The 57671-nt window shown below is 66.9% G+C and carries 50 protein-coding genes and 1 other RNA gene; 39 read left to right on the top strand and 12 right to left on the bottom strand.

Annotated features, from left to right (window positions below; translation table 11 throughout):
* Window positions 1-136 precede the first annotated feature (136 nt).
* The 5 genes from DIE23_RS24425 to lipA all read left to right on the top strand — a co-directional run bounded on the left by DIE23_RS24425 (window position 137) and on the right by lipA (window position 5432).
* Window positions 137-1195, top strand: a complete 1059-nt coding sequence (locus DIE23_RS24425) for an ATP-NAD kinase family protein (protein ID WP_124614481.1) — start codon at window positions 137-139, stop codon at window positions 1193-1195.
* A gap of 99 nt (window positions 1196-1294) precedes the next feature.
* A complete protein-coding gene (locus tag DIE23_RS24420; RefSeq protein ID WP_124614480.1) occupies window positions 1295-2278 on the top strand; it encodes a thiamine pyrophosphate-dependent dehydrogenase E1 component subunit alpha in 984 nt (327 codons plus the stop codon).
* A 61-nt stretch (window positions 2279-2339) separates the two neighbouring features.
* Window positions 2340-3344, top strand: a complete 1005-nt coding sequence (locus DIE23_RS24415) for an alpha-ketoacid dehydrogenase subunit beta (RefSeq protein ID WP_124614479.1) — start codon at window positions 2340-2342, stop codon at window positions 3342-3344.
* A gap of 4 nt (window positions 3345-3348) precedes the next feature.
* Window positions 3349-4464 carry an acetoin dehydrogenase dihydrolipoyllysine-residue acetyltransferase subunit gene (locus tag DIE23_RS24410; protein ID WP_124614478.1) on the top strand — a complete coding sequence of 372 codons (1116 nt, stop codon included), beginning with the start codon at window positions 3349-3351 and terminating at the stop codon, window positions 4462-4464.
* Window positions 4465-4466: 2 nt separating this feature from the next.
* Window positions 4467-5432 carry a lipoyl synthase gene (gene lipA, locus DIE23_RS24405; protein ID WP_124614477.1) on the top strand — a complete coding sequence of 322 codons (966 nt, stop codon included), beginning with the start codon at window positions 4467-4469 and terminating at the stop codon, window positions 5430-5432.
* Here the strand turns inward: lipA and DIE23_RS24400 are convergent.
* The 8 genes from DIE23_RS24400 to trxA form a co-directional block, all read right to left on the bottom strand.
* Window positions 5429-6802 carry an MATE family efflux transporter gene (locus tag DIE23_RS24400; RefSeq protein WP_124614476.1) on the bottom strand — a complete coding sequence of 458 codons (1374 nt, stop codon included), beginning with the start codon at window positions 6800-6802 and terminating at the stop codon, window positions 5429-5431. The genes lipA and DIE23_RS24400 overlap by 4 nt on opposite strands.
* 2 nt (window positions 6803-6804) lie before the next feature.
* Window positions 6805-8562 (bottom strand): glycosyltransferase family 39 protein, encoded by a 1758-nt coding sequence (locus DIE23_RS24395; RefSeq protein WP_124614475.1) that lies wholly within the window; start codon window positions 8560-8562, stop codon window positions 6805-6807.
* A gap of 226 nt (window positions 8563-8788) precedes the next feature.
* Window positions 8789-9049, bottom strand: a complete 261-nt coding sequence (locus tag DIE23_RS24385; protein ID WP_124614474.1) for a type B 50S ribosomal protein L31 — start codon at window positions 9047-9049, stop codon at window positions 8789-8791.
* A gap of 160 nt (window positions 9050-9209) precedes the next feature.
* On the bottom strand, window positions 9210-10040 hold the full coding sequence (locus tag DIE23_RS24380) for a zinc-dependent peptidase (protein ID WP_124614473.1): 831 nt from the start codon (window positions 10038-10040) through the stop codon (window positions 9210-9212).
* 38 nt (window positions 10041-10078) lie between these two features.
* A complete protein-coding gene (locus DIE23_RS24375) occupies window positions 10079-11635 on the bottom strand; it encodes an MFS transporter (RefSeq protein ID WP_124614472.1) in 1557 nt (518 codons plus the stop codon).
* Window positions 11632-12132 (bottom strand): MerR family transcriptional regulator, encoded by a 501-nt coding sequence (locus tag DIE23_RS24370; protein ID WP_124614471.1) that lies wholly within the window; start codon window positions 12130-12132, stop codon window positions 11632-11634. Before DIE23_RS24370 ends, DIE23_RS24375 begins: the two co-directional genes overlap by 4 nt.
* A 132-nt stretch (window positions 12133-12264) precedes the next feature.
* Window positions 12265-13527, bottom strand: a complete 1263-nt coding sequence (gene rho, locus DIE23_RS24365) for a transcription termination factor Rho (RefSeq protein WP_006478662.1) — start codon at window positions 13525-13527, stop codon at window positions 12265-12267.
* A 194-nt stretch (window positions 13528-13721) separates the two neighbouring features.
* Complete coding sequence (gene trxA / locus DIE23_RS24360; protein ID WP_006402348.1) at window positions 13722-14048, bottom strand: thioredoxin TrxA; 327 nt, start codon at window positions 14046-14048, stop codon at window positions 13722-13724.
* A gap of 403 nt (window positions 14049-14451) precedes the next feature.
* Here trxA and ffs point away from each other — a divergent pair.
* The 10 genes from ffs (at window position 14452) to DIE23_RS24310 (ending at window position 24025) form a co-directional block, all read left to right on the top strand.
* An RNA gene (gene ffs, locus DIE23_RS24355) (signal recognition particle sRNA small type) lies at window positions 14452-14550 on the top strand.
* Between the two features lie 127 nt (window positions 14551-14677).
* Window positions 14678-17038, top strand: a complete 2361-nt coding sequence (locus DIE23_RS24350) for a DNA polymerase III subunit gamma/tau (RefSeq protein WP_124614470.1) — start codon at window positions 14678-14680, stop codon at window positions 17036-17038.
* A gap of 94 nt (window positions 17039-17132) precedes the next feature.
* The gene (locus DIE23_RS24345; protein WP_006755698.1) at window positions 17133-17459 is read left to right on the top strand and encodes a YbaB/EbfC family nucleoid-associated protein; all 327 of its coding nucleotides are present in this window, start codon (window positions 17133-17135) and stop codon (window positions 17457-17459) included.
* 40 nt (window positions 17460-17499) lie between these two features.
* Window positions 17500-18096, top strand: coding sequence for a recombination mediator RecR (recR, locus tag DIE23_RS24340; protein ID WP_014896897.1), 597 nt, complete (start codon window positions 17500-17502; stop codon window positions 18094-18096).
* A 48-nt stretch (window positions 18097-18144) separates the two neighbouring features.
* Window positions 18145-19350, top strand: a complete 1206-nt coding sequence (locus DIE23_RS24335; protein WP_124614469.1) for a CaiB/BaiF CoA-transferase family protein — start codon at window positions 18145-18147, stop codon at window positions 19348-19350.
* Between the two features lie 223 nt (window positions 19351-19573).
* Window positions 19574-20335, top strand: coding sequence for a 5'/3'-nucleotidase SurE (gene surE, locus DIE23_RS24330; RefSeq protein ID WP_124614468.1), 762 nt, complete (start codon window positions 19574-19576; stop codon window positions 20333-20335).
* Window positions 20332-21261, top strand: coding sequence for a protein-L-isoaspartate(D-aspartate) O-methyltransferase (locus tag DIE23_RS24325; protein ID WP_124614467.1), 930 nt, complete (start codon window positions 20332-20334; stop codon window positions 21259-21261). The genes surE and DIE23_RS24325 overlap by 4 nt, the downstream gene beginning before the upstream one ends.
* Window positions 21262-21266: 5 nt before the next feature.
* A complete protein-coding gene (locus DIE23_RS24320) occupies window positions 21267-22148 on the top strand; it encodes a peptidoglycan DD-metalloendopeptidase family protein (RefSeq protein WP_124614466.1) in 882 nt (293 codons plus the stop codon).
* 11 nt (window positions 22149-22159) lie between these two features.
* Window positions 22160-23245 carry an RNA polymerase sigma factor RpoS gene (gene rpoS / locus DIE23_RS24315; protein WP_124614465.1) on the top strand — a complete coding sequence of 362 codons (1086 nt, stop codon included), beginning with the start codon at window positions 22160-22162 and terminating at the stop codon, window positions 23243-23245.
* Between the two features lie 3 nt (window positions 23246-23248).
* The gene (locus DIE23_RS24310; RefSeq protein ID WP_059449876.1) at window positions 23249-24025 is read left to right on the top strand and encodes a 3'-5' exonuclease; all 777 of its coding nucleotides are present in this window, start codon (window positions 23249-23251) and stop codon (window positions 24023-24025) included.
* A gap of 27 nt (window positions 24026-24052) precedes the next feature.
* On the opposite strand, the gene DIE23_RS24305 is transcribed toward DIE23_RS24310, so the two are convergent.
* A complete protein-coding gene (locus DIE23_RS24305; protein ID WP_124614464.1) occupies window positions 24053-24913 on the bottom strand; it encodes an endonuclease/exonuclease/phosphatase family protein in 861 nt (286 codons plus the stop codon).
* 221 nt (window positions 24914-25134) lie between these two features.
* On the opposite strand from DIE23_RS24305, the gene rlmD reads away from it, so the two are divergent.
* Complete coding sequence (gene rlmD / locus DIE23_RS24300; RefSeq protein WP_124614463.1) at window positions 25135-26532, top strand: 23S rRNA (uracil(1939)-C(5))-methyltransferase RlmD; 1398 nt, start codon at window positions 25135-25137, stop codon at window positions 26530-26532.
* A gap of 63 nt (window positions 26533-26595) precedes the next feature.
* Here rlmD and DIE23_RS24295 read toward each other — a convergent pair whose 3' ends face one another.
* Window positions 26596-27294: a Bax inhibitor-1/YccA family protein gene (locus DIE23_RS24295; RefSeq protein ID WP_006761414.1), complete on the bottom strand. Its 699-nt coding sequence runs from the start codon at window positions 27292-27294 to the stop codon at window positions 26596-26598.
* Between the two features lie 250 nt (window positions 27295-27544).
* On the opposite strand from DIE23_RS24295, the gene ndk reads away from it, so the two are divergent.
* The 17 genes from ndk to DIE23_RS24200 all read left to right on the top strand — a co-directional run bounded on the left by ndk (window position 27545) and on the right by DIE23_RS24200 (window position 46316).
* Window positions 27545-27970 carry a nucleoside-diphosphate kinase gene (gene ndk, locus DIE23_RS24290; protein WP_011352265.1) on the top strand — a complete coding sequence of 142 codons (426 nt, stop codon included), beginning with the start codon at window positions 27545-27547 and terminating at the stop codon, window positions 27968-27970.
* Window positions 27971-28025: 55 nt separating this feature from the next.
* The gene (gene rlmN / locus DIE23_RS24285; RefSeq protein ID WP_014896906.1) at window positions 28026-29165 is read left to right on the top strand and encodes a 23S rRNA (adenine(2503)-C(2))-methyltransferase RlmN; all 1140 of its coding nucleotides are present in this window, start codon (window positions 28026-28028) and stop codon (window positions 29163-29165) included.
* A gap of 204 nt (window positions 29166-29369) precedes the next feature.
* Window positions 29370-30383 carry a helix-turn-helix domain-containing protein gene (locus DIE23_RS24280; RefSeq protein WP_124614462.1) on the top strand — a complete coding sequence of 338 codons (1014 nt, stop codon included), beginning with the start codon at window positions 29370-29372 and terminating at the stop codon, window positions 30381-30383.
* Window positions 30384-30489: 106 nt separating this feature from the next.
* Window positions 30490-31794, top strand: coding sequence for a flavodoxin-dependent (E)-4-hydroxy-3-methylbut-2-enyl-diphosphate synthase (gene ispG, locus DIE23_RS24275; protein ID WP_124614461.1), 1305 nt, complete (start codon window positions 30490-30492; stop codon window positions 31792-31794).
* A 21-nt stretch (window positions 31795-31815) separates the two neighbouring features.
* Complete coding sequence (gene hisS / locus DIE23_RS24270; protein WP_124614460.1) at window positions 31816-33156, top strand: histidine--tRNA ligase; 1341 nt, start codon at window positions 31816-31818, stop codon at window positions 33154-33156.
* A gap of 55 nt (window positions 33157-33211) precedes the next feature.
* Window positions 33212-33841, top strand: a complete 630-nt coding sequence (locus DIE23_RS24265) for a tetratricopeptide repeat protein (protein ID WP_124614459.1) — start codon at window positions 33212-33214, stop codon at window positions 33839-33841.
* A gap of 40 nt (window positions 33842-33881) precedes the next feature.
* Window positions 33882-35027 carry an outer membrane protein assembly factor BamB gene (bamB, locus tag DIE23_RS24260; RefSeq protein WP_124614458.1) on the top strand — a complete coding sequence of 382 codons (1146 nt, stop codon included), beginning with the start codon at window positions 33882-33884 and terminating at the stop codon, window positions 35025-35027.
* Window positions 35028-35273: 246 nt separating this feature from the next.
* Window positions 35274-36611 carry a ribosome biogenesis GTPase Der gene (gene der / locus DIE23_RS24250; RefSeq protein ID WP_044848985.1) on the top strand — a complete coding sequence of 446 codons (1338 nt, stop codon included), beginning with the start codon at window positions 35274-35276 and terminating at the stop codon, window positions 36609-36611.
* Window positions 36612-36764: 153 nt separating this feature from the next.
* Window positions 36765-37004, top strand: a complete 240-nt coding sequence (gene hfq, locus DIE23_RS24245; RefSeq protein ID WP_006399927.1) for an RNA chaperone Hfq — start codon at window positions 36765-36767, stop codon at window positions 37002-37004.
* Window positions 37005-37076: 72 nt separating this feature from the next.
* Entirely contained in the window at window positions 37077-38252 is a 1176-nt protein-coding gene (gene hflX / locus DIE23_RS24240) for a GTPase HflX (protein WP_185646526.1), read from the top strand.
* 47 nt (window positions 38253-38299) lie between these two features.
* The gene (gene hflK / locus DIE23_RS24235; protein ID WP_124614455.1) at window positions 38300-39658 is read left to right on the top strand and encodes an FtsH protease activity modulator HflK; all 1359 of its coding nucleotides are present in this window, start codon (window positions 38300-38302) and stop codon (window positions 39656-39658) included.
* Window positions 39659-39673: 15 nt separating this feature from the next.
* Complete coding sequence (hflC, locus tag DIE23_RS24230; protein WP_124614454.1) at window positions 39674-40573, top strand: protease modulator HflC; 900 nt, start codon at window positions 39674-39676, stop codon at window positions 40571-40573.
* Between the two features lie 36 nt (window positions 40574-40609).
* A complete protein-coding gene (locus DIE23_RS24225; RefSeq protein WP_009687995.1) occupies window positions 40610-40801 on the top strand; it encodes a DUF2065 domain-containing protein in 192 nt (63 codons plus the stop codon).
* Between the two features lie 112 nt (window positions 40802-40913).
* Complete coding sequence (locus DIE23_RS24220; protein WP_124614453.1) at window positions 40914-42062, top strand: ATP phosphoribosyltransferase regulatory subunit; 1149 nt, start codon at window positions 40914-40916, stop codon at window positions 42060-42062.
* Window positions 42063-42175: 113 nt separating this feature from the next.
* A complete protein-coding gene (locus tag DIE23_RS24215) occupies window positions 42176-43522 on the top strand; it encodes an adenylosuccinate synthase (RefSeq protein ID WP_124614452.1) in 1347 nt (448 codons plus the stop codon).
* Between the two features lie 9 nt (window positions 43523-43531).
* Window positions 43532-44128, top strand: a complete 597-nt coding sequence (locus DIE23_RS24210; protein WP_124614451.1) for a phosphoribosyltransferase — start codon at window positions 43532-43534, stop codon at window positions 44126-44128.
* A 274-nt stretch (window positions 44129-44402) separates the two neighbouring features.
* Window positions 44403-46316, top strand: a complete 1914-nt coding sequence (locus tag DIE23_RS24200; RefSeq protein ID WP_124614450.1) for a potassium transporter Kup — start codon at window positions 44403-44405, stop codon at window positions 46314-46316.
* A 114-nt stretch (window positions 46317-46430) separates the two neighbouring features.
* On the opposite strand, the gene DIE23_RS24195 is transcribed toward DIE23_RS24200, so the two are convergent.
* Window positions 46431-48755, bottom strand: coding sequence for a Tex family protein (locus tag DIE23_RS24195; RefSeq protein WP_124614449.1), 2325 nt, complete (start codon window positions 48753-48755; stop codon window positions 46431-46433).
* A 160-nt stretch (window positions 48756-48915) separates the two neighbouring features.
* On the opposite strand from DIE23_RS24195, the gene DIE23_RS24190 reads away from it, so the two are divergent.
* From DIE23_RS24190 to DIE23_RS24180, 3 genes are all read left to right on the top strand, one after another.
* Window positions 48916-49659 carry a hypothetical protein gene (locus tag DIE23_RS24190; protein ID WP_124614448.1) on the top strand — a complete coding sequence of 248 codons (744 nt, stop codon included), beginning with the start codon at window positions 48916-48918 and terminating at the stop codon, window positions 49657-49659.
* Between the two features lie 77 nt (window positions 49660-49736).
* On the top strand, window positions 49737-49952 hold the full coding sequence (locus DIE23_RS24185; RefSeq protein ID WP_006755091.1) for a YdcH family protein: 216 nt from the start codon (window positions 49737-49739) through the stop codon (window positions 49950-49952).
* Window positions 49953-50007: 55 nt separating this feature from the next.
* Window positions 50008-52251: an ATP-dependent DNA helicase gene (locus DIE23_RS24180; protein ID WP_124614447.1), complete on the top strand. Its 2244-nt coding sequence runs from the start codon at window positions 50008-50010 to the stop codon at window positions 52249-52251.
* Window positions 52252-52332: 81 nt separating this feature from the next.
* On the opposite strand, the gene DIE23_RS24175 is transcribed toward DIE23_RS24180, so the two are convergent.
* Window positions 52333-53157, bottom strand: coding sequence for an outer membrane protein assembly factor BamD (locus DIE23_RS24175; RefSeq protein WP_124614446.1), 825 nt, complete (start codon window positions 53155-53157; stop codon window positions 52333-52335).
* A 41-nt stretch (window positions 53158-53198) separates the two neighbouring features.
* Between DIE23_RS24175 and DIE23_RS24170 the strand changes: the two genes are divergently transcribed.
* The 3 genes from DIE23_RS24170 (at window position 53199) to phaC (ending at window position 57495) form a co-directional block, all read left to right on the top strand.
* The gene (locus DIE23_RS24170) at window positions 53199-54407 is read left to right on the top strand and encodes an RluA family pseudouridine synthase (RefSeq protein WP_124614445.1); all 1209 of its coding nucleotides are present in this window, start codon (window positions 53199-53201) and stop codon (window positions 54405-54407) included.
* A 6-nt stretch (window positions 54408-54413) separates the two neighbouring features.
* Entirely contained in the window at window positions 54414-55253 is an 840-nt protein-coding gene (gene pgeF, locus DIE23_RS24165) for a peptidoglycan editing factor PgeF (protein ID WP_124614444.1), read from the top strand.
* Window positions 55254-55620: 367 nt separating this feature from the next.
* On the top strand, window positions 55621-57495 hold the full coding sequence (phaC, locus tag DIE23_RS24160; RefSeq protein WP_124614443.1) for a class I poly(R)-hydroxyalkanoic acid synthase: 1875 nt from the start codon (window positions 55621-55623) through the stop codon (window positions 57493-57495).
* The last annotated feature ends 176 nt before the right edge of the window (window positions 57496-57671 follow it).

The following is a 57671-nucleotide window of genomic DNA, read 5'->3' as shown; positions in this document are numbered from 1 at the left end:
GGCACGCCGCTTGCAGATGTCACGGGCAAGTCCGGCGCGATCGCGTCGGCGACGACGATCCGCCGCCCTCGATGACGGCGGACGACACATGCAGGGCCGGTGCGCGAGCGCCGGTCCACTGGATGGAGACAAACCCGTGACGACGCCCGTGACCGTCGGCGTGATCGCGAACCCCGCATCGGGGCGCGACATTCGCCGCCTGACGACGCATGCATCCGTGTTCCCGACGGCGGAAAAGGCCAACATGGTCGTGCGCCTGCTCGCCGGTCTCGGCGCGATGGGCGTCGAGCGCGTGCTGACCTTGCGCGACAAGACGGGCATCGCGACGCTGCTGATGCGTGCGCTCGATACACATCACGCGGTCGCGCCGCACGAGTGCTGGCCCGACGTCGAATTCGTCGACCTGCCGATCTCGGACACCGTCGCCGATACGCAGGCCGGTGCCGCATACATGCGCCGGATGGAAGTCGCGCTGATCGTCGTGCTCGGCGGCGACGGCACCCACCGCGCGGTCGCCGCGCATTGCGGCGCGACCCCGCTCGTCGCGCTGTCCACCGGCACCAACAACGCGTTTCCCGAACATCGCGAGGCGACCGTCGCGGGCGTCGCGGCTGGACTCGCCGCGACCGGCGCCGTGCCGGCGGAGGTCGCGTTCACGCGCAACAAGCGGCTCGTCGTGCGCTGCGCGGCCGGCGCGAACGCGGGGCGCGAGGAGATCGCGCTCGTCGACGTATGCGCGGCCCGCCAGCGCTTCGTCGGCGCGCGCGCGATCTCGGGTCCCGACGATATCGACACGCTCTACCTGACCTTCGCGGAGCCGGACGGCATCGGCCTGTCCGCGCTCGGCGGCGCGTGGGCGCCGCTCGAGCGCAGCGCGTCGCACGGGCTCGCGATGCGCTTCGCCGCCGACGGCAAGACGGCCGGCACGCCGCTCGTCGCGCCGATCGCACCCGGGCGCGTCGATCGCGTCGTGATGCGCAGCTGCGAGCGGCTCGAACCGGGTGCATGGCAGACGATCCCGTTCGAGCACGGCACGCTCGCGTTCGACGGCGAGCGCGAGATCGAGGTCGCGCGCGGCGACCGCTACGAGATCGCGCTCGACTGGCGCGGGCCGCTGACGGTCGACGTCGGTCGCACGTTGCGTTACGCGTCGTCGCGGCAGTTGTTGCGCGACGCCGGCGCGCGGCGCGGCTGACGGCAGCTTCACGTTTTATCGACGGCCGCAAGCCGTGCAATCCGTCGCCGGGGCGTTGCCGCGGCGGCACTCGCAGTCAGACCTACCCAGGAGACACACATGACCGTTTCGACACAGCTCAGCAGGGACACGCTGCTGGACGCCTACCGGCTGATGCGCACGATCCGCGAATTCGAGGAGCGGCTGCACGTCGAGTTCGCGACCGGCGAAATCCCCGGCTTCGTGCACCTGTACGCGGGCGAGGAGGCCTCCGCGGTCGGCACGATGCTGCACCTAGGACTTGAAGACTACGTTGCCACCACGCACCGCGGGCACGGCCACTGCATCGCGAAAGGCGTCGACGTGCACGGGATGATGGCCGAGATCTACGGCAAGAAGACGGGCGTCTGCCACGGCAAGGGCGGCTCGATGCACATCGCCGACCTGTCGATGGGGATGCTCGGCGCGAACGGGATCGTCGGCGCGGGCGGCCCGCTCGTATGCGGCGCGGCGCTCGCGGCCAAGCACAAGAAGACGGGCGGCGTCGGCGTGTGCTTCTTCGGCGACGGCGCGTCGAACCAGGGCGTGATCTTCGAATCGATGAACCTCGCGTCGGTGTGGCGGCTGCCGGCGATCTTCGTGGCCGAGAACAACGGCTATGCGGAAGCGACGTCGTCGAGCTGGTCGGTCGCCACCGACAACATCGCCGATCGCGCGAACGGCTTCGGGATGCCGGGCGTGATCGTCGACGGCTTCGACTTCTTCGCGGTGCACGAGGCGCTCGGCGAAGCCGTCGCACGCGCGCGCAACGGCGGCGGCCCGACGCTCGTCGAGGTGAAGTTCACGCGCTACTTCGGCCACTTCGAAGGCGATGCGCAGACCTACCGCGCGCCGGGTGAAGTGCAGAAGCTGCGCGACGAGAAGGACTGCCTGAAGCATTTCGAAACGCGCGTCGTGCGTGCCGAGGTGCTGACGACCGACGACCTGCGCGCGGTCGATGCGCAGGTGAAGGCGCTGATCGACGATGCGGTCGCGCAGGCGAAAGCCGCGCCGCTGCCCGACGCGGCCGACCTGCTGACCGACGTGTACGTGTCGTACCCGTGAGCGCGCCCTGATTCACCCGCTGGCGGCCGGCACGGCGAACCGAATATTCCAGGAGACAGACATGGCAAGGAAAATCACTTATTCGCAGGCGATCAACGAGGCGCTCGCGCAGGAAATGGCGCGCGACGACAGCGTGATCGTGATGGGCGAGGACAACGCAGGTGGCGCGGGCGCGCCGGGCGAGGACGACGCATGGGGCGGCGTGCTCGGCGTGACGAAGGGGCTGTTCCACAAGTTTCCCGGCCGCGTGCTCGATACGCCGCTGTCGGAAGGCGGCTATATCGGCGCGGCGGTCGGCGCGGCCGCGTGCGGGATGCGGCCCGTCGCGGAGCTGATGTTCATCGATTTCATGGGCGTGTGCTTCGACCAGATCTTCAACCAGGCCGCGAAATTCCGCTACATGTTCGGCGGCAAGGCGGTGACGCCGGTCGTGATCCGCGCGATGTATGGCGCCGGGCTGCGCGCGGCCGCGCAGCATTCGCAGATGCTCACGTCGCTGTTTACGCACATTCCGGGGCTGAAGGTCGTGTGCCCGTCGACGCCTTACGACGCGAAGGGGCTGCTGATCCAGGCGATCCGCGACAACGACCCCGTGATCTTCCTCGAACACAAGCTGCTCTACACGCGCGAGGGCGACGTGCCCGAGGAGTCCTATGCGATTCCGTTCGGCGAGGCGAACGTCGTGCGCGAAGGCGACGACGCGACGATCGTCACGTATGGCCGGATGGTGCATCTCGCGACCGACGCGGCCGCGAAGCTCGCGAAGGACGGCATCCAGGTCGACGTGATCGACCTGCGCACGACGTCGCCGCTCGACGAGGAAACCATCCTCGAGAGCGCGCAGCGCACCGGGCGCGTGGTGGTGGTTGATGAAGCGAACCCGCGCTGCTCGATCGCGACCGATATCGCCGCACTGGTCGCCCGGCGAGCGTTCCATTCGCTGAAGGCGCCGATCGAGCTCGTGACCGCGCCGCACACGCCCGCGCCGTTCGCCGGCGTGCTGGAAGACCTGTACATCCCGTCCGCCGACGCGATCGCGCGGGCGGTACTGAAGACGAGGAGCTGACACGATGTCGATTCACATGATCACGATGCCCAAGTGGGGGCTGTCGATGGAGCAGGGGCAGGTCAACGGCTGGCTGAAGGCGATCGGCGAGCGCGTGACGAAGGGCGACGAAGTGCTCGACGTCGAGACCGACAAGATCTCGTCGGGCGTCGAGTGCGCGTTCGACGGCACGCTGCGCCGGCAGGTCGCGCAGGAGGGCGAGACGCTGCCGGTCGGTGCGCTGCTCGGCGTGGTGGCCGCGGCCGACGCGAGCGATGCCGACATCGACGCGGCGATCGCCGAATTCCAGCGCGATTTCGTGCCGAGCACGACCGCCGACGACACGGCGGGCCCGCAGCCCGAGAAGGCGCAGATCGGCGGACGCACGGTCCGGTTCCTGAAGCTCGGCGACGGGTCGGGCACGCCTGCGGTGCTGATCCACGGCTTCGGCGGCGACCTCAACAACTGGCTGTTCAACCATGCGGTACTCGCCGCGCACCGGCCCGTGTGGGCGCTCGATTTGCCCGGGCACGGCGAGTCGGGCAAGGCGGTCGACACCGGCAGCCTCGACGAACTGGCCGACGCGGTGCTCGCGTTGCTCGATGCGCAGCACATCGACCGCGCGCATCTGATCGGCCATTCGATGGGCGGCGCGGTCGCGATGGCGGCGGCCGAGCGCGCACCGGAACGCGTGGCGTCGCTGACGCTGATCGCGAGCGCCGGGCTCGGCGCCGACATCAACCGCGGCTACATCGACGGCTTCGTCGCCGGCAACAGCCGCAATACGCTGAAGCCGCACCTCGGCGCGCTGTTCGCGGACCACGCGCTCGTCACGCGGCAACTGGTCGAGGACCTCGTCAAGTACAAGCGGCTCGAAGGCGTGCAGGCCGCACTGGAGAGGATCGCGAACGCCGCGTTCGACGGCGCGACCCAGCGGCGCGTGTTCCGCGACCGCGTCGGGTCGCTCGCGCCGCGCACGCTCGTGATCTGGGGCGAGCGCGACCAGGTGATTCCGGCGCAGCATGCGCAGGGCTTGCCGGACGGCGTGCGGGCCGAGGTGATCGCCGGCAGCGGCCACATGGTGCAGATGGAGGCGGCTGCCGACGTGAACCGCCTGATCGTCGCGTTTCTCGGAGACTGACGATGGCCGCCGCGCTCGAACGACCCAGCCTCACCGCGCTCGGCCAGCCGGGCGCGAGGAGCCGCGACAAGCTCGCGCGCATTCCGGTGCGCGTCGAGCCCGCGGCCGGCGCGGCGCTGCCGAAGCCGCCGTGGCTGCGGGCGCGGCCGATGATGAGCGGGGCGGTCGCCGACATGGCGGCCGTGCTTCGCGATCACCGGCTGCATTCCGTCTGCGAGGAGGCCATGTGCCCGAACATCGGCGAATGCTTCGCGCAGCGCACCGCGACCTTCATGATCATGGGCGGGCTGTGCACGCGGCGCTGCCCGTTCTGCGATGTCGCGCACGGCCGCCCCGAGCCGCTCGATTCCGACGAGCCCGCGCGGCTCGCCGACGCGGTCGCGGCGCTCGGACTGCGCTACGTCGTGATCACGTCGGTCGATCGCGACGACCTGCGCGACGGCGGCGCCGCACATTTTGCCGCCTGCATCGCGGCGGTGCGCGCGAGCGTGCCGGGCATCGGCGTCGAGGTGCTGACGCCCGATTTCCGCGGCCGCGTCGCGCGTGCGCTCGATGCGTTGTCGTCGGCGTGGCCGGACGTGTTCAATCACAACATCGAGACGGTGCCGTCGCTGTATCGGGCGGCACGGCCGGGCGCCGACTATCGCGGCTCGCTCGAACTGCTCGCGCAGGCGAAGGCCGCGCGGCCGACGCTCGTGACGAAATCGGGCTTGATGCTGGGGCTCGGCGAGCGCGACGACGAGGTGCGGGACACGCTGCGCGACTTGCGCGCGCACGAGGTCGACGTGCTGACGCTCGGCCAGTACCTCGCGCCGTCCGCGCACCATCTGCCGGTGCGGCGCTACGTGAGCCCCGATGCGTTTGCCGCGTGGCGCGACGAGGGGCTGGCGCTCGGTTTCAGGGAAGTCGTTGCCGGCCCGCTCGTGCGGTCGTCGTATCACGCGGCCGACGTGCTGGAGGATGCTTAAACCGCGGGCCGCGTGTCCGTGCGGACGGACAGCTGCGCGCGGCTGACGTGTCGCAGGTATAGCGCGAGGCCCGCGCCCGCGAGCATCAGGCTGATCGTGTTCGCGAACCAGAAGCCGCGCGCGCCGGTCAGCCAGGCGGGTGCGATGCCGCCGACGTCGAAGCCGAGCACGTAGCCGCCGCCAAGCCCGACGCCCCACAGCGCGACCGCATAGATCACGGTCGGCACGACCGCGACCTTGTACGCGCGCAACACGAATGCGGACGTGATCTGCAGCGCGTCGAAGAAGTGGTAGCAGGTGACGATCGCGACCAGCGGCAGCGCGGCGGCGGCCACGGCCGGGTTCGGCGTGTAGCCGCTGACGATCAGCGGACGCAGCGCAAACACGAGCACGCCGTAAGCGGCCGCGATCCCGCACGCGAGCATCACGCTGTGCCGGCCGAGCAGGCGCGCCTCGTCCGGCCGGCCGGCACCGAGTGCGCGCGCGACGAGCGTCGATGCCGCGACACCGATCGATAGCGGCGTCATGTACAGCACCGCGCCGATGTTGCCGGCGATCTGGTGGCCGGCGAGCGTCGTCGTGCCGAACTGCGCGATGAAGAGCGCCATGCACGTGTACGACGTGACCTCGATCAGGTACGACAGGCCCATCGGTACGCCGAGCTTCAGGATCGCCTTCTGGCGCGCCCATCCGGGCCAGCAAAAGCGCGAGAAGATCGAAAGCGGCGAGAACACGTCGAGCTTCGCGAGCAGCGTGAAGCCGATCAGCGCGAGCGCCCAGTTGATCAGTGTGCTGGCGAGTCCGCAACCGGGGCCGCCGAGGGCCGGTACGCCGAACCCGCCGAAGATGAACCACACGTTGAGCGGAAACTTGAGCAGCAGCGCGCCGATCTGCAGGATCATCGCGAGGCGCGGCTTGCCGGCCGCGTTGGTCAGCGCGTTGTAGATCCGGAACACGAGGCTCGCCGGCAGGCCGTAGGACAGGATCCGCAGGTAATCGACCGTGCGGTCGTGCAGCGCGGGCGGTGCGTGGGCGATGTGCAGCAGCGGTTCGGGAAAATGCAGCAGCAGGAAGCCGGGTACCGCAAGCATCAGCGCGAGCCACAGGGCCTGGCGGACTTCCTCGCCGATCTCGGCGTAGCGCCGTGCGCCGTACAGCTGCCCGGTGATCGGCTGCAGCGCGGACAGGATGCCCGTCATCCCGATGTAGACCGATACGTAGATCGACGAGCCGAGCCCGAGTGCGGCCAGGTCGATGGCCGAGTAGCGGCCGACCATCGCCGTGTCGATCACGCCGAACGCGATGATCGCGAGCTGGCCGACGAGCACCGGCCACGCGAGACCGACGATCCGGCGGATGTCGGCGAACATCGTCAATCGACGGTCCGGTGGCGCGGGCCGCGGCGCTTGACGGGCGTCGTCGGCCGCTCGATGCGCTCGTACAGGCGGAAGCGCTCGTCGCGGTCGGCCACGCGACGGCCTTCCCACACGAGACGCCATACGTATTGCGACATCGCGCTCGGCTCGCCGAAGTCCGCGCGGTCCTGGCGCAGGATCACGTCGCAGTCGCCCGAGAATTCGAAGTGCATGTCGCCGAAGTACGCGAAGGTCGCGATCTGCGCATCGCCGAGCCGCACGGGCGAGATGCACTCATAGTCTTTCGGCAGATGCGACGCGATCTGTTGCGCGACGTCGCTGTAGGTCCGGCCGTAGTTGACGATCGGCAGCCACAGCGTCATCAGCAGCACCCACATCAGCGTGGTGCCCGCGCCCGACAGCACGACGCTGCGCCACAGCACCTTCGGCTGGCGCGAGATGCGCCAGCGCGCGAGCAGGCACCAGCATACGGTGACGATCACCGCGCAGATGAACGACAGGATCTTGAAGTGCGGTTCGTAGCCCGGCACGAGGCGCGCGAGGTTGCGTGCGAGCGGATGCGGGAAGCCCGTGAGCGACGCGAGCCACACGAGCCACACGAAGGTGCCGAGGATCGTGAAGCTCAGCACCGCGAACCAGTCGAATGCGTTGATCGCGCCGCGCTTGAGGGTCGGCAGCGCGAAGGTGGCGAGCACCGCGAGCGGCGGCAGCAGCAGCATGTACATGCGGTTCGACTGCTGGCTCTGCAGGATCACGAGCGCGACGAGCGGCACCACGACCGACAGTGGAATCGCGATGTGCGCGCGCCGGCGCATGCCGGCCCAGCTCCACCAGGCCCAGATCGCGAGCGGCCACGCGGGCCACGTGAACAACGGCAGGTTCTTCGCCGCGTAGGCGAGCACCGCGGTCGGCGGCCCCGAAAAGCGCATCAGGCTGCCGTGGATCCACTGGTTGAAGAACCACGCGGCGTCGTCGGGCGCCGCATTGGAGGCGGCGAGCGGCCACAGCGCGAAGATCGCGGCCGCGAGCGGCAGGCCGACCAGCGGCAGGCGCAGGTTGCGCATCTCCGGCGTGACGAGCCACAGCGCGGCCGTGCCGGCGAGCAGCGCGACGACGAGCACCGGATTGCCGGACAGGGCGACGAGGCCGACCGCGACGCCCCACCACAGCGCACCTTGCATCGGCTTGTCGATGCCGCGCACGATGCCGTACACGAGCATCGCGATCCACGCGAACTGCGCGAGCTGCGGCGTCGTTTCGTGGCCGCGCTCCGCGAGCCCGAAGCACGCGACGAGGATCAGCAGCGCGCCGTCGGCGAGCGTGCGGCCGTAGTCGCGCGGCTCCGGCTCGCCGCCGAATGCGTACTTGAACGGCTGGACCTCGGCGCGCCGGCCGAGCAGGTAGGCGGCGTACCAGACGAACGCGCACGCGACGCAGAACAGCACGCCCGTGTCGACGCGCGACGCATTGCTCGCGTCGACCCACGGCGCCAGCGCACGGATCGACAGCGCGCCGAGCCAGTAGCCGAGCGGCCCGTCGGTCGTGATGAACTTGCCGACGAGATTCGGCAGCAGCCAGTCGTGCCAGCCGCCGGTGGCCATCGTCCACATCACGCCGAAGCCCGCCGCGTCCTCGTTCTTCCACGGGTCGCGGCCGAACAGGCCGAACGCCGCGTAGACGAGGCAGAGCGTGAGCAGCAGCCAGCGCGGCAGCGCGCGCGTGGCGGAGGCGGTGAGACGAACGACAGGCTTCATGCAGATGTGCGATTTGTTATGGGCGGGCGGCCGGTGCGGTCATGTGCCGACGGTGCCGGATTCGAGCATCCGGCATTGTAGACGTGCCGGCCGTTGTGCGTCGGACGATTGCCCGGGCGCTGGCCGGCGTGTGGTGTTTTCCCGGCGAGCGGAGACAAAAAAGGGCAGCCTGGGCTGCCCTTTCGTGCGGTACCGGTGCATTGCAACCACCGGATCGGTGCGAAGCTTACTTCGCCTTGCCGTTGGCGCGTACGCCGAACTTGTTCTTGAACTTCTCGACACGGCCTGCCGTGTCCATGATCTTTTGCTGACCCGTGTAGAACGAGTGCGATTCCGACGACACTTCGATCTTGGCGAGCGGGTAGGTCTTGCCTTCGTGGTCGATGGTTTCACGCGTCTGGATCGTCGAGCGCGTGATGAACTTGAAGCCGTTCGACATGTCTTGGAAGACGACTTCGCGGTAATTCGGGTGGATGCCTTCTTTCATGGTCTTTCCTTGGTGAGAGCGGTAGCCAACCCGCCGCTTGCCGTGCCGGATCGCGCAATTTGCGCGGATCAGCGGACGTCAAGCCCGGCGCGAGCCACTTGCCTAAGGTCGAAAAATGTGGATTATGCCAGAAAATCAGACGGTTGACGAATAATTTTCATCACGCGTCGAGGGCGCCCGTCCGGGCCGGATCCTGTCGGTAGTAGCGGGCGAGCAGGCGGTAGAGCTCCGGAAATTCGGACTCGAACGCACGCGGCCGCACGAACAGCGCCTCGCTGCACACCGCAAAGAATTCCGACGGATGATCGGCCGCATAGGGATCGATCAGCGAGTCGCGCTCGAAGCGCGCCCACGCGCGATCCGGCACCGCATCGACCCGCGCGCAGAACTGGTCGTACGCGTGCTCGAACACGTCGGCCCACGCCTGCGCGTCCAGGTGCGGCGCGTGCCAGCGGCGAAAGAGGGGCGGATACCCGTCGGCTTCGCCGTTGACCATGTCGATCTTGTGCGCGAACTCGTGGATCACGACGTTGTACGCGTCGCGGCCGTCCGTCATCTGCGCGTCCTCCCACGACAGGATCACCGGTCCGCCTTCCCACGCTTCGCCGCTCGCATCCTGCTCGACTTCATGGACGACGCCGTCCTCGTCCTGCACGGTCTTGCGGATCACGAATTCGCCCGGATACACGACGACGCCGACCCAGCCGTCGTACAGCGATAAATCGAGGTTCAGCACGGGCAGGCACGCCTGGGCGGCGATCGCGACGATCATCTCGTCGGTCAGTTCGAGCCCGTGCGCGGTCGAAAACGATTTCTTCGCGATGAACAGGCTCGTCAGCTCGCGCAGCCGGCCCAGGTCGCCCGGCGTCAGCGCATCGAGGAACGGCAGGCGCGCGACGGTGTCTTGCCACAGCGCATCGGGAATCGGGTGGCTGCGCAGTGCGCGGTCGCGGCGGCGGTCGTCGAACCAGCGGGTCAGTTTCGAGAGCATGGAAGCAGCGCAGGAAGATCCAAAGCCTGTCTTTTAACTCAATCGATCTCTTTTTGCCATGCCGCGAAGAGGCCGCCGACGAGCGCGACGCCTGCGAGGAAATAGAAACCGTCGAGCGACGCGAGGAACGACGCCTGTTGCGCGACCATTCGCGCGATCGATGCGATCGCGAGGGCGTGCGCCTCGTTCAGTGCATGGCCGGCGGCCGCGTAGCTGCGCGCGAGGGTGTCGACGGTCTGCTGGAACAGCGGATCGAACACGTTCGCGCGCTCGACGAGCCGCGTCTGGTGCACGGCCAGCCGGTGCTGCTCGACGATGATCACCGATGACGTCGCGAACGAGATCGTCAGTTGCCGCACGATGTTCTTCAGCCGGTAGCCGTGCGTGTATTCGTCGATCGCGAAGATGCGGAACGTCAGGTTCGCGACCGGCAGCACGATGAACAGCAGCAACAGCCCGCGCAGCAGCAGCGGGACGATCAGCGCGGCCTCGCCGACCTGCGGCGTCATCCGCGTCATCCACAGCGCGGCGACGATCGCGATCGCGAACCCCGGCACGACGAACCATTTCTTGTGCGTGACGCGCTTCGCATAGCGCAGGTAGGCGAATAGCGCGGTGGCCGAGATCAGCGACATCGTGCCGACCAGGCGCCCGGCGTTCTCGACCGGATAGCCGAGCCCGCCTTCGAGCAAACGGGAGGTCAGGTAGCTGAAGCCGGTCGACTCGTAGTAATAGAACATGTACAGCAGCAGTCCGACCTGGAACGTGCGCTCGCGAAAAGCATGCAGCCGCACGAGCGGCGTCGGATGGTTCCACTGGTGATGGGCGAACCACGCGAGCGCGCCCAAGCCGGTGAACGTCAGCATGATCAGCATCGGCGAGCCGCTGTAGAGCTGGTAGTGCACCTGCTGCAGCACGATCTGCAGCGCGCCTTGCGCTAGCGCGAACACGACGTACGGCCAGAAATGGCCGGAGCCGCGTTCGTCGTCGGGCGTCCTGCCCGAATCGGGCAGTGTGAGGAGTGCGAGGATCGCGAACGCGATGCCCGCGGGCGCGGTGCACGCGAACAGTGCACGCCACGTCGAATGCGCGACGAGCAGCCCGCCGACGATCGGTGCGAGCGCGCTGCCGAGCAGGATCATGATCAGGAATGCGCGCGTGGCGGGCGGCCGCTCCTGCGGCTTGAAGCTGACCTGGATCAGGATCCGGCAGGCTCCCATCATCGGGCCGATGAAGTAGCCCTGGAAGCCGCGCGCGAACGCGAGTTCGAGCGACGTGTCGGCGAGCGCGGCCGCGATCGCGCCGAACGAGAACATCAGCATGCAGCCGGCGACGTAGCGACGATGCCCGAGCCGGTCGACCCACCATTGCTGCTGCAGGATGCCGAGCACGGCGGTGACCGCATACGCGCTGGACGACCACACGAGTTCGTCGGGCGACGCGTTGATGCCGCCCGCGATGTAGCTCGCGAAGAACGAGAAGGCCGCGTTGTCGAAGTAGTCGATGCCGGTGACGAGCGCGAGCGCCCACGGGAACAGGTCCGCACGCAGGTTCGCGCGGCTCCACAGCGGCGAGCGACCCGGCGCGACGTTCATTCACGGTCCTTGCGCGTGCGCCGCGTGCCGGCTTCGGCCTGCCGCTGTGCGATCAGCGCGTCGGGGTTTTCGCCGGCGAGGCGCCGTTCGATGTAGTCGATGTCGTGCTGCAGTTCCTTGCGCAGCGCGACGGCTTCCTTCAGCTCACGCTGGACGGCCGCGATTCGCTGGTCGAGCGTGTCGATCTGCTCGGCGAGCCCCGAGCGGATGTCGCGTAATGACGCGTCCGAATAGCGGCGCCGACCGTCGCCCGTTTCCTCCAGCGGGCGCTTGAGCATCTCGGTGATGCCGTGCAGCGAAAAGCCGAGGGCGCGCAGCCGCAGGATGCGGGCGAAGCGTTCGAGATCGGCTTCGTCGTAAAGACGATAGCGGCCGCCGCTGCGCGACGGCGTGACGAGCCCCCGCTCTTCGTAATACTTCAGCGTGCGCGGCGTGACGCCGAGCCGCGATGCGGCGTCGCTCACGGTCAGCAGCGAGGGGGAGGCGTCGGTCGGCATCGGGATGGCAGGGCTTGGGTCGGGTCGAAGACGCGATTATAGATCAACCTGTACGTTCACGTACAGGTTGGGGTGAAAAAACGGCCGCCGGGCGAAACGCGCGGGCGGCCGTTCGGTGCGGGGCGAGGGCGATCAGCCGCCGCGGCGCATCAGGTCGAAGAACTCGGAATTGCTCTTCGTCTGGCGGATCTTGTCGAGCAGGAATTCCATGGCCTCGACTTCGTCCATGTCGTGGATGAACTTGCGCAGCACCCAGATCTTTTGAAGGATCTCGGGCTTGATCAGCATTTCTTCGCGGCGCGTGCCCGACTTGTTCAGGTTGATCGACGGATAGACGCGCTTTTCCGCGAGGCGGCGCTCGAGGTGCACTTCCATGTTGCCGGTGCCCTTGAACTCTTCGTAGATCACGTCGTCCATGCGGCTGCCGGTTTCGATCAGCGCGGTGCCGATGATGGTCAGCGAGCCGCCTTCCTCGATGTTGCGCGCCGCGCCGAAGAAGCGCTTCGGACGCTGCAGCGCGTTCGCGTCGACGCCGCCCGTCAGCACCTTGCCCGATGCCGGGATCACGGTGTTGTACGCACGTGCGAGACGCGTGATCGAGTCGAGCAGGATCACGACGTCGTGCTTCATTTCGACGAGGCGCTTGGCCTTTTCGATCACCATTTCGGCGACCTGGACGTGACGCGTGGCCGGTTCGTCGAACGTCGACGCGATCACTTCACCGGCGACCGAGCGCTGCATTTCGGTCACTTCTTCAGGGCGTTCGTCGATCAGCAGCACGAACAGGATGACGTCCGGATGGTTCTGCTTGATCGCGTGTGCGATGTGCTGGAGCATCACGGTCTTGCCCGACTTCGGCGACGCGACGAGCAGGCCGCGCTGGCCCTTGCCGATCGGCGCGATCATGTCGATGATGCGGCCGGTGACGTTCTCTTCGCCGCGCATCTCGCGCTCGAGCGACAGCGGCTTGTTCGGGTGCAGCGGCGTGAGGTTCTCGAACATGATCTTGTGTTTCGAGGCCTCGGGCGGCTGCCCGTTGACTTTGTCGACCTTCACCAGCGCGAAGTAGCGCTCGCCGTCCTTCGGCGTGCGGACTTCACCTTCGATGGTGTCGCCGGTGTGCAGGTTGAAGCGGCGGATCTGCGACGGGCTGATATAGATGTCGTCGGTGCTGGCGAGGTACGACATTTCCGGCGAGCGCAGGAAGCCGAAGCCGTCCGGCAGCACTTCGAGCGTGCCGTCGCCGAAGATCGTCTCTCCCGTCTTGGCGCGCTTTTTGAGAATGGCGAACATCAGCTCCTGCTTGCGCAGGCGGTTCGCGTTTTCGATCTCCAGGCCATTGGCCATTTCGATCAGTTCGGACACGTGCAGAGACTTGAGCTCGGATAAATGCATACGGAGAACCCGCCAGGGAGGAGAAGCGACGAAAAGAAATAAGGGAGGAGGGCGAGCGGAAGCGCTCTGAGACTTAATGCGTCTTGTAGACGTTTTTGATTCTAGCATACGCCGATTCGCGCCTGAGCGGCCGATCGGCGGCTTGACGGCGGACGTGTTGTCGGTTGACAACACGTCCGCGGAACGGCCGGTGATTACAGGTGGCTGTCCAGGAATGCGGTGAGCTGCGACTTCGACAGTGCGCCGACCTTCTGTGCGGCGGCCGCGCCGTTCTTGAACAGGATCAGCGTCGGGATGCCACGCACGCCGAACTTCGCCGGCGTTGCCTGGTTGTCGTCGACGTTGATCTTCGCGATCTGCAGCTTGTCGCCGTAGTCCTTCGCGACTTCGTCGAGGATCGGGGCGATCATCTTGCACGGGCCGCACCATTCGGCCCAGAAGTCGACGAGCACGGGCTTGTCGGATTTGACGACGTCCTGTTCGAACGATGCGTCGCTGATGTGTTTGATCTGTTCGCTCATTGGGTCAATACCTCTTACGGTTCGGGGACTGCCTGCTTGGCGCGTTGCGGCGCTCCGGCGGCCTGTCGGCTGCCGGCCGCTGCGGCAGGTCACTCCGCTCTCCGGAAGGAAGGGCGTAAGCGCTGCATGGCGCGGCTCGCGGGTCGTTCGGGCGTCATATTAGCCTAAATTGCTATCTGCTGCGGGCGGCGATAGTAGCCGCTATGCAAGTAGGGGTACGGCGCGCCGTTCGACCGTTGTGTTCGGAAGGTGGAGGCCGGCTCGCAAAATACAAGAGTCACGGTATAAATCCGCATGTTCGCGTCGGATTGACATGCCCGCACGCGCGCCGGTTTGCTCGAACATTCGCATTGTTGCGAACAAACGGTCGCATTCGGCCGGAAGCGATGATAGAATATGCCGTGACGGGCCTCCTCGCATGGTGGGGCGGTGAACCTGGTCAGGTCGGGAACGAAGCAGCCACAATCGTTTTCCGCCAGTGCCGAGGGTCGGGCTCGTCACCTTTCCTCTCGCCCCGTTCGCCGGGCGTTTTTTATTTCTGCGTCATTCTCCGTTTTACCTGCGCTTTGCCCGTTTTCCGCACCGGTTCGCGTGTCGGCGCGACGCAGCGTTACTGATACAATTTCCCGATGACCTATCAAGTTCTCGCACGCAAGTGGCGTCCGAAGGATTTCGCTTCGCTCGTCGGCCAGGAGCACGTCGTCAGGGCGCTCACGCACGCGCTCGATGGCGGGCGTCTCCATCACGCCTATCTGTTTACCGGAACCCGCGGTGTCGGCAAGACGACGCTGTCGCGGATCTTCGCGAAGGCGCTCAACTGTGAAACCGGCGTCACGTCGCAGCCGTGCGGCGTGTGCCGCGCGTGCCGCGAGATCGACGAAGGCCGCTTCGTCGACTACGTCGAAATGGACGCGGCGAGCAACCGCGGCGTCGACGAGATGGCCGCGCTGCTCGAGCGCGCGGTGTACGCGCCCGTCGATGCGCGCTTCAAGGTCTACATGATCGACGAAGTGCACATGCTGACGAACCACGCGTTCAACGCGATGCTGAAGACGCTCGAGGAGCCGCCGCCGCACGTCAAGTTCATCCTCGCGACGACCGATCCGCAGAAAATTCCCGTCACCGTGCTGTCGCGCTGCCTGCAGTTCAACCTGAAGCAGATGCCGGCCGGGCACATCGTGTCGCATCTCGAGCGGATCCTCGGCGAAGAGCAGATCTCGTTCGAGCAGCAGGCACTGCGCCTGCTCGCGCGCGCCGCGCAGGGCAGCATGCGCGATGCGCTGTCGCTGACCGACCAGGCGATCGCCTATTCGGCGAACGAAGTGACCGAATCGGCCGTGTCGGGCATGCTCGGCGCGCTCGACCAGACCTACATGGTGCGCCTGCTCGATGCGCTCGCGGCCGGCAACGGCCCGGAGATCCTCTCGATCGCCGACGAGATGTCGCTGCGCAGCCTGTCCTTTTCCACCGCGCTGCAGGATCTTGCCAGCCTGCTGCACCGGATCGCCTGGGCGCAGTTCGCGCCGGGCTCGGTACTCGACGAATGGCCGGAAGCGGCCGACCTGCGCCGCTTTGCGGAGATGCTGAGCCCTGAGCAGGTTCAGCTGTTCTATCAGATCGCGACGGTCGGACGTGCGGAGCTCGGCCTTGCGCCGGACGAATACGCCGGCTTCACGATGACGTTGCTGCGGATGCTCGCGTTCGAGCCGGCCGTCGGCGCCGGTAGTGCGCCGGGCGGTCAGCCGGCCGTGCCGCGTGCCGTGCCCGCGCCTGCACCGCGTGCGGCCGCTGCTGCTGCGTCGGCTGCGGCATCCAGGCCATCGGCGCCGGCACCGGCAGCCGCGGAGGCAGCACGCCCGCAAGCGGCCGCACCGGTTGCGCCCGCCGTGCCCGCTTCGCGTCCGTCGCCGGCCCGGTTCGGCGATGCGGTGACTTCGCCTGTCGTGATGCCTGTTTCGACGCCGGCAGCGGCTGCGGCCGAAGCGCCGGCGGCAGAGCAGCCGGAAGCGAACCCGGCACCTCAAGCGGCACCGGCGAGCGATGCGCCACCGGCTGTCCGCAACGAGCCTGAACCGCCTGCTGCCGCCAAGCACAACGACGAACCTGCGCCGCCTGCCGAACCGGCGCCGCGTGCCGCGCCGGCCGAGCCTGCCGCGCGCCCGTCGGCTCGCGGTGGTGCCGCTGCCGCACTCGACGTGCTGCGCAATGCCGGCATGCGCGTGTCGTCCGACCGCTCGCGGGCGGGCGCCGCGCCGAAGCCGGCGGCGGCCCAGCCGGCCGTCGAGAAGCCGGCGGCATCGCGTCCCGCCGTGCAGGTGCCGACGCCGCGCGCGGCAGCCCGCGCGCCGCAGGCTGCCGACACGCGCCAGGCACCGCCGCCGTGGGAAGACATCCCGCCGGACGAATACGTGCCGCTCAGCGCCGACGAGATGTTCGGCGGCGCGGCCGACGACGGCTTCGTCCCCGTGTTCGACAGCGGCCCCGACGACGTGCGCATTGCGCCGAAGCCGGCGGAGGCCCGTCCGTCCGCGCCGGTCGACACGCGGCCGCTGCCGCCTGCGATCGCGCTCGACCCGGTCGGCTTCGACGGCGAGTGGCCGGCACTGGCCGCACGGCTGCCGCTGAAGGGCGTCGCGTATCAGCTCGCGTTCAACAGCGAACTGACGGCCGTCGACGCGACGACGTTGAAACTGTCCGTACCGGTGCCGCAGTATGCGGACGCCGCACAGGTCGCGAAGCTGAAGGCCGCGCTGGCCGACGCGCTCGGCAAGCCTGTCGAGGTCGCGGTCGAGGTCGGGCCCGCGCGGCGCACCGCGGCGGCGCTCGATGCGGCCGCGCGCGCGGCACGCCAGCGCGAGGCCGAGCAGGACATCCATGGCGATCCGTTCGTCCAGCAGCTCGTACGTGACTTCGGCGCGCGTATCGTCGAAGGCTCGGTGCGGCCGCTCGCCGATTCGGCGCCGGACGGCACGCCACCGACGCTGCATTGAACGAATCGCACCGCGACAGGCACAATCACGCCCGCGCATATTGACCGGCACGCGCCGCGTGCCGGTTTTCACACGATCAAGAAGGAGTATTCCCATGTTGAAAGGCAACCTCGCCGGACTGATGAAGCAAGCGCAGCAAATGCAGGAAAACATGAAGAAGATGCAGGAGCAGCTTGCGCAGATCGAAGTCGAAGGGCAGTCGGGTGCCGGCCTCGTCAAGGTGACGATGACCTGCCGCAACGAAGTGCGTCGCGTGGCGATCGACCCGAGCCTGCTCGCGGACGACAAGGACATGCTCGAGGATCTGGTCGCTGCCGCGTTCAACGATGCCGTGCGCAAGGCCGAAGCGACGTCGCAGGAAAAGATGAGCGGCATGACGTCGGGTCTGCCGCTGCCCCCGGGCTTCAAGCTGCCGTTCTGAGCGCAGCGTCCGTTCAGCCCGTTCAGCCTTCAGCCGCCGTATGAAACAGCCGTCCGCCCTGTCCGCGCTCGTCGAAGCGTTGCGCGTATTGCCCGGCGTCGGGCCGAAATCCGCGCAACGCATGGCGTACCACCTGATGCAGCATGATCGGGAGGGCGCGGAGCGGCTCGGCCGGTCGCTGCTGTTCGCGACCGAGCATCTGCAGCACTGCGAGAAGTGCAACACGTTCACGGAAGCGCAGATCTGCGAGGTGTGCAGCGACGAGGAGCGTGATCCGACGCTGCTGTGCGTCGTCGAGACGCCGGCCGACCAGATCATGCTCGAGCAGACGATGACGTACCGCGGGCTGTATTTCGTGCTGATGGGGCGGCTGAGCCCGCTCGACGGGATCGGCCCGAAGGAAATCCATTTCGACCGCCTCGTGCGGCGCGCGTCCGACGGGATCGTCAAGGAGGTCGTGCTCGCGACCAACTTCACGAACGAGGGCGAAGCCACCGCGCACTACCTCGGCCAGACGCTGAAGGCACGCGGGCTCGCGGTCACGCGCCTCGCGCGCGGCGTGCCGGTGGGCGGCGAGCTCGAATACGTCGACGCGGGCACCATCGCCCGCGCGATGCTCGACCGCCGCACGATGTAAGCCGGGCGCCGCCGGCCGGCGGCGCCGTTCCTCATGCCAGGGAGACACATGAGCACCAGCCAGGGCCCGCTCGCGGGCGTCAAAGTGCTCGAATTCGGGACGCTGATCGCGGGGCCGTTCGCGTCGCGCCTCTTTGCCGAATTCGGCGCGGAAGTGATCAAGATCGAGGATCCTAACGGTGGCGACCCGCTGCGCAAGTGGCGCAAGCTGCATCCGGAGCAGGGCGGCACGTCGCTGTGGTGGTCGGTCCAGGCGCGCAACAAGAAATCGGTCACCCTCAACCTGAAATCCGATGCCGGCAAGACGATCGCGCGTCAGCTCGCGCGCGAGGCCGACATCGTGATCGAAAACTTCCGGCCGGGCCTGCTCGAGAAGCTCGGGCTTGGCTACGACGTGCTGTCGGCCGACAACCCCGGTCTCGTGATGGTGCGCCTGTCCGGCTACGGGCAGACGGGCCCGTACCGCGACCGGCCGGGCTTCGGCGCGATCGCCGAATCGATGGGCGGATTGCGCCACATCACCGGCTATCCGGATCTGCCGCCGCCGCGCATCGGCATCTCGATCGGCGACTCGATCGCCGCGCTGCACGGCGTGATCGGCGCGCTGATGGCGCTCCACCATCGCAAGGTGAATGGCGGCGCGGGGCAGGTGGTCGACGTTGCGCTGTATGAAGCGGTATTCAACATGATGGAAAGCGTGGTGCCCGAGTACGGCGTGTACGGGATGGTGCGCGAGCGCACCGGCGCGTCGCTGCCGGGCATCGTGCCGTCGAACACCTACGCGTGCCGCGACGGCAGCATCGTGATCGGCGGCAACAGCGACCCGATCTTCAAGCGGCTGATGAAGGCGATCGAGCGCGACGACCTCGCAGACGATCCCGCGCTTGCACGGAACGACGGACGCGTGCCGCGCACGCAGGAGATCGACGATGCGATCGCCGCGTGGCTCGCGCCGCGCACGATCGACGAGGCGCTCGTCGTGCTCAACGCGGCCGACGTGCCGGCCGGGCGCATCTATAGCGCCGCCGACATGTTCACCGATCCGCAGTTCGTCGCGCGGCAGATGATCCAGCGATTCAAACTGGCCGACGGCACCGACATTCCGCTGCCGAACATCACGCCGAAGCTGTCCGGCACGCCGGGCGAAACACGCTGGCTCGGGCCCGAACTCGGCGAGCATACGGACGAGGTGCTGCGCGGGCTCGGCTACGACGCGCAGGCGATCGCCGCGCTGCGCGAGGCCGGCGCGATCTGAGCGTCCCGAAGCCGGGAGCTTCGCGCCAGGTTTTCCCGAGGGGGTATCCCGCAAGGGGCACGCCTTCGGGGTGGAAAACGTCGGGCGGCCCGGCGTTTTCCCGTACGCGCAGAACGCCGCCGCGCAATGCGACGGCGCACCGCGTACGTGTCGTGTGCGCGGGCCCGTCCGCAGCTGCCGGACTGTCGCTCTCGCGCCATCTTTCCTCGGTTACAATCGCCGGATGCGAATCCTACTCAGCAACGACGACGGCTATCTCGCCCCCGGTCTCGCCGCGCTCAGCGACGCGCTGCAGCCGCTGGCCGACCTCACGGTGATCGCGCCCGAGCAGAACTGCAGCGGCGCATCGAATTCCCTCACGCTGTCGCGGCCGCTGTCGGTGCAGCGCGCGGCGAATACGGGTTTCTTCTACGTGAACGGCACGCCGACCGATTCGGTGCACGTCGCGTTGACGGGGATGGCCGACGCGAGGCCCGACCTCGTCGTGTCGGGGATCAACAACGGCCAGAACATGGGCGAAGACACGCTCTATTCAGGGACAGTTGCGGCCGCCACCGAAGGCATCATGTTCGGCGTGCCGGCCATTGCATTCTCGCTGGCCGACAAGGGCTGGGCGCATCTGGCGGACGCGGCGCGCGTCGCCGCGGAAATCGTCGCGCACTATCTCGCACAGCCGTTGCCCGGTCAGCCGCTGCTGAACGTCAATATTCCGAATCTGCCGTACGACGAACTGAAAGGCTGGCAGGTCACGCGCCTCGGCAAGCGTCACCCGTCCCAGCCGGTGATTCGCCAAACCGACCCGCGCGGCGAGCCGGTCTACTGGATCGGTGCCGCGGGTGCGGCGCTGGACGCGAGCGAAGGCACCGATTTCCACGCCGTCGCAAACGGTTTCGTATCGATCACGCCGCTGCAGCTCGATCTCACGCATACGCAAATGCTGCCTGCAACGCGCGAATGGGCGCGCGCTGGAGGGCGGGCTTCATGAGCGGCGAGCGCGCGAAGCGGTTCCCGCTCGCGCTCGAAGATCTCAAGCGAGCGCCACGCAAATCGGAGGGACGGGCCGGCGAACGCCATGCGGCGAGCGCGGTGCCGAAGGCCGTCGACAAGCCTGCCGCCGTGCTGAAGCCGGTGGCGGTGAAGACGGGCGTTGCCCGTACGGTGCCCGGCACGACCGCCGCGAAGCCGGCGACCGCACCGAAACCGACCGTGCTGAAGCCCGCGATGCCGAAGCCCGCTGCGCCAAGCGTCGCGCCGGCCGGTGCGTTCGCGCTGACGTCGGAACGCGTGCGCGAGCGCATGGTCGAACGCCTGCGCGCGAACGGCGTGACCGATGCGCGCGTGCTGGATGCGATGGCCGCGGTGCCGCGCCACATGTTCGTGGATCCTGGGCTCGCGACGCAGGCCTATGAGGATTCCGCGTTGCCGATCGGCCACCAGCAAACGATTTCAAAGCCGTCGGTCGTCGCGCGCATGATCGAGCTCGCGATGGCCGGCCGCACGCTCGAGCGTGTCCTCGAGATCGGCACCGGTTGCGGTTACCAGGCCGCCGTGCTGAGTCACGTGGCACGCGACGTGTATTCGATTGAACGCATCAAGCCGCTCTACGAGCGCGCGAAGCTGAACCTGCGGCCGCTGCGCGTGCCGAACATCCGTCTGCATTACGGCGACGGACGTGTCGGCCTGCCGTCCGCGGGCCCCTTCGACGCGATCGTGATCGCGGCGGCGGGGCTCGACGTGCCGCAGGCGCTGCTCGAGCAGCTCGCGATCGGCGGGCGGCTCGTCGCGCCGGTCGGCGCGCAGAGCGGGCAGCCCCAGGTGCTCACGCTCGTCGAGCGCGTCGCGCACGCGCAATGGCGGGAGTCGCGGCTTGATCGCGTTTTCTTTGTCCCTTTAAAATCCGGAGTGATTTGAAACCGATGAGTATGTTGCGCGCGATGCAAAACAACCGAACCAGGGAACCGCTCACGTTCGCCCAGCGCGCGATCTGTGTGGCTGCGTTCTCCACGCTACTGGCCGCCTGTGCGACGCGGCTCGACAACGCGCCCGTCGTCGACCGCTCCGGATCGCTCGGCACGACCGCCGCCGCGCAGCCGGCGGTGCCGCTCGGCCCGCCGCCGCCCGGTTTCTACCGTGTGAAACCGGGCGATACGCTGTACCGGATCGCGCTCGAGAACGGGCAGAACTATCGCGACATCGCCACGTGGAACAACCTGGCGAACCCGAACCAGATCGAAGTCGACCAGCTGCTGCGTGTCGCGCCGCCGGGCGGTGCCGCGGTTGCCGGCTCACCGGCTGCCGCGCCGATCACCGGTGCCGCCGTCGCGACCGCGCCGCTCAGCAGCGGTCCCGCGACGCCGGCCGCGGGCTCGTCGTCCGCGATCACGTCGCCGGCTGCCGCCGCATCGAGCGATACGGCAGCAGCGCCGAGCGGCCCCGTGACGTTTGCATGGCCCGTGCGCGGCCCGGTGCTGAACGGTTTCGACGACGCGAAGAACAAGGGCGTCAATATCGGCGGCACGTCCGGCGAAGCCGTGAAGGCGGCGGCCGACGGCCGCGTCGTCTACTCGGGCAACGGCCTGCGCGGCTACGGCAACCTCATTATCATCAAACACGATGCAACTTACCTCACGGCGTATGCACATAATCGCGCTTTGATGGTAAAAGAGGGGGACGCGGTAACGAAGGGGCAGAAGATCGCCGAGATGGGTAACAGCGATGCTGACCGCGTGATGCTGCATTTCGAGGTTCGCCGGCAGGGTAAACCTGTCGATCCGCTGAAGTATTTGCCGCCTCAATAACCGAGACGACCATGCCGAAATCGAAGCGCCACGAGCCGCAAGCCGAGTCTGAGAAGATCAGTCGTGCCACGCAAGCATCGGTGGAGCGAGCTGGCGCTTCGAAGGACGACGAAGACGACGTCGCGGAAAACGAACGTGATCTCGAGGCAAGCGACGCCGAAGCGGACGGTGACGAAGAGCGCGAGGGCCGGGCGGAAGCCGCGCCCGACGTCGACGATTTCCGCGCAATGCTGCAGGCCGAACTCACGGCCGACACGATCCAGCATTATCTGAACCGCATCAGCGTGAAGCCGCTCCTGACCGTCGAGGAGGAGCAGCGCTATTCCCGTCTCGCAAAGGCCGGCGAATTCGAGGCACGGCAGGTGATGATCGAGCGGAACCTGCGTCTCGTCGTCAGCATCGCGAAGGGTTACCTGAACCGCGGCGTGCCGCTGCTCGACCTGATCGAGGAAGGCAATCTCGGCTTGATGCACGCGATCGAGAAATTCGACCCGACGCGCGGCTTTCGCTTCTCGACCTACGCGACGTGGTGGATCCGGCAGAGCATCGAACGGGCGATCATGAACCAGGCTCGCACCGTGCGCCTGCCCGTGCACGTGATCCGCGAACTGAACCAGGTGCTGCGCGCGAAGCGCCACCTCGAAAAGAATTCGATGTCGACGGGCGAGGCGGCCGAGCGCCGCGAAGCCAGCATCGACGACATCGCCTATCTCACCGGCAAGACCGCCGAGGAAGTCACCGACATTCTCGCGCTCAACGAGCATACGGCGTCGCTCGACGCGCCGCTTGACCTCGATCCCGCGAGCAGCCTGCTCGACCTGCTGCCCGACGACCAGAGCCAGTCGCCCGACGCCGAGGTGCAGCATCGCGAGCTCGAGACGCTCACGCGCGCGTGGCTGTCGCGGCTGTCCGACAAGCATCGGCACGTGATCGAGCGCCGCTTCGGCCTGAATCACATCGAACCGGCCACGCTCGAGGAGCTGGCCGACGAGATGGGGCTCACGCGCGAGCGCGTGCGGCAGATCCAGCAGGAAGCGCTGGTGCGCCTCAAGCGGTTCTTTGCCTCCAATGGCGTGCGCAAGGACGCCGTTCTGTAACTGATGACTCCGATTCTCGTTTTTGACATCGAGACCATTCCCGATGTCGACGGCATTCGCCGTCTGGAAGACCTGCCCGCGACGCTCGACGATGCCGCGGTGGCCGAACATGCGTTCGCCGCGCGCCGCGAGAAGACCGGCAGCGATTTCCTGCCGCATCACCTGCAGCGCATCGCGGCGATCTCCTGCGTGTTCCGCGACAACAACGGGTTCCGCGTGCGCTCGCTGGGCACGCCCCAGGACAACGAGGCGACGCTGGTCCAGTCGTTCTATCGCGTGATCGAGAAATACACGCCGCAGCTCGTGTCGTGGAACGGTGGTGGCTTCGATCTGCCGGTGCTCCATTACCGTGCGCTCGTGCACGGAATCCCCGCGACCCGCTACTGGGATCTGGGCGAGGACGATCGCGACTTCAAGTGGAACAACTACATCTCGCGCTATCACTCGCGGCACACCGATCTGATGGACGTGCTCGCGATGTATCAGGCGCGCGCGAATGCGCCGCTCGACGCGCTCGCGAAGCTGTGCGGCTTTCCGGGCAAGCTCGGGATGGACGGCAGTCAGGTGTGGCCGGCGTTCCAGGACGGCCGGATCGAGGAAATCCGCAACTATTGCGAAACCGATGTCGTCAATACCTACCTGCTGTATTGCCGGTTCCAACTGATGCGCGGCGGCCTGACGCCCAGCGAATATGCGGACGAGATCCTGCTCGTGAAGAATGCGCTCGCGCAGGAGCCCGCGTCGCATTGGGCCGAATACCTGGCCGGATTCGACGTGTGACGCGGGCGGCCCGCATCGCGGCCGCGATCAATTGCAATCGAGTTCGAGCACGACCGGCTGGTGATCCGACGCGCGCACGTCGCCGTCGATCTCGCAGCGTGTGACGCGCGGCAGCAGCGTATCGGTCACGAACACGAAATCGCATGCGAGCGGCCCTTCCGACCATTGCACCGTGTCGTAGACGCCGGCAGTCGGCGGCGGCGTGCGGCCCGGGTGCCGGGCGACCCACGCATCGACGAACGGCGGTGCGTCGGCAATCGGCTCCAGCATGCGCCGGTACGCATCGCTGCCGAACGCGCTGTTGAAATCGCCGCAGACGATCGCGTCGCGCGGCTGGCCGGTCGCGCTGAACGGCCCCGCGGCATTCTCCGCCGGCGCGGGCCGGTCCGCGTGCGCGCAGGCCTCGCGGTGCCGGGCGTGCAATGCATCGACCTGCGCGAGTCGCTGGCGCGCCGAATAGTATTCGAGGTGCGTCGTGCCGACCCGCAACGAGCCTGACGGCGTCACCAGCTCGACGTCGAGCGCGACGCGCGGCATCGACGGTGCGCCGGCGTCGGCCGGCCATGGCAGCAACTGGCGCAGTACGCGCCCGACCGGCAGCCGGGTCGCGATCGCATTACCGAACTGGCGGCGCGGCGCGCCGGGTTCGAGCGCTGGCAGATCGACGCCGATCGCGTCGACGATCGTATAGCCGGGCAGCAACGCCGCCAGTTCGGCGAACTGGTCGGGGCCCGGCTGGCCGGGCAGTGCGCTGAATCCGCGCGTGACTTCCTGCAGGCACAGCACGTCGAAGTCGCCGAGCCGGCGGGCGGCGGCGATGGTGCGCGGGAGGTCGACGACGCCGTCCGCGTCCCGACCCCATTGGATGTTCCAGTCGATCAGTCGCATGTCGAGTCTCCTGCGAGCAGAGCTTGTGCCGCCGGCGGGCCTGGCGAGATGCCGCGCATGCGGGTCGGCGGCGGGCGGCCGGAGCGCGTGCGTGCCGGCCGTTCCTGCATGACGCGGCGCGGTGGATGCGTCAGTATCGACGCTTGTGCCACGAAAGCGGGCGAGGCGCGCTTTCGTCGTCTACAATCTCGCCTTCTTCAACGTTTTGTCAGGAAAAGCTGGTGTCCGAAGCCGTCCCCACTTCTGCGCGCAAATCGAAAAATGCGCCCGTCGCGCCCGGGCCTGCCCCGGTTCTCGAGATCGAATCGCTCGACATGGAAGCGCGCGGTGTCGGCCGCACGGCGACCGAGGACGGCACGCCGGGCAAGGTCATCTTCGTCGAGGGCGCGCTGCCCGGCGAGCGCGTGACCTATTCGAGCTATCGTCGCAAGCCGAGCTACGAGCAGGCGACCGTTGTCGACATTCTGCGCCCGAGCGTGCTGCGCACGCAGCCGAAGTGCAAATTCTTCGGCACGTGCGGCGGCTGCTCGATGCAGCACCTCGACATGCGTGCGCAGGTGGCGATCAAGCAGCGCGTGCTCGAGGACAACCTGTGGCACCTGTCGAAGCTGCGCGCCGAGACGATGTTCGCGCCGATCCACGGCCCGTCGTGGGGCTACCGCTACCGTGCGCGCCTGACCGTGCGCAACGTCGCGAAGAAGGGCGGCGTGCTGGTCGGGTTCCACGAAAAGAAGAGCAGCTATGTCGCCGACATGACGAGCTGCGAAGTGCTGCCGCCGCACGTGTCGGCGATGCTCGTGCCGCTGCGCCGGCTGGTCGAGGGGCTGTCGATCCGTGACCGGATGCCGCAGATCGAACTCGCGGTCGGTTCGCAAGTCACGGCGCTGGTGCTGCGCGTGCTGGAGCCGATCAATGCGGACGACGAAGCGCTGCTGCGCGCGTTCGCGGACGAGCACAAGGTGCAGTTCTGGCTGCAGCCGAAGGGCCCGGATACGGTGACGCCGTTCTATCCGCTCGACGTGCCGCTCGACTACACGCTGCCGGAGTTCGGCATCCGCATGCCGTTCAAGCCGACCGACTTCACGCAGGTCAACCATCAGATCAACCGCGTGCTGGTGGGCCGTGCGCTGCGCCTGCTCGCGCCGTCGCGCGACGATCGCGTGCTCGACCTGTTCTGCGGGATCGGCAACTTCACGCTGCCGCTCGCGCGGCTGTCGCGCGAGGTGATGGGCATCGAAGGGAGTGAGACGCTGACGACCCGCGCGCTGGCGAATGCTCGCGAGAACGGCGTCGACGGCCACACGACGTTCGCGTGCCGGAACCTGTTCGAGGTGACGGGCGACGACCTCCGTGCGCTCGGCGCGTTCGACAAGTTCCTGATCGACCCGCCGCGCGAAGGCGCGCTCGCGGTGTCGAAGGCGCTGGCCGAAATCGCGCAGAGCGGCGAAGGCCCGCTGCCGAAGCGCATCGTCTACGTGTCCTGCAACCCGTCGACACTCGCGCGCGACGCAGGGCTGCTCGTGCACGAGGCCGGCTACCGGCTGAAGGGCGCCGGGGTCGTGAACATGTTCCCGAATACGTCGCACGTCGAATCGATCGCGCTGTTCGAGCGCGACTGAGCCGGACGGCGGACGTAAAAAAACCGGCCCGAGGGCCGGTTTTTTCATGGTGTGCAGCGAGCGTCAGTTGCGGTTGCCGCCGAAGATGCCGAGCAGCGCGAGCAGGTTTGTGAACACGTTGTACAGGTCGAGGTAGATCGCGAGCGTGGCCGAGATGTAGTTCGTCTCGCCGCCGTTCACGACGCGCTGGACGTCGAACAGCATGTAGGCCGAGAAGATCGCGATCGCGAGCACCGACACCGTGAGCATCAGCGCCGGCAGTTGCAGGAAGATGTTCGCGACCGAGGCCAGCAGGATCACGATCACGCCCATGAACAGCCACTTGCCGAGCCCCGAGAAGTCGCGCTTGCTGACGGTGGCGATCGTCGCCATCGCGGCGAAGATGATGCCGGTGCCGCCGAACGCGAGCATGATCAGCGACGGGCCGTTCGAGAAGCCGAGAATGAAGCTCAGCAGGCGCGACAGCATCAGGCCCATGAAGAACGTGAAGCCGAGCAGCACGAACACGCCGGCCGCGCTGTTTTTCGTGCGCTCGATCGCGAACATGAAGCCGAACGCGATCGCGAAGAACGCAAGCAGGCTCATCATCGGGCTCGTGGCCGCGAACAGCGAGAAGCCCGTCGCGACGCCGACCCATGCCCCGAGCACCGTCGGCACCATCGACAGCGCGAGCAGCCAGTACGTGTTCCGCAGCACGCGATTGCGAACTTCCGCGGTGCTGACGGAGCCGCCGCGGCCGAAATTGTACGGATAGTCGTTCATGGTTTCTCCTAACATTGAACGCGTGGGCGTCCGGGGCCGGTTCGGCGCGCGCGATGTGCGGCGCAGCAAACCGGAGCAGCTATGGCTAAGATACGTTCCGTGCCGCGAGGTTTCAATGGCCGGGCGGCGCAAAAACATATGGATTCGGAACCTTTCACTCGTGTAAGGGTTCAATCGCAATGATACACGGGATCGTGCTACAATAGCGGATTCATTTGAACCTGTAACTTCTTAATTTCTTGGAGTTTTTATGGCAATCGAGCGCACCCTGTCGATCATCAAGCCGGATGCGGTGGCAAAGAACGTGATCGGCCAGATCTACAGCCGTTTCGAAGGCGCCGGCCTGAAGATCGTCGCATCGCGCATGGCACACCTGTCGCGTGCGGACGCAGAGAAGTTCTACGCAGTTCACGCAGCACGTCCGTTCTTCAAGGACCTCGTCGACTTCATGATCTCGGGCCCGGTGATGATCCAGGTTCTGGAAGGTGAAGGCGCGATCCTGAAGAACCGCGACCTGATGGGCGCGACGGATCCGAAGAAGGCAGAAAAGGGCACGATCCGCGCCGACTTCGCCGACAGCATCGACGCGAACGCCGTGCACGGCTCGGACGCCGCCGAAACGGCTGCGGTCGAAGTCGCGTTCTTCTTCCCGGAAATGAACGTCTACTCGCGCTAAGCCCTGGCTGGCAACAAGTAGGCAGGATTCAGCGCACGCGGCAAGGCAGCACATCATGACGAGCGAAACTTCCGTCAATCTTCTCGACTTCGATGCCGAGGGTCTTGTCGCGTACTGCGGCAGCCTCGGCGAGAAGCCGTTCCGCGCCAAGCAGTTGCAGCGCTGGATCCACCAATACAACGCCGGCGATTTCGACGGCATGACTGATCTCGCGAAGTCCCTGAGAGAAAAGCTCAAGGGCCGTGCGTCGATCGTGATGCCCGATATCGTCAGCGATCACGTTTCCACCGACGGCACGCGCAAGTGGCTGATAGACGTCGGAAACGGCAATGCGGTCGAAACCGTCTTCATCCCGGAGGAGACGCGCGGCACGCTGTGCGTGTCGTCGCAGGCCGGGTGTGCGGTCAACTGCCGCTTCTGCTCGACGGGCAAGCAGGGCTTCTCCCGCAACCTGTCGACAGCCGAAATCATCGGCCAGCTCCGGATGGCCGAATTTGCACTGCGTGCGTCGCTTGGTCGCGCGCCCGGTCCGAACGGCAAGGCCGAACGGGTCGTCACCAACGTGGTGATGATGGGCATGGGCGAGCCGCTGCTGAACTACAGCGCGGTCGTGCCTGCGATGCGGCTGATGCTGGACGACAACGCGTACGGCCTGTCGCGCCGCCGCGTCACGTTGTCGACGTCGGGCGTGGTGCCGATGATGGACCGCCTCGGCGCCGAATTGCCGGTCGCGCTCGCCGTTTCGCTGCACGCGCCGAACGATGCGCTGCGCGACGAGCTGGTGCCGCTCAACAAGAAGCATCCGCTTCGCGAGCTGATGGCCGCGTGCCAGCGCTATCTGAAAGTCGCGCCGCGCGACTTCATTACTTTCGAGTATTGCATGCTCGACGGCGTCAACGACACCGAAGCGCATGCGCGCGAACTGCTGGCCGTCACGCGTGACGTGCCCTGCAAGTTCAATCTGATCCCGTTCAATCCGTTTCCGGAATCGGGCCTCATCCGCTCGAAGCCGGAGCAGATCAAGCGTTTTGCACAGGTCCTCATCGACGCGGGTGTCGTCACGACCGTGCGCAAGACGCGCGGCGACGACATCGACGCCGCATGCGGCCAGCTGGCCGGCGCCGTGAAGGACCGCACGCGCCTGGCGGAGCGAACGGGCGCAGCAGCAAAAATCATCGAAGTTCGGGCGGTTTGACGGGGACGCCTAGTCGGGGGCGCCCAGTCGGGGACGCCCGGTCGGGGCGGCCTGGCCGCGGATGCCCGAACTTTTTGGCGGTACAACACGCGAATAGCGATCGGTCGCGGCGCCTCGGCGCCGCGCATGGTATGGACAGTTGCGGGTGCCGGCCGGCAAGAGCCGGCGGCGCCCCAGTGAAGAAGAATCGACGCGAGGACAAGGATGAGTGAGCCGCAGCCGACAAACGGCGCAGAGACGAATGCCGCGAAGCCGGCACCGGCGGGGCTTGAAACGCTGTCAGCTGTCGGCAGCCGGCTGGCGCAGCTCCGGGAAGCGAAGGGCTGGACGGTCGACGACGTGTCGGCGCGGCTCAAGGTCGCTCCGCAGAAGCTGCGCGCGCTCGAGGCAGGCGACATCAGTCATTTGCCCGGCGTGACGTTCGCGCTCGGCGTCGTGCGCAGCTACGCGAAGATGCTCGGCGTCGATCCGGAACCGTTCGCGCAGGCATTGCGCCGCGAGCGCGGTGTGCCGGAAGTCGATCTGTCGATGCCCGCGTCGTCGGGGACGGATCTGCCGCGCGGCCGCGTGTCGATTCCGCTCGGTGGGTCGTCGGGCCATCATCCGTGGCTGTGGGGGACGGCGATCGTTGTCGTCGCGGTGATCGCGGTACTCATGTGGCACACTGGCGGCGATTCGTCGAGCTGGCTCGCGCGCTTCAAGGGCGGTAATACCGAACATGCGTCGGCGGCCAGCGCGCCGGCGGCGTCTTCCGTCGAAGAGGCCGCCGCGGGTGCCGCATCGACGGCAGCTGGCAACGACGCCCCGGCGCAGGTTGCGGCATCCGCCGTGGCGCCGCAGACCGTTGCGTCGGCTGCGCCGGCTCCGGCCCCGACAGCCGCCGCGCCTGTGTCGCAACCGCTCGCCGTGACGGCGGCGGCGAGCAGCGCGGCCGTGCCGGCCCAGCCCGCGAGCGTCGTGGTGGCGGCAGGCCAGTCGATGGTTGAAATGAAGGTCAAGCAGGATTGCTGGTTCAGCGTGCGCGACAAGAACGGCAAGGAGCTGTTCTCGGCGCTGGTGCGGGCCGGTGAGACGAAGCAGGTCGCCGGCGACGGGCCGTTCAAGGTCACGATCGGCAACAAGGCAGGTCTTGATACGGTCGCGTTCGACGGAAAACCTGTCGATCCGGCAAAATATTCGGCAGCGCGGGGTAACGTGGCGCGGTTCACGCTGCCCTGACGTCAAGCGCCGTGACGCGGGCCTGTCCTAGACAGGCTGCGAGGGCACGGCGCTTTTTCAATTCATGCGCCGCCTCGCGGCGCATTCCGCGTAAATGGATCTATCGATGCAATCCGAAGCTCAATCCCCACGCAGCAGTCAGATTTGTTCAACCGAGCCGGTGTTCGGCGGGCATCAGCCGCGTCGCGTGTCGCATGCGGTGGATGTTCGTTGGGGCGGGCAGCTCGTGACGATCGGCGGCGCTGCGCCGGTGCGCGTGCAGTCGATGACGAATACCGACACGGCCGACGCGATCGGCACGGCGATCCAGATCAAGGAACTCGCGAACGCGGGCTCGGAACTGGTGCGCATCACGGTCAACACGCCGGAGGCCGCGGCCGCCGTGCCGGCGATCCGCGAGCAGCTCGACCGGATGGGCGTGACCGTCCCGCTCGTCGGCGATTTCCACTACAACGGCCACCTGCTGCTGCGCGACTACCCGGGCTGCGCGGAGTCGCTGTCGAAGTACCGGATCAACCCGGGCAACGTCGGCCAGGGCGCGAAGCGCGACACGCAGTTCGCGCTGATGATCGAAGCGGCGGCCAAGTACGACAAGGCGGTGCGGATCGGCGTGAACTGGGGCAGCCTCGACCAGGACCTGCTCGCCCGCATGATGGATGAGAACGGCGCGCGTGCGCAACCGTGGGATGCGCAGAGCGTGATGTACGAAGCGCTGATCCAGTCGGCGATCGGCTCGGCCGAGCGCGCGGTCGAACTGGGTCTCGGCCGCGACCGCATCGTGCTGTCGTGCAAGGTGAGCGGCGTGCAGGACCTGATCGCCGTCTACCGCGAACTCGGCCGCCGCTGCGGCTTCGCGCTGCACCTCGGGCTGACCGAGGCCGGCATGGGCTCGAAGGGTATCGTCGCGTCGACGGCCGCGCTCGGCGTGCTGCTGCAGGAAGGGATCGGCGACACGATCCGCATTTCGCTGACGCCGGAACCGGGCGCGCCGCGCACGGGCGAAGTGATCGTCGGCCAGGAAATCCTGCAGACGATGGGCCTGCGCTCGTTCGCGCCGATGGTGATCGCGTGCCCGGGCTGCGGCCGCACGACGAGCACGCTGTTCCAGGAACTCGCGATGCAGATCCAGACCTACCTGCGCGAGCAGATGCCGGTCTGGCGCAAGGAATACCCGGGCGTCGAGAAGATGAACGTCGCGGTGATGGGCTGCATCGTCAACGGCCCGGGCGAGTCGAAGCACGCGAACATCGGCATCAGCCTACCGGGTTCGGGCGAGAACCCGGCCGCGCCCGTCTTCATCGACGGCGAGAAGGTCAAGACGCTGCGCGGCGAGCGGATCGCCGAGGAATTCCAGCAGATCGTCAGCGACTACGTCGCACGCAATTACGGCCGCACCGAGGCCCTGAATTAAATTCGTCCACACACACGAACGATGACTGAACAGAAACGCAAGATCGAGAAGCTCGCCGGCGTCAAGGGCATGAACGACATCCTCCCGCAGGATGCAGGCCTCTGGGAGTTCTTCGAAGCTACCGTGAAATCGCTGCTGCGCGCGTACGGCTACCAGAACATCCGCACGCCGATCGTCGAACACACGCAGCTCTTCACGCGCGGCATCGGCGAAGTCACGGACATCGTCGAGAAGGAGATGTACAGCTTCACCGACGCGCTGAACGGCGAAAACCTGACGATGCGCCCGGAGAACACCGCGGCGGTCGTGCGCGCGTCGATCGAGCACAACATGCTGTACGACGGCCCGAAGCGCCTGTGGTACATCGGCCCGATGTTCCGTCACGAGCGCCCGCAGCGCGGCCGTTACCGCCAGTTCCACCAGGTCGGCGTCGAGGCGCTCGGCTTCGCGGGCCCGGATGCGGATGCCGAGATCATCATGATGTGCCAGCGCCTGTGGGACGACCTCGGCCTGACCGGCATCAAGCTCGAGATCAACTCGCTCGGCCTCGCCGAAGAGCGTGCCGCGCACCGCGTCGAGCTGATCAAGTACCTCGAGCAGTTCGCGGACGTGCTGGACGAGGATGCGAAGCGTCGCCTGTATACGAACCCGCTGCGCGTGCTCGACACGAAGAACCCCGCGCTGCAGGAAATCGCGCAGAACGCGCCGAAGCTGATCGACTTCCTCGGCGACGAGTCGCGTACCCACTTCGAAGGGCTGCAGCGCCTGCTGCTCGCGAACAACATCCCGTTCAAGATCAACCCGCGTCTCGTGCGCGGCCTCGACTACTACAACCTGACCGTGTTCGAGTGGGTGACCGACAAGCTCGGCGCGCAGGGCACGGTCGCGGCCGGCGGCCGCTACGATCCGCTGATCGAGCAGCTCGGCGGCAAGCCGACGGCCGCATGCGGCTGGGCGATGGGTATCGAGCGCATTCTCGAGCTGCTGAAGGAAGAGGATCTCGCGCCCGAGCAGGAAGGTGTCGACGTGTACGTGGTGCACCAGGGCGAGACGGCGCGCGAACAGGCGTTCATCGCGGCCGAGCGTCTGCGCGATACGGGCCTCGACGTGATTTTCCACTGCAGCGCCGACGGCGCGCCGGCAAGCTTCAAGTCGCAGATGAAGCGGGCCGATGCGAGCGGTGCCGCATTCGCGGTGATCTTCGGCGAGGAAGAGGTCGCGAACGGCACGGTGGGCGTGAAGGCGCTGCGTGGTGCGGGCCAGGACGGGGAAAAGAACGTTCAGCAGACCGTACCGGTCGAAAGCTTGACCGAATTCCTAATCAATGCGATGGTTGCATCCGCCGAAGACGGCGACGACTGATCGCGCTGGCATTCGCTCGACAAGAAACGCCTGACAAGGAAGGAATCGCTCGCTGATGAGTTATCACGACGAACAAGAATCGATTGAAAGTCTCAAGGCGTGGTGGGCCCGCTGGGGCAACCTCACCACGTGGATCGTGCTCGCGGCGCTGGTCGTCGCGGCCGGTTTCAACGGCTGGAATTACTGGCAGCGCCGTCAGGCTGCCGAGGCTTCCGGGTTGTACGAGCAGGTGCAGAAGGCCGCCGCCGCGAACGACAAGGCGACGATGGCCCGCGCGGCCGCCGACATGGAAGACAAGTTCGGCAGCACGCCGTATGCGCAGATGACCGCGCTGTCGGCCGCGAAGACGTTGTATTCCGCCGGCGATGCCGCCGGCGCGAAGGCGCAGCTGCAATGGGCCGTCGATCACGCCAAGGACGACGAGTACAAGCAGATCGCGAAGCTGCGTCTCGCCGCGCTGCTGCTCGACGAGAAGGCGTACGACGCGGGCCTCGCGCTGCTGTCCGGCACGCCGGTCGATGCATTCAAGGGCCTCGTGGCCGATCGCCGTGGCGATCTGCTGGCGGCGCAAGGCAAGACCGACGATGCGCGCGCTGCGTACAAGCTCGCGCTCGACGGCCTGTCGCAGGACGACCAGTCCGCGCGTCAGCTCGTGCAGTTCAAGCTCGATGCGCTCGGCGGCTGATCCCGGCCCCCTCAACCTCTTAACTCTGCTTCGCTAACCGATGAATTTGCTGAAACGTTACGCTGTGCCCGTAGCCTGCGCGGCGGCTGTCCTGGCATTGGCGGCCTGCTCGTCGTCGAAGGACGCGCGCCGCGTGCCGACGCCGCTCACCGAGTTCAAGCCCGTCATGGACGTGCAACAGGTCTGGAAGGCGAGCGTCGGCAAGGGCGGGCGCTATCTGTTCTCGCCGGTGGCCGTGGGCGACGCTGTCTACGCGGCGGGCGAGAACGGTTCGGTCGAGAAGATCGACGCGAAGACGGGCCAGACGCTGTGGCGCGCGAAGGTCGGTTCGGACCTGTCGGCCGGGGTCGGCAGCGACGGCAACCTGACCGCGGTCGGCGCGTTGAAGGGCGGTGTGTTCGTGCTCGGCCCCGACGGCAAGCAGCTGTGGAAGACGAGCGTGCAGGGCGAGATCTTCTCGCCGCCGCTGGTCGGCAACGGCCTCGTGATCGTGCGCACGATCGACGGCCAGGTGATCGCGTTCAACGCGCAGACGGGCGAGCAGAAGTGGAACTACCGCAACCGCGCGGTGCCACTGAACCTGCGCGTGTCGGCCGGCATGACGTTCGCGGGCGATGCGGCCGTGCTGGCGGGCTTCCCCGGCGGCGGTCTCGTCGCGATCAACCTGCAGACGGGCGAGCCGTTCTGGCAGACGCCGGTGTCGTTCCCGAAGGGCGTGACCGAAGTGGAGCGCATCAACGACGTCAGCGGTCCGCCGACGCTCGTGGGCGCCGAAGCGTGTGCGGTCACGTTCCAGGGGCAGCTCGGCTGCTTCGACGCGAACTCGGGCCGTCCGCTGTGGGAAAAGGCGTTCTCGAGCCGCAGCGGTCTCGCGCAGGACGATTCGGTTGTCGCCGGCGGCGACGACTGGTCGGTCGTGACGGCCTACGACGCGGCGAGCGGCAACCAGCTCTGGCGCAACGACAAGCTGAAGAGCCGCGACGTCGGCGTGCCGTACCTGCTCGGTCATGCGGTCGTGATGGGCGACTACAACGGCTTCGTGCACTTTCTGTCGCGCGAGGACGGCAGCTTCATCGCCCGGATGAAGACCGACGGCAGCGCGATTACCGCGGCGCCGGTCCTGGCGGGCAATACGCTCGTCGTGCAGACGAAGGACGGCGGCCTGTACGGGTTCCGTCCGCGCTGACGCGCACGCAACATGCGCAATCGCGGCGCGGCGGGCCTGTCCCGCGCGCCACGGTTGCGCAACATGAAGGCGGCCGGTGTCCCCGGCCGCTCGGTATTTGAAAGGCAGTTCGAAACGAAAGACGACGGCGCGCACGCGCGCCCGGCGCGCGCATCCGGCGCGGCGCGAATTCGTGATATTTTCATTCAGCGCAGCCGCCCGCAGCAGCGGGCCTCCCGCTGCTGCGCATCACCGTAGAAAACACAGATGAAACCGGTCATTGCCCTCGTTGGGCGCCCCAATGTGGGGAAATCCACGCTGTTCAACCGGCTCACGCGCTCGCGCGATGCGCTGGTCGCCGACTTGCCGGGCCTGACGCGCGATCGCCATTACGGCGAAGGGCGGGTCGGCGCACGGCCGTACCTGGTCGTCGATACCGGCGGCTTCGAGCCCGTCGCGAAGGACGGCATCCTGCACGAGATGGCACGCCAGACGCGGCAGGCCGTCGAGGAAGCCGACGTCGTCGTGTTCATCGTCGACGGCCGTAACGGGCTCGCGCCGCAGGACAAGTCGATCGCCGACTACCTGCGCAAGACCGGCCGGCCGATCTTCCTGGTCGTCAACAAGGCCGAGGGGATGAAGTACACGGCGGTCGCGACGGACTTCTACGAGCTCGGGCTCGGCGATCCGCGCGCGATCTCGGCCGCGCACGGCGACGGCGTGACCGACATGATCAACGAGGCGCTGGAAGTCGCGTACGCGGGCCAGCCCGAGGAAGCGGACGAGGACGATCCGTCACGCGGCATCAAGATCGCGATCGTCGGCCGACCGAACGTCGGCAAGTCGACGCTCGTGAACGCGCTGATCGGCGAGGACCGCGTGATCGCGTTCGACATGCCGGGCACGACGCGCGACTCGATCTACGTCGACTTCGAACGTAACGGCAAGAAATATACGCTGATCGACACCGCGGGCCTGCGGCGCCGCGGCAAGGTGTTCGAGGCGATCGAGAAGTTCTCGGTCGTGAAGACGCTGCAGTCGATCTCGGACGCGAACGTCGTCATTCTTCTGCTGGATGCGCAGCAGGACATTTCCGACCAGGACGCGCACATCGCCGGTTTCGTCGTCGAACAGGGCCGCGCGCTCGTGATCGGCGTCAACAAATGGGATGGTCTCGACGACCACGCGCGCGATCGCGCGAAAGCGGATTTGACCCGCAAGCTGAAATTCCTCGACTTCGCGAAATCGCACTACATTTCGGCCGCGAAGAAGACGGGTATCGGTGCGCTGATGCGCTCGGTCGACGACGCGTACGCGGCGGCGATGGCGAAACTGCCGACGCCGAAGCTCACACGCGCGCTGATCGAGGCCGTCGAGTTCCAGCAGCCGCGTCGTCGCGGCCCGGTGCGTCCGAAGCTGCGCTACGCGCATCAGGGCGGCCAGAATCCGCCGCTGATCGTCATCCACGGAAACGCGCTCGACGCGGTGACGGAGACGTACAAGCGTTACCTCGAAAACCGATTCCGCGAAACTTTCTCACTGACCGGGACTCCATTGCGCATAGAGTTCCGTTCGTCGAACAACCCGTACGCGGACAAGGGCTGAGCACGTCTGCTACGCGCGTCCTGCAATGGATAGGCTGCATGGCCTACGCCCGGGCGGGGCAGGCAAAATCAGCTATAGTGTAGCGATTGGCGCCGGATCTCTTTTTCTTCGTCGCCAATCCAGATCAACCTGCAAAAAAAGATGGAGTACGCCATGAGCAACAAAGGGCAATTGTTACAAGACCCGTTTTTGAACGCACTGCGCAAAGAGCACGTTCCCGTTTCGATCTATCTCGTCAACGGCATCAAGCTGCAAGGGAACATTGAATCGTTCGACCAGTACGTCGTGTTGCTCCGTAATACGGTGACCCAGATGGTCTACAAGCACGCCATCTCGACGGTCGTGCCGGCGCGCCCGGTGAATTTCCACCCGGACGCGGAAGCTTCGTCCTAACCCATTGCAGCGGCCGGCATCCGGTCGCCGCGAGCGACCGATGCCAGCCGCCTTATCTTGACACCCGATAATTTGATCAACGCAGCGCTCGTCGGCATCGACTTCAGCAAGACCGATTTCGAGGCCAGTCTCGAAGAACTCAGTCTTCTTGCCTCCAGTGCGGGGGCTCGTCCCGCCGTCACCCTCACAGGTCGTCGCGCCAGTCCCGATGCCAAGATGTTCATCGGGAGCGGCAAAGCTGAAGAATTGCGGCTTGCCTGCGACGCGCACGACGTCGAAATCGTCATCTTCAACCATGCACTCGCACCGGCCCAGCAACGCAATCTGGAGCAGGCACTTAACAGGCGGGTAGTCGATCGCACGAGCCTCATCCTCGATATCTTTGCGCAGCGTGCCCGCAGCCATGAAGGCAAGCTGCAGGTGGAGCTCGCGCAGCTGCAGTACCTGTCGACCCGACTGATTCGCGCGTGGACCCACCTGGAGCGGCAAAAGGGCGGTATCGGCCTGCGCGGCCCCGGCGAAACCCAGCTCGAAACCGACCGCCGGCTGATCGGCGAGCGCATCAAGATGCTGAAGTCGCGGCTCGACCGGCTGCGTCGGCAGCACAGCACGCAGCGTCGCCAGCGCGCGCGCAGCGGCACGATGTCGGTGTCGCTCGTCGGCTATACGAACGCGGGCAAGTCGACGCTGTTCAATGCGCTGACGAAAGCGCAGGCCTATGCGGCCGACCAGCTGTTCGCCACGCTCGATACGACGTCGCGGCGCGTGTACCTCGGCGACGAGGCCGGTCAGATTGTCGTGTCCGATACGGTCGGGTTTATTCGCGAACTGCCTCACCAACTGGTTGCCGCGTTTCGCGCGACCCTCGAGGAAACGATCCACGCGGATCTGCTGCTGCACGTGGTTGACGCGTCGAGCGCGGTGCGGCTCGAACAGATCGAGCAGGTGAACGGCGTGCTGCACGAGATCGGCGCGGACACGATCCGGCAGGTGCTGGTATTCAACAAGATCGACGCCGTGCCCGAGCTGGCGGCCCGCGGCGACGCGGTCGAGCGGGACGAGTATGGTAATATTTCGCGCGTCTTTTTGAGCGCGCGCACCGGTCAGGGTCTTGACGCGTTGCGTGCCGCCATCGCCGAGATCGCCTCCGCGGAACACCTTTCCGGCGCGACGTTACCCAACGGCGCGCTCGACGGCGCACCCGCTGAACCACACGAAGACCACACGATTTCCGAACACGGGCGCTAACCGGTCCCGGCCGGCTCGCCGGCGTCTAATCTGGTGAACAAACTCTGGTGAACGAATACAACGAGCGGAGTACCTGGCGGCGGATGCGCGCCTTGCTGTCGATCAACGATCCCCGCTGGGGACGCGGCGAAGGCAAGGGCAACGACGGATCCCGTCCGCGTGCGAACGAATCGAAGCGTCCGCCCGGCGGCGACGGTGACGGTCCGCCTGATCTCGACGAGATGTGGCGCAACTTTAACCGGCGTCTGGGCGGCCTGTTCGGCGGCAAGGGCGGCAACGGCTTCCGGCCCGACAACGGCCGGGCCGCGCGTGTCGGCGTCGGCATCGTGATCGGCGTGCTGGTCGCGGTCTATGCGGGCAGCGGGCTGTTTGTCGTGCAGGACGGCCAGACGGGCATCGTGCTGCAGTTCGGCAAGCTGTCCGGCACGGTTGGCCAGGGCGTGCACTGGCGCGCGCCGTATCCGTTCGCGTCGCACGAGATCGTCGACACGTCGCAGGTCCGTTCGATCGAGATCGGCCGCAACAACGTCGTGCGTCTCGCGAACGTGAAGGAAGCGGCGATGCTGACGCGCGACGCCGACATCGTCGACGTGCGTTTCGTCGTCCAGTACCGGATCCGTTCGGCAACCGATTACCTGTTCCGCAGCGTCGATCCCGAGCGCAGCGTGTCGCAGGCCGCCCAGGCCGCGGTGCGTGCGATCGTCGGCACGCGCAGCGCGGCCGACATGCTGAACCAGGACCGCGATGCGCTGCGCGAGCAGTTGTCCGCCGCGATCCAGCGCGATCTCGATCGCTACCAGTCGGGGCTCGAGGTCACGGCCGTCACGATGCAGAGCGTCGCGGCGCCCGAGCAGACGCAGGCCGCGTACGCCGAGGTTGCGAAGGCGCGCGATGACCGCGAGGCCGCGAAGCGTGCCGCGCAGGCCTATGCGAACGACCTGCTGCCGAAGGCGCAGGGCGATGCCGCGAAACTCGTCGACGAAGCGAAGGCGTATGCCGATCGCGTGGTCACGGAAGCAGAAGGCGACGCGGACCGGTTCAAGCAGGTCTATGCGCAGTATTCGAAGGCGCCCGCGGTGATCCGTGAGCGGATGTACCTCGAGACGATGCAGGAAATCTATTCGAACGCGACGAAGGTGTTCGTCGGCAACAAGGGTGGCAACAGCGTCGTGTACCTGCCGCTCGACAAGCTCGTCGAGCAGGGGCGACAAAACGCCGCGAACGCCGCGAATGCCGCGACGCCTGCCGGCGCATCCGCGCCCGACACAGCGTCGGCCCCGGCCGCCGCCGCGGCAAGCGCACCCGCGAGCGCGGCTTCGGCCGCGGCGGCGCCCGCACCGGGCAGCGACGTGCTGCGATCGCGCGAAGCGTTCCGCAGCCGCTCGCGTGAAGACGATACGAAGTAACGGGGAGCGCAGAACATGAACCGAATCATTGCGCTCGTCGTCGCAATCGTGATCGTTGCCTTCGCGGCGTCGTCGACTGTCCTGACCGTCGACCCGCGCCATACGGCCGTGCTGTCGGGCCGCGACGGCGCGCAACCCGAACTCGCGGGCCCTGGCATCCATTTCAAGCTGCCGCCGCCGCTGCAGACGGCGACGCTGATCGATACGCGCCTGCAATCGCTCGAATCGTCGGATCCGCTGCAACTGGCGACGGAAGACAAGCACGACCTGCTCGTCGCGTATGCGGTCAAGTACCGGATCGGCGATCCGATGAAGTATTTCACGGCGACGGGCGGCGACCCGGCGGCGGCGAGCGAACGTCTGTCCGGCGCGCTGAAGAGCGCGCTTGGCGATGCGTTCGGCAAGCGTGCGCTCGACGATGCGCTCGGCGGGCAGCGCGACATTGCCCATGCGGCACGCGACGCGGTGCGCGCGAAGGCATCGGGCTTCGGCGTCGATGTGGTCGACGTGCAGTTGACGCGCGTCGACTTGCCGGCTGCACAGACGGATGCCGTCTATCAGCGGATGATTGCCGCGTTGCGCGACCAGGCCGCACATGTGCGTGCGGATGGCGCAGCCGATGTCGAGCAGATCAAGGCCGACGCGGAACGCGAACAGCAGGCGGTGCTCGCGAATGCGTACAAATCCGCGCAGACGATCAAGGGCGAGGGCGACGCGAAGGCCGCGTCGATCGCCGCCGATGCGTTCGGCCGCGATCCGCAGTTCTATCAGTTCTATGCGAGCCTGCAGGCTTACCGAAATACCTTCAAGCGCAACGACATCATCGTCGTCGACCCCGACAGCGAGTTTTTCCGTTTCATGCGCAGCCCGACGGGCGGTGCCGCACCGGCGGCATCCGCTCCCCGCAAACACTGACCTTGGGGCGCCGCGTCGAGCGGCGCCGTCGCTCGCATGGATCTGGCTGGCTCGTTGTTGCTCGCGGTAGCACTGATGCTGATCATCGAGGGGGCGTTCCCCTTCGTGTTTCCTGTCGCCTGGCGCGACACGTTTCGTAGAATAGCGGAGCGGCCGCCGCATCATATCCGGATCGGCGGACTCATCGTGATGGCGCTCGGGCTCGTCCTGCTGCTGCTCGCCACCTGACCGGAGACCTGATCCAGACGGCGCACCCGCCGTTCGTTCCGCCCGATTCCGATTTCCGATTCATCTCGCGGCGCGCGTGTCGCGCCCTGTTTCCCGTCGTAGGACCGTACCGATGTCGACCTGGTTACTTCCCGAGAATATCGCCGACGTACTGCCGTCGGAAGCGCGCAAGATCGAGGAGCTGCGCCGCAGGCTGCTCGACCGCTTCCGTTCGTACGGCTACGAAATGGTGATGCCACCGCTGCTCGAATACCTCGAGTCGCTGCTGACGAGCGGCGGCTCCGACCTGCGCCTGCGTACCTTCAAGCTGGTCGACCAGCTGTCGGGCCGCACGCTCGGCCTGCGCGCGGACATCACGCCGCAGGTCGCGCGCATCGACGCGCACCTGCTGAATCGCCAGGGCGTGACGCGCCTCTGCTATGCGGGCCATGTGATGCATACGCGTCCGCGCGGCCTGCACGCGACGCGCGAACAGATCCAGATCGGCGCCGAAATCTACGGGCATGCCGGGCTGGAAGCCGATCTCGAGATCCAGCAGCTGATGGTCGACGCGCTGCACCTCGCGGGGTTGTCGCGCATCCGTCTGGATCTGTGCCATGCCGGCGTGCTCGCGGCGCTGCTCGCACGCGACGCGCAGGCCGCCGAGCGTGGCGAGGCGCTGCACGACGCGCTGTCGGGCAAGGACGTGCCGCTGCTGAACGAACTCACCGACGATCTCGGCGCGGACACGCGCGCGGCGCTGCGTGCGCTGCCGCATCTGTACGGCGACGCGAGCGTGCTCGACGAGGCACGTGCGCGCCTGCCGGTGCTGCCCGAGATCACGCGTGCGCTCGACGATCTCGCGCAGCTCGCGGCCCAAGCGAAGGGCGTCGAGGTGGCGATCGATCTCGCCGACCTGCGCGGCTACGCGTACCACAGCGGCGCGATGTTTACGGCGTACATCGATGGTGTGCCGAACGCGATCGCGCGCGGCGGCCGTTACGATCACGTGGGCCAGGCCTACGGTCGGGCCCGCCCGGCGACGGGCTTCTCGCTCGACCTGCGCGAGCTCGCCCGGATTTCGCCGGTCGAGGCGCGCGGCACCGCGATTCTCGCGCCGTGGGCGCAGGACGACGCGCTGAGCGCGGCCGTTGCGGCGCTGCGCGATGCGGGCGAGGTCGTGATCCAGGCATTGCCGGGGCACGACCATGTGCTCGACGAGTTCGCCTGCGACCGTTCGCTCGTCGAGCGTAACGGCGCATGGGTGGTCGAACCCCGTTAAACAGGCGTTCGCGGGCCGTCGTTCGGCGTGCATATCGTTGAAGCGAAACGGAAAAATTCGGAATCGCCCGCGAACATAGGTAGAATACGTTTTTAACCAGCTAACGAATCAACATGTCTGCCAGCGCAGTGAACGTGACTCCCGGGCGCAATGTCGTCGTCGTGGGAACGCAATGGGGTGATGAAGGCAAGGGCAAGATCGTCGACTGGCTGACGGACCACGCTCAGGGCGTCGTGCGTTTCCAGGGCGGTCACAACGCCGGCCACACCCTCATCATCGGCGGCAAGAAAACCATCTTGCGCCTCATTCCGTCGGGCATCATGCGTGAAGGCGTCGCCTGCTACATCGGCAACGGCGTCGTCCTGGCCCCCGAGGCACTGTTCAAGGAAATCGGCGAGCTGGAAGAGGCCGGCGTGAACGTGCGCGATCGCCTGTTCATCTCCGAAGCCACGACGCTGATCCTGCCGTACCACATCGCGATCGACCAGGCGCGCGAAGCGCGCAAGGGTGCTGGCAAGATCGGTACGACCGGCCGCGGCATTGGCCCCGCGTACGAAGACAAGGTCGGCCGCCGCGCGCTGCGCGTGCAGGACCTGTTCGACGCGAAGACCTTCGCCGACCGCCTGCGCGAAAACCTCGATTTCCACAATTTCGTGCTGACCCAGTACCTGGGTGGCGCGGCCGTCGATTTCCAGGCCACGCTCGACACGATGCTCGGCTATGCCGATCGCCTGAAGCCGATGGTGGCCGACGTGTCGCGCCGCCTGTACGACGCGAACAACGCTGGCCAGAACCTGCTGTTCGAAGGCGCGCAAGGCACGCTGCTCGACATCGACCACGGCACCTATCCGTTCGTCACGTCGAGCAACTGCGTCGCGGGTGCGGCATCGGCCGGCGCCGGCGTCGGTCCGCAGAAGCTGAACTACATCCTCGGCATCACGAAGGCGTATTGCACGCGCGTCGGTTCGGGCCCGTTCCCGAGCGAGTTGTACGACGCGGACAACCCGCAGCGTCAGGACCAGGTCGGTGTCACGCTGGCGAACGTCGGCAAGGAATTCGGCTCGGTCACCGGCCGTCCGCGCCGCACCGGCTGGCTCGACGCAGCGGCACTGCGCCGCTCGATCCAGATCAACGGCGTGTCGGGCCTGTGCATGACGAAGCTCGACGTGCTCGACGGCCTCGATGAAGTCAAGCTGTGCGTCGGCTACAAGATCGACGGCAAGGACGTGGACATCCTGCCGCGCGGCGCGGCCGACGTCGCACGTTGCGAGCCCGTGTACGAAACGTTCGCCGGCTGGAAGGAAAGCACCGTCGGCATCAAGGCGTGGGACGCGCTGCCGGCGAATGCGCAGGCCTACCTGACCCGTGTCCAGGAAGTGGCCGGCGTGCCGGTCGACATGGTTTCGACGGGTCCGGATCGCGACGAAACGATCCTGCTCCGCCATCCGTTCAAGGTGTAATTTTTCAGCATGACGCAGCAAATCACGATGACGGCGGCAGACTTGATGACCGATCCGCGCAACGACGACAAGAACCTGTGGGTCGGCTGGGACGAATACCATCGTCTAATCGAACTGCTCGCGCTTCAGGTGCATGAATCGGGCTGGAAGTTCGACCAGATCCTGTGCCTCGCCCGCGGCGGTCTGCGCGTCGGTGACCAGCTGTCGCGCATCTACGACGTCCCGCTCGCGATCCTCGCGACGAGTTCGTACCGCGAAGCGGCCGGCACGGAGCAGGGCGAGCTCGACATCGCGCAGTACATCACGATGACGCGCGGCCAACTCGCGGGCAACGTGCTGCTGGTCGACGATCTCGTCGATTCGGGCGTCACGCTCGCGCGCGTGCAGGAGCACCTGAAGGAGCGCTATCCGTCGGTCACGGCCGTGCGCTCGGCCGTGCTCTGGTACAAGGGTTGCTCGAAGGTGAAGCCGGACTATCACACGCAGTATCTGCCGACGAATCCGTGGATTCATCAGCCGTTCGAAGAGTGGGACACCGTTCGTCCGCACAACCTCGAGGCATGGATCAAGCGCGGTCGCGCGCAGCGCGACGGTTCGGGCGCGTAAGCGGCCGGCCGATCGAAGGAAAGCCTTGTACGGCGCCGCTTGCGGCGCCGTTTTTTTATGGGCGAACCGGGCCGGCGGGCACGACGATCGGCGCGCGCGGTAGGCAGACGGCGCGGCCCCGGCTATCATGGCAGCCCTGCCACAGCTTGCGCGGGAATGCATGCGCGGCGTGGATCACGTGGTTTAAGGGCAACAAGGCAGGACGGTTTTTCAGGGGGGCGCGAGTAGAATAGCGCTCGTTTTGTCCGAACCGGACCCGATTATTACGTTTCATATGAACGACACGATCCAGGCGACCGACGCAGCCCACGCGCATTCGACGCACCAACATTCGATGCAGGCGCTCGCGATAGCGGCCATCGGCGTCGTATTCGGCGACATCGGCACGAGCCCGTTGTATTCGCTGAAGGAGGCTTTCAGCCCCGCCCACGGCATTCCGCTGACCGAAAGCTCGATTCTCGGCGTGATCTCGCTGCTGTTCTGGGCGATCATCCTGGTGGTCGGCATCAAGTACCTGCTGTTCGTGATGCGGGCCGACAACAACGGCGAGGGCGGCGTGCTCGCGCTGATGGCGCTGTCGCTGCGGCCACTCGACTCGAAAACCCGCGTCGCGGGCGCGCTGATGGCGCTCGGGATCTTCGGCGCGTGCATGTTCTACGGCGATGCCGTGATCACGCCGGCGATTTCCGTGATGTCGGCGGTCGAAGGCCTCGAGATCGCGACCCCGCATCTGTCCCACCTCGTGCTGCCGATCACGATCGTGATCCTGATCGCGCTGTTCTGGATCCAGCGCCACGGTACCGCGACGGTCGGCAAGCTGTTCGGGCCGATCATGGTGCTGTGGTTCGTCGTGATCGCTGCGCTCGGCGTGTATCACATCCTGCGTGCGCCGGGCGTCATCGCGGCAATCAATCCGTACTACGCGGCGTCGTTCATGGCAGATCACCTGCTGCAGGCGTACGTCGTGCTGGGTTCGGTCGTGCTGGTGCTGACCGGCGCGGAAGCGCTTTATGCGGACATGGGCCACTTCGGCGCGAAGCCGATCCGCCTCGCCGCGTACGGGCTCGTGATGCCGTCGCTGGTCCTGAACTACTTCGGTCAGGGCGCGCTGCTGATCCAGAATCCGAAGGCGATCGAGAATCCGTTCTTCCTGATGGCGCCGGAATGGGCGCTGCTGCCGCTTGTCGTGCTGTCGACGGTCGCGACCGTGATCGCTTCGCAGGCCGTGATCTCGGGCGCGTATTCGCTGACGTCGCAGGCGATCCAGCTCGGCTACGTGCCGCGCATGAAGGTGCTGCATACGTCCGAACTGGCGATCGGCCAGATCTACGTGCCGGTCGTGAACTGGCTGCTGTTGTTCGTGATCCTTTGCATCGTGATCGGCTTCAAGAGCTCCGACAACCTCGCGGCCGCATACGGCATCGCGGTGACGGCGACGATGGTGATCACGACCGTGCTCGCGGCCGTCGTGATGGTGAAGGTGTGGAACTGGAACCGGCTGCTCGTCGGCGCGATCATCGCGGTGTTCCTCGCGGTCGACCTGGGCTTTTTCGGCGCGAACCTGCTGAAGGTCGCGCAGGGCGGCTGGCTGCCGCTCGGCATCGGCGCGCTGCTGTTCTTCCTGCTGATGACCTGGTACAAGGGCCGCCACATCGTCAAGGAGCGTACGGCCGCCGACGGTATCCCGCTCGAGCCGTTCCTGCAGGGGCTGCTCGCGCATCCGCCGCACCGCGTGTCGGGCACCGCGATCTACCTGACCGGCAACGACAAGCTCGTGCCCGTCAGCCTGCTGCACAACCTGAAGCACAACAAGGTGCTGCACGAGCGGACCATCTTCCTGACGTTCGTTACGCGCGACATCCCGTACGTGCGTGACGACAAGCGCCTGAGTTCGCGCGATGCGGGCGGCGGCCTGTACATCGTCAAGGCCGAATATGGCTTCAACGAGACGCCGGACGTGAAGGCCGTGCTCGAGGAATTCGGCCGCACGCACGACATGACGTTCGAGCTGATGGACACGTCGTTCTTCCTCGCGCGCGAAACGGTCGTGCCGACGCATCTGCCCGGCATGTCGATCTGGCGCGAACGCGTGTTCGCATGGATGCATCAGAATGCGGCGAAGCCGACCGACTTCTTCTCGATCCCGGCGAACCGCGTCGTCGAGCTCGGTACCAAGATCGAGATCTGACCCGCGCGGGGCCGCGCATGCGGCCCATGCCGATCCGGCAGCGCGTTCGGCGAAGCCATGAAAAAGCCCGCCTTTCGGCGGGCTTTTTTTCGTGCGTCGACAGCCTTCGCGTGCTCAGCGCTTCAGCTTCGCGAACGCGGCGGCCATCGCGCCGGCCGGTTCCGGTTCGCGCGAACGCTGCGGGCGGGCCGCACCGCGGCCGGCATTGCCGCGATCCTGACCGCCGCGCGGCACCATGCCGGGCGCGGCCGCTTCGTCGTCGAGGCGCATCGTCAGCGCAATGCGCTGGCGCTTCACGTCGACGTCGAGCACCTTGACCTTGACGACCTGGCCGGCCTTCACGACTTCGTGCGGATCCTTGATGAACTTCGTCGACATCGCGGACACGTGGACGAGGCCGTCCTGGTGCACGCCGATATCCACGAACGCGCCGAATGCCGCGACGTTCGTCACGACCCCTTCGAGCAGCATGCCCGGCATCAGGTCGGACACCTTCTCGACGCCATCGCGGAACGTTGCGGTCTTGAATTCGGGGCGCGGGTCACGACCCGGTTTTTCGAGTTCGGACAGGATATCGCGCACGGTCGGCAGGCCGAAACGTTCGTCAACGAATTCGGTCGGCGACAGGCCGGACAGCGCGTCGCGGCTGCCGAGCACGTCGTCGATCCGCTTGCTGATCTTCGCGAGGATCCGTTCGACGACCGGATAGGCTTCCGGGTGAACCGACGAGCGGTCGAGCGGATTCTCGCCGCCGTTGATGCGCAGGAAGCCGGCCGCCTGTTCGAAGGTCTTGTCGCCAAGACGCGGCACCTTGCGCAGGTGGTCGCGCGATGGGAACGGCCCGTTCGCGTCGCGGTAGTCGACGATGTTGCGTGCGAGCGTGGCGTTCAGGCCCGACACGCGTGCGAGCAGCGCGACCGACGCGGTGTTCGCGTCGACGCCGACCGCGTTCACGCAATCCTCGACCACCGCGTCGAGCGAGCGGGCGAGTTCGCGCTGATTCACGTCGTGCTGGTACTGGCCGACGCCGATCGCCTTCGGCTCGATCTTCACGAGCTCGGCGAGCGGGTCCTGCAGGCGGCGGGCGATCGACACGGCGCCGCGCAGCGACACGTCGAGTTCCGGGAATTCCTTCGCGGCCAGCTCGGACGCCGAGTAGACCGATGCGCCAGCCTCCGACACGACGATCTTCTGCAGCCGCAATTCCGGGTGCCTGGAGATCAGCTCGCTCGCGAGCTTGTCGGTTTCACGGGACGCGGTGCCGTTGCCGATGCTGATCAGCTCGGCCTGAGTCTGCGCGGCGATCCGCGCGAGCTTGGCGAGCGAGCCGTCCCAGTCGCGGCGCGGCTCGTGCGGGTAGATCGTGTCGGTCGCGAGCAGCTTGCCGGTGCGGTCGACCACGGCGACCTTCACGCCCGTGCGCAGGCCGGGGTCGAGACCGATCACGGCCTTCGGGCCGGCCGGTGCGGCCAGCAGCAGGTCCTTCAGGTTGCGGGCGAACACGCGGATCGCTTCGGCTTCCGCCGTTTCGCGCAGTTGCGTGAGCAGTTCGTTCTCGATGTGCGGCTGCACCTTCACGCGCCAGCACCAGCGGCACACGTCGGACAGCCACTTGTCGGCCGGGCGGCTCTGGTTCGCGATCCCGAAATGGCGCGCGATCATCGCTTCGCCTGGATGCGGGACCTGCGCGTCGAGTTCCTCGCCGAGGCCGAGCTTGACGGTCAGCACGCCGGCGTTGCGGCCGCGGAACAGCGCGAGCGCGCGGTGCGACGGCACGGTCCGGATCGTTTCCGCGTAGTCGTAGTAGTCGCGGAATTTCTCGCCTTCCTCGTTTTCCTTGCCTTCGACGACCGCCGACGACACGACGCCCTGGCCGTGCAGGTAGTCGCGCAGCTTGCCGAGCAATTCGGCCGTTTCGCCGAACTGTTCGGACAGGATGTCGCGCGCGCCGTCGAGCGCGGCCTTCACGTCGGCGACGCCCTTGTCGGCATCGACGTACGCGGCGGCTTCCGTCTGGGGATCGAGCAGCGGATTCGCGAGCAGGGCCTGCGCGAGCGGCTCGAGGCCGGCTTCGCGGGCGATCTGCGCACGCGTGCGGCGCTTCGGCTTGTACGGCAGATAAAGGTCTTCGAGCACCTGCTTGCTGTCGGCCGCGTCGATCGCGGCGCGCAGTTCGTCGGTCAGCTTGCCCTGTTCGTCAATGCTCGACAGGATCGCCGCGCGGCGATCCTCGAGCTCGCGCAGATACAGGAGGCGTTCCTCGAGCTGACGCAACTGCGTGTCGTCCAGGTTGCCGGTCACTTCCTTGCGGTACCGGGCAATGAACGGAACGGTCGAGCCTTCGTCGAGGAGTTGCACTGCCGCCGCGACCTGGCGCGGCTGGACGGACAGTTCGGTGGCGATGCGCTGTACGATCTTGAGTGCTACGGTTTCCGTCATGTCGTGGATGATCTGCCTGCTGAAATCGCGGCGCGGGCCGGCAGGCCGCGCGCGGCGGGCTGCGAGACGGGCCCGCCGGACCAGATGCCGCGGGTGAGTGAAGCGGGGCATTTTGCCATAAATGACGGAGCGTCCAGCCGGGGGTGATAGAATTTGACACATGTCCCGCAGCTTTCCTACGACGTTGCCAACTTCCCGCATTTCTCTCGTCGCGCTCGGCGCAGCGCTTGCCGCGGCTTTGTCCGTCGGGTCTACCGTCGCGTACGCACAGGCATCGGGCGCAACCGCGCCGGACGCCGCTGCCGCCGCGCCCTCCGCCACGCAGGATTTTGACGCCCGTCAAAAAGTGCTCAATCAACGTTCCGCGGAAAACGATTATCGTTATGCCGTGGCGGAGCACGACTGCTACAGCAAGTTCTTCGTCAATCACTGTCTTGGCGTCGCGCGTGACCAGATGCGCGAGGAGCGGGCGAGCATTCGTCAGGAGCAGCTCGCGCTCGACGACGAGCAGCGCGCGGTGCGGGCGCAGCAGCGCGATCAGCAGCAGGCGTTGAAGCAGGCGCAGAATGCGGCGGAAGCGCCGCAGCGCGCGGCGAACGATGCGGCGAACGCGGCTGCGTTCCGCGACAAGCAGGAGCAGAATGCACTGAAACAGGCGCAGCGTGGCGCGGAAGGTCCGCAGCGCGCCGCGAGCAAGCAGGCATACGACCAGAAGCAGGCGGACTTCCAGCACAAGCTCGACCAGGCGCGCCAGCAGGGCGCGCAGAAGGCGCAGGAGCGGTCGGACAACGCCGCGCGCTACGAGCAGAAGCAGAAGGAAGCCGCCCAGCACAAGGCCGATGTCGAGCGGCGTCAGCAGGAAGCGGCCGGCAAAGCCAAGCAGCAGCAACAGCAGGGGCAGTAACGTGTTGGATTGATCCGGAGTCAGTCTCGTGCGTGCCGGCACGCCAGCCGGCGCGCTGCTTCGATGAGGAGGCGCATATGCAAAACCGTCCCACGGAACAGCAGCAGGAATTGCACAACCGTTTGGCTGCATTGCAGGAGCAGCACCAGCAGCTCGCTCGGGAGATCGAGCTGAAGGAAGGACACTCCGACATCGACGACATCACGCTGCACCGGCTGAAGAAGGAAAAGCTGGCGGCCAAGGACAAAATCATTTTGCTGCAATCGCAGCTGGAACCGGATAAGCGCGCCTGAGCGCGGCCTGGCAAGCGCCGGCGCCGCCCGGGCGCTGGACACAGGAACGCTTGCCTTGAATTCACCGCTTGAAGCCAACCCCGATGCCCGGCGTGACGCGTCGTCCGCCGGGCGCGTTCGTACGCCCGAAGGCACCTTCGAGCTGAGCCGCAAGCGCGTCGACGAACTCGACACGATCTTCGGCGAGGGCGGACTGCTCGCGCGCGCGCTGGACGGCTATCACCCGCGCCAGTCGCAGATCGAGATGGCGCGCGCGGTCGCGTCCGCGATGGAGGCGTCCGCGCGCCGGATGCCCGAGCCGGAAATCTTCGAGACCCGCAAGCGGCCGGCGCGCCGCCTTGGCGAAGGCGACCAGGCGGCCGAGTCCGCCGCGGACGGCGCAGCCGCCGACACCGATAGCGACGCCAGCGACAACACGCTGATCGTCGAGGCCGGCACCGGTACCGGCAAGACCTATGCGTACCTGGTGCCCGCGATGCTGTGGGGCGGCAAGGTGATCGTGTCGACCGGCACGAAACACCTGCAGGACCAGCTGTTCCAGCGCGACATCCCGACGGTGCGCAACGCGCTCGCGGTGCCGGTGACGGTCGCGATGCTCAAGGGCCGCTCGAACTACCTGTGCCATTACTACCTGCAGCGCACGGCCGACAACGGCCGCCTGCCGTCGCGGCAGGACACCGCGTACCTGCAGGAAATCGTTCGGTTCGCGAAGATCACGAAGAGCGGCGACAAGGCCGAGCTCGCGAGCGTGCCGGAGACGGCGCCCGTGTGGTCGATGGTCACGTCGACGCGCGACAACTGCCTCGGCCAGGAGTGCCCGCAGTACAAGGAATGCTTCGTGATGCAGGCGCGCCGGGAGGCGCAGCAGGCCGACGTCGTCGTCGTCAACCATCACCTGTTCTTCGCGGACATCATGCTGCGCGACACCGGGATGGCCGAGCTGCTGCCGAACGCGAACACGGTGATCTTCGACGAAGCGCACCAGTTGCCGGAGACGGCCACGCTGTTCTTCGGCGAGACGCTGTCGACCACGCAGATTCTCGAACTCGCGCGCGACACGGTCGCCGAAGGCCTGAGCCATGCGCGCGATGCGGTCGAGTGGGTGAAGCTCGGCGGCGATCTCGAGCGCGCGGCGCGCGACCTGCGCCTCGCGTTCGCGAACGACCAGATCGTGCGCATGTCGCTCGCGCAACTGGGTGACGATCATCCGATGTTCGGCGCGCTCGACGCGCTCGAAGTCGCGCTCGACGCGCTTGCCTCTGCGCTCGCGAGCCAGGCCGAGCGTGCGGAATCGCTCGGCGCGTGCCTGCGGCGCGCGCGCGAGCTGCAGGACCTGCTCGCGGGCTGGGTCGCGCCCGGTGCGGCGGAAGCGGCCGCGAAGGCCGATGCCGCCGCGGCCGGCGACAAGGCGGCTGCCGACGACCCGAACGAGAAGGTGCGCTGGGTCGAGGTATTCGCGCATACCGTCCAACTGCACGAAACGCCGCTGTCGGTCGCGCCGATTTTCGCGAAGCAGCGGGCCGGCGTGCCGCGCGCATGGGTCTTCACTTCTGCGACGCTGTCGGTGCGCGGCGATTTCACGCACTATGCGGCCCAGATGGGCCTCAGCTCGCGGCGCTCGATGACACTCGCGAGTCCGTTCGACTATCAGACACAGGGCCTGCTGTACGTGCCGCGCAACCTGCCGCAGCCGTCGTCGCCGGCGTTTACCGATGCCGTGTTCGACGCCGCGTTGCCGGCGATCGAGGCGTCGGGCGGTGGCGTCTTCATGCTGTGCACGACGCTGCGCGCGGTCGACCGGATCGCGTCGAAACTGCGCGACGTGATCGAGTCGCGCGGCTGGAACATGCCGCTGCTGGTGCAGGGCGATGCCAGCCGCACCGAGCTGCTCGACCGCTTCCGTTCGTACGGCAATGCGATCCTCGTCGGCAGCCAGAGCTTCTGGGAAGGCGTGGATGTGCGCGGCGACGCGCTGTCGCTCGTCGTGATCGACAAGCTGCCGTTCGCGCCGCCCGACGATCCGGTGCTGGCCGCGCGGCTCGACGCGCTGACCAAGAAGGGCTTGAGCCCGTTCGCGGTTCACCAGTTGCCGCAGGCCGTGATCACGCTGAAGCAGGGCGCGGGCCGCCTGATTCGCGCGGAGACCGATCGCGGCGTGCTGATGATCTGCGACACGCGGCTCGTCGACAAGCCTTACGGTCGCCGGATCTGGCAGAGCCTGCCACCGTTCAAGCGCACGCGAGAGATCGCGGTCGTGCAGGACTTCTTCGACGAACATCGCGCGGAAAAGCGCGCGTAACCGAACCGCCGCCTGCTACAGGCGGCACCAACAAAAAACCCGGCTCGATGGCCGGGTTTTTTGTTGTGCGGCGGGCGTCGCTCAGAACTGCCACCACGACTTCTTCGTGCCGGGGCGCGAGTGGCCGGTGATGTACGGACTGTCCGGGAAGGTCCCCGCCAGCACGCGCTTCGTGTCTTCCGCGAGTTGCGGCTGGTCCAGCTTGCCGTACGACAGGATCATGATGTGCAGCGCGTCCTCGATCGCCGGCGCGCCCTTGTAGTCCTTGATCGCGAGCTGAGCACGGTTGATTGCCGCGACATAGGCGCCGCGCCGATAGTAGTAGTCGGCGGCGTGCACTTCGTGCGAGGCGAGCGCGTTGACGATGTAGCGCATCCGGGCGGCGGCGTCGGGCGCGTACTTGCTCTTCGGATAGCGGTCGACGACGACCTTGAACGCGTCGTACGATTCGCGCAGTGCCTGCGGATCGCGCTCGCTCATGTCCTGGCCGGAGAAGCGGCCGAACAGGCCGAGATCGTCGTTGAAGTGGATCATCCCCTTCAGGTAGTACGCGTACGGGATATCCGGGTGATCCGGATGCAGCTGGATGAAGCGGTCGACGGCCTGGTCGGCGGCTGCCGCTTCGTTGTCCTTCCAGTTGCAGTACGCGACGTTGATCTGCGCCTGTTGCGCGAAATGGCCGAACGGATCGCGGCCTTGCAGCGATTCGAAATATTTCGCGCACTTGCCCCAGTCGCCGCCGGACAGTGCGTCCTGGGCCTCTGAGTATAATTTGTTGTTCGACCAGGTAGCCGTCTCGTCCTGCTTCTGCGGCAAGCCGTGGCAGCCGGCGATGAGGGCCGCGGCCGCTACCACCGCAGCTCGGGCGGCGACGGTTTTGGCCGTACGTTTGGTCGAATTCATCATGCTCGCATGTCCTAGCTTCAAGTCTCGGTGACCCAGTCTAAATGACCCGTTCAAGTTCGCAGAATGCCCCGCGGGGCAAGTCAAATCGCGAAGATTATAGCCCAAGCGATCGGCCCGCCGATGCTGCCTCGGGGGATTCCCCCGATGATGATCTGGCTGCAGACGCGATGCAGCCGCCTGTCGTGCCGTCCGCGGCGGCCGACGAGGCGCCGCGCGTCGTCGAAGTGCCGCTGTCGCTCGCGGGTGAACGCCTCGACAAGGCGCTTGCCCAACTGTTCCCTGAATTCTCCCGCAGCCGCCTGCAGAGCTGGATCGAGGCGCAACGCGTGCTGGTCGACGGCGCGCCGGCGAAGATCCGCCAGCCGGTGCCGCTCGGCGCAAGGATCGAGCTCGTGCCCGACCTGCTGCCGGAGCAACTGGCGTTCACGCCGGAGCCGGTGCCGCTCGACGTCATCTACGAGGACGACGCGCTCGTCGTCATCAACAAGCCGGCCGGCCTCGTCGTCCACCCGGCTGCCGGCAACTGGAGCGGCACGATCCTCAACGGCCTGCTGCACCGCTACGGCGACGCGGCGGCAGGCCTGCCGCGCGCGGGCATCGTGCACCGGCTCGACAAGGAGACGTCCGGCCTGATGGTGGTTGCACGCACACTTGCCGCGCAAACCGACCTCGTGCGCCAGCTGCAGGCGCGCACGGTGAAGCGCCGCTATTTCGCGCTCGTGTGGGGCATGATGCCCGAAGACGGCACGATCGACGCGCCGATCGGCCGCGATCCGCGCGAGCGCACACGCATGGCCGTCGTCACCGGCGCGTCGGGCAAGCCCGCGCGCACGCATTTCCGCACGGTTGACACATGCATGTGGCAACGTCAGCCGGTGTCCGCGATCCAGTGCGACCTCGAAACCGGCCGCACGCACCAGATCCGCGTGCACTGCTCGCATGTCGGGCATCCGCTGCTCGGCGATCCGGTGTACGGGCGCGCGCGCGGCAAGCGCTCGGTCGCGCCGCTGCCGGACGGGTTCGCGCGGCAGGCGCTGCACGCATGGCGGCTCGGCCTCGTGCATCCGGTTACGGGCAAGACGATGCAGTGGCGCTGCCCGTTGCCTGACGACATGAACGCACTCGTCGCGGCGCTGGGCTTCGGGCAGGGCGAAGAGGAATTCGACGATGACGACGGTGTCTACGACGATGACGATTTCGCCGGCGACTATCAGGATCACGACGAGGATTACGACGATGAGGAGGAGTGAGTGCCGATGACGAACCTGGCGCCGTTGACGTGGCGGGACTGCGTGCAGCCCGACTGGCAGGTGGCGCCGCGCGTGCGTGCGCTGATCACCACGCGCAACGGCGGCGTGAGCGAAGGCCCGTACGGGCGCTGGCAGGACGGCGCCGCGTTGCCGGGCGGGATGAATCTCGGCCTGCATACCGGTGACGATCCGGCCCATGTCGCGGCGAATCGCGCGCGCTTGCTCGCGTTGGCGGGCCAGTCGCGTGCGGCATGGCTCGAGCAGGTTCACGGCGCGCAGATCGTGCGTGCGGACGAGGTGATCGAGGCCGCACCGGGTGCAGCGGCGCCCGTGCAGGCCGACGCGAGCGTGACCGACCGCGCGGGGGCAGTCTGCGTCGTGATGGTCGCGGATTGCCTGCCGGTGCTGCTGTGCGATGCGCAGGGTCGGGCGGTGGGCGCGGCGCATGCAGGCTGGCGCGGGCTCGCGGCCGGCATCGTCGAGCAGACCGCGGCCCGCGTTGCGGCGCTCGCCGGCGGTGCGACGGATGCGCTCCATGCGTACCTCGGGCCCGCGATTGGCCCGCAGGCATTCGAAGTCGGCGCCGACGTGCGCGAGGCGTTTCTCGACACGGCTCCGCAGTCGGAGCATGATGAGACGCGGCAAGCGTTCGTCGCGATCGACGGCGCGCCCGGCAAGTACCTCGCCGACCTCCATGCGCTCGCGCGCCTGCGCCTCGCGCGTGCAGGTATTGCGCACGTGAGCGGCGGGACCGCCTGCACGGTCACCGAACACGCGCGCTTCTATTCGTACCGGCGCGACCGCGTGACCGGCCGCATGGCGGCGGCGATCTGGCTGGCCGATTGACGGCTGACCGCGCGTGCTTGCGCGCGCGGTTTGTTGCGATGCAAAATCGGGTTATCTCGATATTGGCGCGGCAATGCGGCGTTGCATGGACAACCGAATGAATAATCGCGAAGTCAAGTCAGTCAAAATGTTTTATGTTTCGCCGGAAGCCTTGTCCCGCTTGTTGCACGCGGATTATCTCCGAGCAGAAATGTTCAGTGGTCTGACGCAGTGCTTCACATGGGGAAAACGATAATGATAAAAATACCGCACTGCGGCAGAATCTGGAGACGCCTCTCCAGAGCATGACGGCCCGGCTCGCAGCCGGCACGCCGCGCGCGAGCAGGATTTCACGATTGACGCTCACGAATCACCGGTAAGGCAGGTAATGACAGCATCGAAAAATTCGTCGACGTCCGCTCAGGCGGGCACTTTCGCGGGCAGCACTGGATTCGGCCAGGCTACCCAGCCGATGCAGCAGATGTTCGAGGCATGGCTGAACGCCTGGCGCGGTTTCGCCGATCCGGCACGCGCCGCAACGGCGGCGACCACCGCGAATCCGTTCACCGCATTCCAGTTCCCGACATCGGTTCCGTTCCAGATGCCGTCGATGCCCGATCTGGGTGCCCTCGGTGGCCTGGCATCGCCGTTCGCGGGGTTGAAGCTGCCGGTTGCCGCGATCCCGCCCGAACGGCTCCAGAAGCTGCAAGCAGACTATGCGCGCGACTGCATGACGCTGATGCAGCAGGCCGCCGCCGCGAAGCTCGAGTCGCCTGAACTGAAGGATCGCCGCTTCAGCGCCGATGCCTGGAAGGCGTCGCCCGCGCATGCATTCGCGGCTGCGTGGTATCTGCTCAACGCGCGCTACCTGCAGGAACTGGCCGACGCGCTCGAGACCGATCCGAAGACGCGCGAACGCATCCGTTTCTCCGTCCAGCAATGGACGGCCGCCGCCGCGCCGAGCAACTTCCTCGCGCTCAATCCCGATGCGCAGAAATCGATCCTCGAGACGCAGGGCGAAAGCCTGCGGCAGGGGATGATGAACCTGCTCGGCGACATGCAGCGCGGCAAGATTTCGCAGACCGACGAATCGCAATTCGTGGTCGGCAAGAACCTCGGGTGTACCGAAGGCGCGGTCGTCTACGAGAACGACCTGATCCAGCTGATCCAGTACACGCCGAAGACGGACAAGGTGTTCGAGCGGCCGCTCTTGATCGTGCCGCCGTGCATCAACAAGTTCTACATCCTCGACCTGCAGCCCGAGAATTCGCTCGTCGCGCATGCGCTGTCGAACGGCCATCAGGTGTTCCTCGTGTCGTGGCGCAACGCCGATGCGTCGGTCGCGCACAAGACGTGGGATGACTACATGAATGAAGGGCTGCTCGCGGCGATCGACGCAGTGCAGCAGGTCAGCGGCCGCGAGCAGATCAACACGCTCGGTTTCTGCGTCGGCGGCACGATGCTCGCGACCGCGCTGTCGGTGCTCGCCGCGCGCGGCGAACATCCGGCCGCGTCGATGACGCTGCTGACCGCGATGCTCGACTTCACCGACACCGGCATCCTCGACGTGTTCGTCGACGAGGCGCACGTGCAGATGCGCGAGCAGACCATCGGCGGCAAGAACGGCGCCGCGCCGGGGCTGATGCGCGGCGTCGAGTTCGCGAACACGTTCTCGTTCCTCCGGCCGAACGACCTCGTGTGGAACTACGTCGTCGACAACTACCTGAAGGGCCGCACGCCCGCCGCGTTCGACCTGCTGTACTGGAACAGCGACTCGACGAGCCTGCCGGGTCCGATGTACGCGTGGTACCTGCGCAATACCTATCTCGAGAACAAGCTCCGCGTGCCGGGCGCGGTGACGGTGTGCGGCGAATCCGTCGACCTGTCGCGCATCGACGTGCCGAGCTTCATCTACGGGTCGCGCGAGGATCACATCGTGCCGTGGCAGACGGCCTACGCGTCTACGTCGATCCTGACGGGTCCGCTGAAGTTCGTGCTCGGCGCGTCGGGTCACATCGCGGGCGTGATCAATCCGCCGGCGAAGAGGAAGCGCAGCTACTGGGTCAACGACAATGACCTGCCCGAATCCGCGGACGACTGGTTTGCCGGCGCGACCGAGCAGCCGGGCAGCTGGTGGACGACCTGGGTCGAGTGGCTCGACCAGTACGGCGGCCGCAAGGTCGCGCCGCCTGCCAAGGCCGGGTCCGCGCAGTTCCCGGTGATCGAGCCGGCGCCGGGCCGCTACGTGTTGCAGCGCGATTGACGAAAACCGGACAGCGGCGCACGCTGTCCGATGCACCGCAGTTTTTTTAACAGGGCTGGTAGCGATGCGCCGTGTCGTGCGGGCCCGGAGGAAACGGAAATGACGGACGTAGTGATCGTATCGGCCGCGCGGACCGCGGTCGGCAAATTCGGCGGCTCGCTCGCGAAGGTCGCGGC

The organism is Burkholderia sp. Bp9143 (assembly GCF_003853645.1).
Taxonomy (GTDB): domain Bacteria; phylum Pseudomonadota; class Gammaproteobacteria; order Burkholderiales; family Burkholderiaceae; genus Burkholderia.
The sequence above is the reverse complement of the archived record's forward strand: the minus strand, read 5'-3'. Positions and strand labels throughout refer to the sequence as shown.

Excerpts from the sequence above, each read along its gene's own strand:
- DIE23_RS24420 (WP_124614480.1), top strand. The coding sequence starts at position 1,295 with ATGACCGTTTCGACACAGCTCAGCAGGGACACGCTGCTGGACGCCTAC.
- DIE23_RS24415 (WP_124614479.1), top strand. The coding sequence starts at position 2,340 with ATGGCAAGGAAAATCACTTATTCGCAGGCGATCAACGAGGCGCTCGCG.
- DIE23_RS24410 (WP_124614478.1), top strand. The coding sequence starts at position 3,349 with ATGTCGATTCACATGATCACGATGCCCAAGTGGGGGCTGTCGATGGAG.
- lipA (WP_124614477.1), top strand. The coding sequence starts at position 4,467 with ATGGCCGCCGCGCTCGAACGACCCAGCCTCACCGCGCTCGGCCAGCCG.
- DIE23_RS24400 (WP_124614476.1), bottom strand. The coding sequence starts at position 6,802 with ATGTTCGCCGACATCCGCCGGATCGTCGGTCTCGCGTGGCCGGTGCTC.
- DIE23_RS24395 (WP_124614475.1), bottom strand. The coding sequence starts at position 8,562 with ATGAAGCCTGTCGTTCGTCTCACCGCCTCCGCCACGCGCGCGCTGCCG.
- DIE23_RS24385 (WP_124614474.1), bottom strand. The coding sequence starts at position 9,049 with ATGAAAGAAGGCATCCACCCGAATTACCGCGAAGTCGTCTTCCAAGAC.
- DIE23_RS24380 (WP_124614473.1), bottom strand. The coding sequence starts at position 10,040 with ATGCTCTCGAAACTGACCCGCTGGTTCGACGACCGCCGCCGCGACCGC.
- DIE23_RS24375 (WP_124614472.1), bottom strand. The coding sequence starts at position 11,635 with ATGAACGTCGCGCCGGGTCGCTCGCCGCTGTGGAGCCGCGCGAACCTG.
- DIE23_RS24370 (WP_124614471.1), bottom strand. The coding sequence starts at position 12,132 with ATGCCGACCGACGCCTCCCCCTCGCTGCTGACCGTGAGCGACGCCGCA.
- rho (WP_006478662.1), bottom strand. The coding sequence starts at position 13,527 with ATGCATTTATCCGAGCTCAAGTCTCTGCACGTGTCCGAACTGATCGAA.
- trxA (WP_006402348.1), bottom strand. The coding sequence starts at position 14,048 with ATGAGCGAACAGATCAAACACATCAGCGACGCATCGTTCGAACAGGAC.
- DIE23_RS24350 (WP_124614470.1), top strand. The coding sequence starts at position 14,678 with ATGACCTATCAAGTTCTCGCACGCAAGTGGCGTCCGAAGGATTTCGCT.
- DIE23_RS24345 (WP_006755698.1), top strand. The coding sequence starts at position 17,133 with ATGTTGAAAGGCAACCTCGCCGGACTGATGAAGCAAGCGCAGCAAATG.
- recR (WP_014896897.1), top strand. The coding sequence starts at position 17,500 with ATGAAACAGCCGTCCGCCCTGTCCGCGCTCGTCGAAGCGTTGCGCGTA.
- DIE23_RS24335 (WP_124614469.1), top strand. The coding sequence starts at position 18,145 with ATGAGCACCAGCCAGGGCCCGCTCGCGGGCGTCAAAGTGCTCGAATTC.
- surE (WP_124614468.1), top strand. The coding sequence starts at position 19,574 with ATGCGAATCCTACTCAGCAACGACGACGGCTATCTCGCCCCCGGTCTC.
- DIE23_RS24325 (WP_124614467.1), top strand. The coding sequence starts at position 20,332 with ATGAGCGGCGAGCGCGCGAAGCGGTTCCCGCTCGCGCTCGAAGATCTC.
- DIE23_RS24320 (WP_124614466.1), top strand. The coding sequence starts at position 21,267 with ATGAGTATGTTGCGCGCGATGCAAAACAACCGAACCAGGGAACCGCTC.
- rpoS (WP_124614465.1), top strand. The coding sequence starts at position 22,160 with ATGCCGAAATCGAAGCGCCACGAGCCGCAAGCCGAGTCTGAGAAGATC.
- DIE23_RS24310 (WP_059449876.1), top strand. The coding sequence starts at position 23,249 with ATGACTCCGATTCTCGTTTTTGACATCGAGACCATTCCCGATGTCGAC.
- DIE23_RS24305 (WP_124614464.1), bottom strand. The coding sequence starts at position 24,913 with ATGCGACTGATCGACTGGAACATCCAATGGGGTCGGGACGCGGACGGC.
- DIE23_RS24295 (WP_006761414.1), bottom strand. The coding sequence starts at position 27,294 with ATGAACGACTATCCGTACAATTTCGGCCGCGGCGGCTCCGTCAGCACC.
- ndk (WP_011352265.1), top strand. The coding sequence starts at position 27,545 with ATGGCAATCGAGCGCACCCTGTCGATCATCAAGCCGGATGCGGTGGCA.
- rlmN (WP_014896906.1), top strand. The coding sequence starts at position 28,026 with ATGACGAGCGAAACTTCCGTCAATCTTCTCGACTTCGATGCCGAGGGT.
- DIE23_RS24280 (WP_124614462.1), top strand. The coding sequence starts at position 29,370 with ATGAGTGAGCCGCAGCCGACAAACGGCGCAGAGACGAATGCCGCGAAG.
- ispG (WP_124614461.1), top strand. The coding sequence starts at position 30,490 with ATGCAATCCGAAGCTCAATCCCCACGCAGCAGTCAGATTTGTTCAACC.
- hisS (WP_124614460.1), top strand. The coding sequence starts at position 31,816 with ATGACTGAACAGAAACGCAAGATCGAGAAGCTCGCCGGCGTCAAGGGC.
- DIE23_RS24265 (WP_124614459.1), top strand. The coding sequence starts at position 33,212 with ATGAGTTATCACGACGAACAAGAATCGATTGAAAGTCTCAAGGCGTGG.
- bamB (WP_124614458.1), top strand. The coding sequence starts at position 33,882 with ATGAATTTGCTGAAACGTTACGCTGTGCCCGTAGCCTGCGCGGCGGCT.
- der (WP_044848985.1), top strand. The coding sequence starts at position 35,274 with ATGAAACCGGTCATTGCCCTCGTTGGGCGCCCCAATGTGGGGAAATCC.
- hfq (WP_006399927.1), top strand. The coding sequence starts at position 36,765 with ATGAGCAACAAAGGGCAATTGTTACAAGACCCGTTTTTGAACGCACTG.
- hflC (WP_124614454.1), top strand. The coding sequence starts at position 39,674 with ATGAACCGAATCATTGCGCTCGTCGTCGCAATCGTGATCGTTGCCTTC.
- DIE23_RS24225 (WP_009687995.1), top strand. The coding sequence starts at position 40,610 with ATGGATCTGGCTGGCTCGTTGTTGCTCGCGGTAGCACTGATGCTGATC.
- DIE23_RS24220 (WP_124614453.1), top strand. The coding sequence starts at position 40,914 with ATGTCGACCTGGTTACTTCCCGAGAATATCGCCGACGTACTGCCGTCG.
- DIE23_RS24215 (WP_124614452.1), top strand. The coding sequence starts at position 42,176 with ATGTCTGCCAGCGCAGTGAACGTGACTCCCGGGCGCAATGTCGTCGTC.
- DIE23_RS24210 (WP_124614451.1), top strand. The coding sequence starts at position 43,532 with ATGACGCAGCAAATCACGATGACGGCGGCAGACTTGATGACCGATCCG.
- DIE23_RS24200 (WP_124614450.1), top strand. The coding sequence starts at position 44,403 with ATGAACGACACGATCCAGGCGACCGACGCAGCCCACGCGCATTCGACG.
- DIE23_RS24195 (WP_124614449.1), bottom strand. The coding sequence starts at position 48,755 with ATGACGGAAACCGTAGCACTCAAGATCGTACAGCGCATCGCCACCGAA.
- DIE23_RS24190 (WP_124614448.1), top strand. The coding sequence starts at position 48,916 with ATGTCCCGCAGCTTTCCTACGACGTTGCCAACTTCCCGCATTTCTCTC.
- DIE23_RS24185 (WP_006755091.1), top strand. The coding sequence starts at position 49,737 with ATGCAAAACCGTCCCACGGAACAGCAGCAGGAATTGCACAACCGTTTG.
- DIE23_RS24175 (WP_124614446.1), bottom strand. The coding sequence starts at position 53,157 with ATGATGAATTCGACCAAACGTACGGCCAAAACCGTCGCCGCCCGAGCT.
- DIE23_RS24170 (WP_124614445.1), top strand. The coding sequence starts at position 53,199 with ATGACCCGTTCAAGTTCGCAGAATGCCCCGCGGGGCAAGTCAAATCGC.
- pgeF (WP_124614444.1), top strand. The coding sequence starts at position 54,414 with ATGACGAACCTGGCGCCGTTGACGTGGCGGGACTGCGTGCAGCCCGAC.
- phaC (WP_124614443.1), top strand. The coding sequence starts at position 55,621 with ATGACAGCATCGAAAAATTCGTCGACGTCCGCTCAGGCGGGCACTTTC.